This window comes from Mesorhizobium sp. GW821-FHT04C10 (genome assembly GCF_059420305.1).
In genome coordinates, this window is record NZ_JBWKTL010000001.1 from 2,823,620 (window position 1) to 2,881,290 (window position 57,671).

At 60.3% G+C, this 57,671-nt stretch carries 44 protein-coding genes (2 of these 44 running past the window's edge); 15 read left to right on the plus strand and 29 right to left on the minus strand.

What is annotated here, in order from left to right; translation table 11 throughout:
• The 4 genes from AC07UC_RS13690 to AC07UC_RS13705 all read right to left on the minus strand — a co-directional run.
• Positions 1 to 1,177: the 5' portion of an ABC transporter ATP-binding protein gene (locus AC07UC_RS13690; RefSeq protein ID WP_494906271.1), read on the minus strand. Its footprint begins 413 nt before the window's first position; only the first 1,177 of its 1,590 coding nucleotides appear in the window; it begins with the start codon at positions 1,175 to 1,177; the stop codon falls past the left edge of the window.
• A 31-nt stretch (positions 1,178 to 1,208) separates the two neighbouring features.
• The gene (locus tag AC07UC_RS13695) at positions 1,209 to 2,093 is read right to left on the minus strand and encodes an ABC transporter permease (RefSeq protein ID WP_494906273.1); all 885 of its coding nucleotides are present in this window, start codon (positions 2,091 to 2,093) and stop codon (positions 1,209 to 1,211) included.
• A 7-nt stretch (positions 2,094 to 2,100) separates the two neighbouring features.
• Positions 2,101 to 3,036: an ABC transporter permease gene (locus AC07UC_RS13700; protein WP_494906275.1), complete on the minus strand. Its 936-nt coding sequence runs from the start codon at positions 3,034 to 3,036 to the stop codon at positions 2,101 to 2,103.
• 149 nt (positions 3,037 to 3,185) lie between these two features.
• Entirely contained in the window at positions 3,186 to 4,781 is a 1,596-nt protein-coding gene (locus tag AC07UC_RS13705; RefSeq protein ID WP_494906277.1) for an ABC transporter substrate-binding protein, read from the minus strand.
• Positions 4,782 to 4,982: 201 nt separating this feature from the next.
• Between AC07UC_RS13705 and AC07UC_RS13710 the strand changes: the two genes are divergently transcribed.
• Positions 4,983 to 6,476 (plus strand): amidase, encoded by a 1,494-nt coding sequence (locus AC07UC_RS13710; RefSeq protein WP_494906279.1) that lies wholly within the window; start codon positions 4,983 to 4,985, stop codon positions 6,474 to 6,476.
• On the plus strand, positions 6,473 to 7,510 hold the full coding sequence (locus AC07UC_RS13715) for a histone deacetylase family protein (protein WP_494906281.1): 1,038 nt from the start codon (positions 6,473 to 6,475) through the stop codon (positions 7,508 to 7,510). Before AC07UC_RS13710 ends, AC07UC_RS13715 begins: the two co-directional genes overlap by 4 nt.
• Positions 7,511 to 7,541: 31 nt before the next feature.
• On the opposite strand, the gene AC07UC_RS13720 is transcribed toward AC07UC_RS13715, so the two are convergent.
• From AC07UC_RS13720 to AC07UC_RS13745, 6 genes are all read right to left on the minus strand, one after another.
• Positions 7,542 to 8,189, minus strand: a complete 648-nt coding sequence (locus AC07UC_RS13720; protein ID WP_494906283.1) for a TetR family transcriptional regulator C-terminal domain-containing protein — start codon at positions 8,187 to 8,189, stop codon at positions 7,542 to 7,544.
• Between the two features lie 86 nt (positions 8,190 to 8,275).
• Positions 8,276 to 9,139, minus strand: coding sequence for an amidohydrolase family protein (locus AC07UC_RS13725; protein ID WP_494906285.1), 864 nt, complete (start codon positions 9,137 to 9,139; stop codon positions 8,276 to 8,278).
• Positions 9,140 to 9,144: 5 nt separating this feature from the next.
• Positions 9,145 to 10,740, minus strand: a complete 1,596-nt coding sequence (locus AC07UC_RS13730) for a phytoene desaturase family protein (protein ID WP_494906287.1) — start codon at positions 10,738 to 10,740, stop codon at positions 9,145 to 9,147.
• An 11-nt stretch (positions 10,741 to 10,751) separates the two neighbouring features.
• Positions 10,752 to 12,392, minus strand: coding sequence for a class I adenylate-forming enzyme family protein (locus tag AC07UC_RS13735; RefSeq protein WP_494906289.1), 1,641 nt, complete (start codon positions 12,390 to 12,392; stop codon positions 10,752 to 10,754).
• Positions 12,392 to 13,885: an aldehyde dehydrogenase gene (locus tag AC07UC_RS13740; protein WP_494906291.1), complete on the minus strand. Its 1,494-nt coding sequence runs from the start codon at positions 13,883 to 13,885 to the stop codon at positions 12,392 to 12,394. The genes AC07UC_RS13735 and AC07UC_RS13740 overlap by 1 nt, the downstream gene beginning before the upstream one ends.
• 84 nt (positions 13,886 to 13,969) lie before the next feature.
• Positions 13,970 to 15,364 carry an aminotransferase gene (locus tag AC07UC_RS13745; protein ID WP_494906293.1) on the minus strand — a complete coding sequence of 465 codons (1,395 nt, stop codon included), beginning with the start codon at positions 15,362 to 15,364 and terminating at the stop codon, positions 13,970 to 13,972.
• A gap of 619 nt (positions 15,365 to 15,983) precedes the next feature.
• Between AC07UC_RS13745 and AC07UC_RS13750 the strand changes: the two genes are divergently transcribed.
• The 3 genes from AC07UC_RS13750 to AC07UC_RS13760 all read left to right on the plus strand — a co-directional run bounded on the left by AC07UC_RS13750 (position 15,984) and on the right by AC07UC_RS13760 (position 19,299).
• Entirely contained in the window at positions 15,984 to 17,324 is a 1,341-nt protein-coding gene (locus tag AC07UC_RS13750) for an MFS transporter (protein WP_494906295.1), read from the plus strand.
• 350 nt (positions 17,325 to 17,674) lie between these two features.
• A complete protein-coding gene (locus tag AC07UC_RS13755; RefSeq protein WP_494906297.1) occupies positions 17,675 to 18,262 on the plus strand; it encodes an HdeD family acid-resistance protein in 588 nt (195 codons plus the stop codon).
• A 32-nt stretch (positions 18,263 to 18,294) separates the two neighbouring features.
• Positions 18,295 to 19,299, plus strand: a complete 1,005-nt coding sequence (locus AC07UC_RS13760) for a helix-turn-helix domain-containing protein (RefSeq protein WP_494906299.1) — start codon at positions 18,295 to 18,297, stop codon at positions 19,297 to 19,299.
• 46 nt (positions 19,300 to 19,345) lie between these two features.
• Here the strand turns inward: AC07UC_RS13760 and AC07UC_RS13765 are convergent, their stop codons facing one another.
• Positions 19,346 to 19,474, minus strand: a complete 129-nt coding sequence (locus AC07UC_RS13765; protein ID WP_494908931.1) for a hypothetical protein — start codon at positions 19,472 to 19,474, stop codon at positions 19,346 to 19,348.
• A 482-nt stretch (positions 19,475 to 19,956) separates the two neighbouring features.
• Here AC07UC_RS13765 and AC07UC_RS13770 point away from each other — a divergent pair, with 482 nt between their 5' ends.
• The 9 genes from AC07UC_RS13770 to AC07UC_RS13810 all read left to right on the plus strand — a co-directional run bounded on the left by AC07UC_RS13770 (position 19,957) and on the right by AC07UC_RS13810 (position 35,960).
• On the plus strand, positions 19,957 to 20,877 hold the full coding sequence (locus AC07UC_RS13770; protein ID WP_494906301.1) for a SphA family protein: 921 nt from the start codon (positions 19,957 to 19,959) through the stop codon (positions 20,875 to 20,877).
• Between the two features lie 614 nt (positions 20,878 to 21,491).
• A complete protein-coding gene (locus tag AC07UC_RS13775; RefSeq protein ID WP_494908932.1) occupies positions 21,492 to 25,736 on the plus strand; it encodes an autotransporter outer membrane beta-barrel domain-containing protein in 4,245 nt (1,414 codons plus the stop codon).
• Between the two features lie 310 nt (positions 25,737 to 26,046).
• On the plus strand, positions 26,047 to 26,472 hold the full coding sequence (locus AC07UC_RS13780) for a L,D-transpeptidase (RefSeq protein ID WP_494908933.1): 426 nt from the start codon (positions 26,047 to 26,049) through the stop codon (positions 26,470 to 26,472).
• Positions 26,473 to 26,638: 166 nt separating this feature from the next.
• Positions 26,639 to 27,553 carry a helix-turn-helix domain-containing protein gene (locus tag AC07UC_RS13785; protein ID WP_494906303.1) on the plus strand — a complete coding sequence of 305 codons (915 nt, stop codon included), beginning with the start codon at positions 26,639 to 26,641 and terminating at the stop codon, positions 27,551 to 27,553.
• A gap of 126 nt (positions 27,554 to 27,679) precedes the next feature.
• The gene (locus tag AC07UC_RS13790) at positions 27,680 to 28,441 is read left to right on the plus strand and encodes a YbaY family lipoprotein (protein WP_494906305.1); all 762 of its coding nucleotides are present in this window, start codon (positions 27,680 to 27,682) and stop codon (positions 28,439 to 28,441) included.
• Between the two features lie 413 nt (positions 28,442 to 28,854).
• Positions 28,855 to 29,235 (plus strand): BA14K family protein, encoded by a 381-nt coding sequence (locus AC07UC_RS13795; RefSeq protein WP_494908934.1) that lies wholly within the window; start codon positions 28,855 to 28,857, stop codon positions 29,233 to 29,235.
• A gap of 158 nt (positions 29,236 to 29,393) precedes the next feature.
• The gene (locus AC07UC_RS13800; protein ID WP_494906307.1) at positions 29,394 to 30,902 is read left to right on the plus strand and encodes an MltF family protein; all 1,509 of its coding nucleotides are present in this window, start codon (positions 29,394 to 29,396) and stop codon (positions 30,900 to 30,902) included.
• 787 nt (positions 30,903 to 31,689) lie between these two features.
• Complete coding sequence (locus AC07UC_RS13805) at positions 31,690 to 32,802, plus strand: efflux RND transporter periplasmic adaptor subunit (RefSeq protein ID WP_494906308.1); 1,113 nt, start codon at positions 31,690 to 31,692, stop codon at positions 32,800 to 32,802.
• Positions 32,799 to 35,960, plus strand: a complete 3,162-nt coding sequence (locus AC07UC_RS13810; protein WP_494906309.1) for an efflux RND transporter permease subunit — start codon at positions 32,799 to 32,801, stop codon at positions 35,958 to 35,960. The genes AC07UC_RS13805 and AC07UC_RS13810 overlap by 4 nt, the downstream gene beginning before the upstream one ends.
• On the opposite strand, the gene AC07UC_RS13815 is transcribed toward AC07UC_RS13810, so the two are convergent.
• The 3 genes from AC07UC_RS13815 to AC07UC_RS13825 all read right to left on the minus strand — a co-directional run bounded on the left by AC07UC_RS13815 (position 35,961) and on the right by AC07UC_RS13825 (position 38,362).
• Complete coding sequence (locus AC07UC_RS13815; protein WP_494906310.1) at positions 35,961 to 36,107, minus strand: hypothetical protein; 147 nt, start codon at positions 36,105 to 36,107, stop codon at positions 35,961 to 35,963.
• Positions 36,108 to 36,281: 174 nt separating this feature from the next.
• Positions 36,282 to 37,700 carry a sensor histidine kinase gene (locus tag AC07UC_RS13820; protein WP_494906312.1) on the minus strand — a complete coding sequence of 473 codons (1,419 nt, stop codon included), beginning with the start codon at positions 37,698 to 37,700 and terminating at the stop codon, positions 36,282 to 36,284.
• Positions 37,697 to 38,362, minus strand: coding sequence for a response regulator (locus AC07UC_RS13825; protein ID WP_140774370.1), 666 nt, complete (start codon positions 38,360 to 38,362; stop codon positions 37,697 to 37,699). The genes AC07UC_RS13820 and AC07UC_RS13825 overlap by 4 nt, the downstream gene beginning before the upstream one ends.
• 140 nt (positions 38,363 to 38,502) lie before the next feature.
• Here AC07UC_RS13825 and AC07UC_RS13830 point away from each other — a divergent pair, with 140 nt between their 5' ends.
• A complete protein-coding gene (locus AC07UC_RS13830; protein WP_494906313.1) occupies positions 38,503 to 39,015 on the plus strand; it encodes a hypothetical protein in 513 nt (170 codons plus the stop codon).
• A 327-nt stretch (positions 39,016 to 39,342) separates the two neighbouring features.
• On the opposite strand, the gene AC07UC_RS13835 is transcribed toward AC07UC_RS13830, so the two are convergent.
• The 15 genes from AC07UC_RS13835 to AC07UC_RS13905 all read right to left on the minus strand — a co-directional run.
• Positions 39,343 to 41,040 (minus strand): tetratricopeptide repeat protein, encoded by a 1,698-nt coding sequence (locus tag AC07UC_RS13835; protein ID WP_494906314.1) that lies wholly within the window; start codon positions 41,038 to 41,040, stop codon positions 39,343 to 39,345.
• Between the two features lie 183 nt (positions 41,041 to 41,223).
• On the minus strand, positions 41,224 to 41,601 hold the full coding sequence (locus tag AC07UC_RS13840; protein WP_181180019.1) for a response regulator transcription factor: 378 nt from the start codon (positions 41,599 to 41,601) through the stop codon (positions 41,224 to 41,226).
• A gap of 79 nt (positions 41,602 to 41,680) precedes the next feature.
• A complete protein-coding gene (locus tag AC07UC_RS13845) occupies positions 41,681 to 42,286 on the minus strand; it encodes a response regulator transcription factor (RefSeq protein WP_244735392.1) in 606 nt (201 codons plus the stop codon).
• A 23-nt stretch (positions 42,287 to 42,309) separates the two neighbouring features.
• Entirely contained in the window at positions 42,310 to 43,887 is a 1,578-nt protein-coding gene (locus tag AC07UC_RS13850) for an ATP-binding protein (protein WP_494906317.1), read from the minus strand.
• Positions 43,888 to 44,432: 545 nt separating this feature from the next.
• Complete coding sequence (locus tag AC07UC_RS13855) at positions 44,433 to 44,816, minus strand: DUF1622 domain-containing protein (protein ID WP_244735394.1); 384 nt, start codon at positions 44,814 to 44,816, stop codon at positions 44,433 to 44,435.
• The gene (locus AC07UC_RS13860) at positions 44,809 to 45,759 is read right to left on the minus strand and encodes a formylglycine-generating enzyme family protein (RefSeq protein ID WP_494908935.1); all 951 of its coding nucleotides are present in this window, start codon (positions 45,757 to 45,759) and stop codon (positions 44,809 to 44,811) included. The genes AC07UC_RS13855 and AC07UC_RS13860 overlap by 8 nt, the downstream gene beginning before the upstream one ends.
• A 301-nt stretch (positions 45,760 to 46,060) precedes the next feature.
• Positions 46,061 to 46,933 carry a bile acid:sodium symporter family protein gene (locus tag AC07UC_RS13865; protein ID WP_494906319.1) on the minus strand — a complete coding sequence of 291 codons (873 nt, stop codon included), beginning with the start codon at positions 46,931 to 46,933 and terminating at the stop codon, positions 46,061 to 46,063.
• A gap of 9 nt (positions 46,934 to 46,942) precedes the next feature.
• Entirely contained in the window at positions 46,943 to 49,261 is a 2,319-nt protein-coding gene (locus AC07UC_RS13870) for an arylsulfatase (RefSeq protein WP_202326399.1), read from the minus strand.
• 34 nt (positions 49,262 to 49,295) lie between these two features.
• On the minus strand, positions 49,296 to 50,762 hold the full coding sequence (locus AC07UC_RS13875) for a DUF1254 domain-containing protein (protein WP_494906322.1): 1,467 nt from the start codon (positions 50,760 to 50,762) through the stop codon (positions 49,296 to 49,298).
• 84 nt (positions 50,763 to 50,846) lie between these two features.
• Positions 50,847 to 51,881: a DUF1254 domain-containing protein gene (locus tag AC07UC_RS13880; RefSeq protein WP_494906324.1), complete on the minus strand. Its 1,035-nt coding sequence runs from the start codon at positions 51,879 to 51,881 to the stop codon at positions 50,847 to 50,849.
• Positions 51,878 to 53,305 (minus strand): DUF1254 domain-containing protein, encoded by a 1,428-nt coding sequence (locus AC07UC_RS13885; RefSeq protein ID WP_494906326.1) that lies wholly within the window; start codon positions 53,303 to 53,305, stop codon positions 51,878 to 51,880. The genes AC07UC_RS13880 and AC07UC_RS13885 overlap by 4 nt, the downstream gene beginning before the upstream one ends.
• An 83-nt stretch (positions 53,306 to 53,388) precedes the next feature.
• Positions 53,389 to 54,933, minus strand: coding sequence for an arylsulfatase (locus tag AC07UC_RS13890; RefSeq protein ID WP_140774361.1), 1,545 nt, complete (start codon positions 54,931 to 54,933; stop codon positions 53,389 to 53,391).
• Positions 54,934 to 55,001: 68 nt separating this feature from the next.
• Entirely contained in the window at positions 55,002 to 55,481 is a 480-nt protein-coding gene (locus AC07UC_RS13895; RefSeq protein WP_244735399.1) for a YidH family protein, read from the minus strand.
• A 134-nt stretch (positions 55,482 to 55,615) separates the two neighbouring features.
• Positions 55,616 to 56,827 (minus strand): alpha/beta hydrolase, encoded by a 1,212-nt coding sequence (locus AC07UC_RS13900; RefSeq protein ID WP_494906328.1) that lies wholly within the window; start codon positions 56,825 to 56,827, stop codon positions 55,616 to 55,618.
• Positions 56,828 to 56,852: 25 nt separating this feature from the next.
• Positions 56,853 to 57,671 carry the 3' portion of a SphA family protein gene (locus tag AC07UC_RS13905; RefSeq protein WP_494906330.1) on the minus strand. 141 nt of this gene lie beyond the right edge of the window, so only the last 819 of its 960 coding nucleotides appear in the window; the start codon falls outside the window, past its right edge; its stop codon occupies positions 56,853 to 56,855.

Sequence of the window (57,671 nt, forward strand, 5' to 3'; positions counted from 1 at the left end):
CCACTGTCTTCAGCAACTCCAGGATGCGTTGCGTCCGTGCCGAGCCGGTCAGGCCATGGTAGAATTTCAACGGCCGACCAATGATCTTGCGCACCGCATGGCGTGGATTGAGCGCGGTTTCGGCCGACTGGTAGATGATCTGGATTTTTTGCAGCGTCTCCTTGGCGCGCTGGCGCACGAGAGGCGCGCATGGCTCGCCCTTGAAGGAGAGCGAGCCGCTGTCTGGCGCCATTAGTCCGGCGATGACACGGCCCAGCGTGGATTTTCCCGATCCGGATTCGCCGACCACCGCCACGGTCTGCCCATATCCGACCGACACAGATATGTCGCGCAACACCTGAAATGAACCGTAGGATGCGCTGAGACCGTCGATCCGCAAGAGCTCCGGCGCCTCGGATCTTGTTGCCATCGGGATGTCATGAACCGCCCAGAGCGATTTCGTATAGGGATGTTCCGGTCGCGTCAGCATCTTGGAGACCGGTCCCTCCTCGACTGCTTCGCCATGGCGCAGGACCATGATCCGGTCTGCCATCTGCGCGACGATGGCGAGGTCATGTGTGATGTATAGGGCGGCAACGCCGAATTTTTGGATCGCTTCCCGGATCGATACCAGGACCTCCACCTGCGTGGTCACGTCAAGCGCCGTCGTCGGCTCGTCGAAGACGATCAGGTCCGGCTTGCAGATCATAGCCATTACGACCATGGCGCGCTGCAGCTGACCTCCTGAAACCTGGTGTGGATAGCGCCTGCCAAAATGGTCGGGGTCCGGCAATCGAAGCGCGCGAAACAACGCCCGCGCATTGGTCTCGGCTTCCACGCGGCCCTGGCCGCCACGCGAAACGGCTGCCTCGACGATCTGCTCCATCAGGCGAATGGCGGGGTTGAAGGAGGCCGCGGCGCTTTGCGCGACATAGGCGATGCGGACGCCGCGGAGGCGGCGTTGACGAGCCTCCGGCAGGTTTAGGATGTTCTCGCCATCAAACAGGACACTGCCCGATTTGATGCGGCACCCCTGACGCACATGGCCAAGGGTGGCGAGGCCGATCGTCGACTTGCCGGCTCCGGACTCGCCGACCAGCCCCAGCACTTCACCACGCTTCAGGGTGAAGCTGATGCCCTTCACGATCTCCGACCAGTCGCCGCCGGCCTTCGCCTCTATGCGGAGATCAGAGACCATCAGGACGGTGCTGTCGGCGCGACCCGGCCGACTAGCGCTCGTCATCGGAAAGACCACTTGATTCATTCAAAAACCAGTCCGCAACGAAATTGACGGCGACCGTCAGCAGCGCGATTGCCGCCGCCGGAATGAGCGGTGTGAAGTCGCCGCCGCTTATAAGGGCGGCGGTGTCACGGACCATGGAGCCCCATTCGGCCATTGGCGGTTGGAGGCCGACGCCGAGGAAGGACAGGGCTGCTATGGCCAGGAAGACAAAACAGAATCGCATGCCGAATTCGGAAATGAGCACGGGCAGGATGTTAGGCAGGATCTCCTGGATGACGATCCAGGGCAGTTTTTCGCCCCTGGCGTGCGCGGCCTCGACAAACTCCAGTGTCACCACGTTGAGCGCGGCCGCGCGCGACAGGCGGAATACACGGGTCGAATCGATCACCGCGATGATCAGCACCAGATTGGTGACGCTGGAGCCGAAGATCGCCAGCAGCATGAGCGTGAAGATGAGATCGGGGATCGACATCACGGAATCGACGAAGCGGCTGAGCAACTGATCCGTCACGCCGCGCAAGGCGGCCGCGACGATCCCAAGGCTGCCGCCGATGATGAAGGCAAGCAGCGTGGTGACGAAGGCGATACCGATCGAATTGCGCGCGCCGAATATCAGGCGGCTGAACAGGTCGCGTCCCAATTGGTCCGTGCCGAAGACGAACTGGCTGCTCCACGGCTCGAACGGCGTTTCCGACACGACCTGATATTCGCCGTAGGGCGCGATCAGCGGCGCAAACAGCGCCGCGGCAAGGTAGGTGGCGAGCACGACCATGCCGAACCACGCCGTGGGTGGTGCACGGCGCAGACGGCGTTTTGCGCTTGCGAGGAAGCCTTGCGCGCGTTCGGGTCGCTGGACGTTGGACAATGCCATATCGACCTCAGCGCGGGTGGAGGAGTCTGGGATTGCTGACGATCGAGATGATGTCGGCTATCAGGTTGAGCAGGATGTAGGTGACCGAAAAGATCAGCGCGCAGGCCTGAATAACTGGAATGTCGCGGTTGCGCACCGCGTCCACCATGGTCTGGCCGATGCCAGGATAGACGAAGACCACCTCGATCACCACGACGCCGGCGATCAGATAGGCGAGGTTCAACGCAACCACGCTGGCGATTGGTCCGACCACGTTGGGCAGCGCGTGACGCAGAACGACACGGGCAGCCGATTCGCCCTTGAGATGCGCCATTTCGATGAAAGGGCGCGACATGACGCTGATGATCGCCGCGCGCGTGTTGCGCATCATATGCGCGAGGATGACAAGCGTCAGCGTCAGCACAGGAAGCACCATTCGCATGAGTTGATCGCCCAGATGCATCGATGGCCGGATGCTCGACAACGATGGAAACCAATGCAGATTGATGGCGAAGATCAGCATGATGATGTAGGCGAAAAAGAACTCCGGGACCGAGATGGCGGCGAGGCTCGACGCGCTGAGCAGGCGGTCGAGGAAGCGGTTTCGATAAAGCGCGGCGATGATGCCGAGGCCGATCGCCAAGGGGACGGCTATCAGTGCGGTCAGCGCCGCCAGATACAATGTGTTGAGAAGGCGCGGCCCGATGATGTGGCCGACTGGGCGCGACGAGAAGGATTGTCCGAAATCGCCGGTCAGCGCGTGGCCAAGCCACGTCAGATAGCGCTGATACCACGGCAGGTTGAGGCCGAGCTGCTCGCGGAACGCGGCCACCGTATCGGGCGTCGCCGAGCGGCCGAGGATCGCCGTTGCGAAATCACCGGGCAACATGCTGACAGCCAGGAAGATCACAAACGATACGATCAGCAGGCTGAGGAAGCCAAGCGCCACCCTTTGCAGAAGCATTCGCGCGACCGGATGTCTCGTCGAACTCACGGCGATCCTTTCAAAGGAATCTGCCCGGCCTTGCGGACGGGCCCAGTGCCGGACGGCAATCGTCGGCACATGCGGATGGAAGGCGGACAGGCAACAGTCTGTCCGCCCTCTGCATCACGCTAGACCATCCACCAGCGCTCGGTCATGCGGAGATTGTCGCATGGGAAAATGCCGCCGATGGTGCCGTGAGCGAGCTTTTTCGACAGGCCGTAGTTCCAGTTGACGAAAGCAAGCGTGATCATGCCGCCATCGTCATGCACGATCTGCTGCATCTCGCCATATTGCGCCGCGCGCTTGGCCTGGTCGGTCTCGGCGCGGGCGGCAATGAGCAGCTCGTTGAAGCGCGGGTTCTTCCAGTGTGTGCTGTTCCAGGGCGCGTCGGCGGCGAGCACTGTCGAGAACAGCCAGTCGCATGTCGCGCGGCCATACCAGTCCACACCGCTGAACGGCTTCTTCAGCCAGACATTTTCCCAGTAGCCGTCGTCCGCCTCGCGGACGATGTTGATGTTGATGCCCGCTTTCGCGGCTTGCTCCTTGTAGAGCACGGCTGCGTCTATGCAGCCCGGAAATGCCGCTTCGGAAACCGACAGATTGACGTCGACCGAGGTCAGGCCGGCCTTCTTGAGATGCTCCTTGGCCTTTTCGATGTTGTAGTCGTGCTGGGGTGTCGGGTCTTTGTAGAATGGCATGGCGGAGGCGACGGGAGTGTCGTTGCCCTTCTTGCCTTCGCCCAGGAAAACCTTGCGCAGGATATCGTCGCGATCGAGCGCGTATTTCATCGCCAGGCGCACATCGACATTGTCGAACGGCGCGACCGAGGTGTCCATGTCGAAGGTGAAATGGCGCAGACTTGGCACGCGCTGGATTTCGAGATCCGCGTTGCGCTGAACCAGCGGCATGTTCTTCACCTCGAGGTCGTTCATAAAGTCGACCTCGCCGGTGACGAACGCATTGGTGCGCGCGGTCGGGTCGGTGATGCAGATGAACTCGAACTCGTCGAGATAGGGCTTGTTGTCCTTGTGGTAGTTCGGGTTGCGGGTCATCTTGATCGAGACGCCGGGATCGAAATTCTCCAGCTTGAAACTGCCTGTACCGATGCCTTTTTGCCAGTCGATACCGCCTCCTGCTTTGGCCTGCATGATCGACAGATGGTAGTCGGCCACCAGATAGGGGAAGTCGGCGCTGCCAGAATTCAGCGTGAACACGACATTGCTGTCGCCGTCCTTGTCGATGCTGGCGACCTGCGACAGAATCGACTTGGCGCCCGATGTGGACTTTTCGCCCATATGGTGGCGGAAGGATTCCTGGACATCCTCGACGGTCAGGCTCTTGCCATCATGGAAGGTGACGCCGTTGCGCAGCTTGAACACCCATTTCTTGGCGCCGTCGCTCGGCTCGAAGCTTTCGGCGAGATCACCGACAATGCTGCCGTCGGCCGCGATCTCGGTCAGGTTGTTGCATAGCGATCCGTTGAAGGCAGCCTGCGCGAAGCTTGCCGGCCAGGTGCCCGGATCGAGTGTGTCGTTCTGCGAGGCATCGGACATGCCAAAGCGCGCCGATCCACCCTTCTTGGGTTCCTCGGCGGCCGCGAAGTTCGGGAACGAGGTGGCGCCGAGCCCTGCCGTCGCGACGAGCGCGGCGGAGCGCCCAAGGAATTCTCGACGTGAAATCTGGCCTTTCTTGAAGCGTTCGGCCCAATAGCTGAATTCAGACATGTTTCTCCTCGAAACGCCTGTTCCCCTTTTTGCCAACCGAAAAACAGGCGATTCTCGGTTGGCGCTTTGTGGCGGATACCGCTCTTCGAATGGGCGGCTTTCTCCATGGTCACCCTAACGCTAGCCAGCCATGAAAAGCTTGTCAATGATTTCTGATTGACCAATCAATCATGATTTGTTGATATGCCTTCGCAAGCCTGCATGACCGGTGAAAAGGAACTCGGCCGAATGACGCTCGACCTCTGCTATCTGTCCGCCAGCGAGGCGCTTCGCCGATTTCGAGACCGCACCGTGTCGCCGGTCGAGGTGATCGAGGCGCAACTGCAACGCATCGATGAGACAAGCGACACCGTCAACGCTACGAGTTTTGTCTATGCGCAGGAGGCACTGGATGCTGCTCGGGAAGCAGAGCGCCGCTATGGCATGACGGATGGCCGCTTGCGGCCGCTGGAAGGCATTGCGACGGCGATCAAGGATGAAAGCAACATCGCCGGCAAGATCACGACATACGGTTCGTTGATCTACAGGAACAACGTCGCCCAGACCACGAGCACGGTCGTGCAACGCCTGCTCGACGCCGGTGCTGTCGTCCACAGCCGCACCACGACACCTGAATTTTCATGCGAGGGCGTCACCCATTCGCGACTCTGGGGCGTCACCCGCAATCCCTGGAACCTGGATTATACGCCGGGCGGCTCCTCCGGCGGGTCGGGCGCTGCCCTCGCGGCAGGACTTACGACGCTCGCCAACGGCTCGGACATTGGCGGCTCGATCCGCATTCCGGCCTCGGCTTGCGGTGTCGTGGGCTTCAAGCCGCCCTACGGACGCAACCCGGCCTCGGCGCCGTTCAATCTGGACCCATACAACCATCCTGGCCCAATGGCCCGTTCGGTCGAGGACTGCCTGCTGATGCAGAATGTCATGTGCGGGCCGGATCCGCTGGACATTGCCTCGCTGCGGCCCAAGCTTGCAATGGCTCCCGACCGCGGTGGCATCAAGGGCTGGAAGATCGCCTATTCGCTCGATCTCGGCTATTTCGAGATCGACGAAGAGGTTCGGCGCAACACGCTGGCGGCGCTGGATGTCTTCCGTTCGCTTGGCGCTACGGTCGAGGAGGTCGATCTCGGCTGGACGAAGGAGAGTGAACGCGCCGCGATAAGTCACCTTCGGACCATCTTCGGATCGTGGCTCGCGGAGTATCTCGACGATGCCAGAGGCGATCTGCTGACCGGATATGCTCGCCATTTTGCCGAGGGCGCGCGCGACAACACCTGCCAGGACTTCCTCAAGTCGATGTACACCGGCGGTGCCATGTATGCGTCGCTGGGGCCGATGCTCGAGAGGCATGACATCTTCATCTGCCCAACGCTGGCGGTTCCCGCCGTCGCCGCCGATCACGATCCGTCGAAGGACAAGGTGACGATCAACGGCAAGGACGTCGACCCGTCGGTAGGCTGGCCGATGACCTATCCGTTCAACATGCTGAGCCGCTGTCCGGTGCTGAGCGTTCCGTCCGGGCGAGCCTCGAACGGCGTGCCGACCGGCATCCAGATCGTTGGCCGGACCTTTTCCGACGAAACCGTTTTCACCGCCGGCCTTGCCTATGAAGATGCGCTTGATGGATGGTACGGGACGACACGGGACCGGCCTGTGGTCGCCTCCACAGCCGCCGTCGCAAATCAGGTCCAGGCATGAAAACCGTATATTCTCCACTGCACGCGCTTCAGGACGCCGAGGCGGAATTCATTCGCGGCAAGCGCGTGCCGAGCTTCGAGATGCCGCGCCGCGCCGAACTCGTGTTGGCGCAGGTCAAGCACGTCTTCGGCGACGAAACGATAGAGCCGCGCGACTTCGGAACGGAGCCGCTGGTCAAGGTTCACGACGAGGCGCTGGTGGCGTTCCTGTCGACCTTCTGGGATCGGTGGTCGGCCGAGAACGGGCCGGTCGATGCTTTCCCGAACGCCTGGCCGCCGCCCCGTTCGCATCGTTTGAGAACGCAGCGGATCGGCGCTGAACTCGGCCGCTTCTGCATAGACATGAGCAGCCCGATCATGGAGGGCACGTGGCGGGCCGTCTCGGCATCGGCCAATGTTGCGTTGACAGCGCAGGCTTTGGTGGCGGGAGGGGAACGCGCCGCCTTCGCGCTTTGCCGCCCACCTGGACACCATGCGGGCCGCGATTATTTCGGCGGCTACTGCTTCATCAACAATGCCGCCGTCGCGGCGCAGGCTTTCCGGGACCAGGGTGCTGCTAGGGTAGCTGTGCTGGACGTCGACTACCATCACGGCAACGGAACGCAGGACATCTTCTACGGCCGCAACGATATACTAACGGTCTCGATTCACGCCGATCCGATTCTCGAATATCCGTACTATACGGGCTATGCCGACGAGGCGGGGGAAGGCGACGGACACGGCTTCAATCTCAACCTGCCTTTGCCCTGGGGGACCCGTTTCGACGCTTATGGCGAGGCGCTCGACGTGTCGTTGTCACGCATTGCCTCGTTCGGCGCGGAAGCGCTCGTCATCTCGCTCGGTGTCGACACTTTCGATGGCGACCCGATCTCGAAATTCAAACTGCGCAACGCTGATTTCTCGGCCATCGGCCGCGCTATCGCCCGCCTCGGCCTGCCGACTGTCTTCATAATGGAGGGCGGTTATGCGGTGGCGGATATCGGCATCAATGTCGTCAACACGCTGAGCGGGTTCGAAGACGTTTTCGCCAAGTGATGGGAGGCCGGAATCGTCGGCGAAAACCAAATCAGAAGTCGTCCGGAAAGATGGACTTGAGATAGAACAGACAGGCCTTCTTCGCCATCTCGCGGCTGGCGGGACCGATCGTCCCGAAAACCTGTCCAGAAATCCACAGCCCGTCGATCATGGCATTCAGACTCCGTGCCACGATAGCTGGATCGAGAACGAGCCGCCTTTGTTCCGCAAGTGCCGCGATATCGGCTTTCACGACAGCATCATAGCGCCCCTTCAATTCGGCGCAGCGCCGCTGATATTCCGGATTTCGCACCGATTCCGCCCAAAAAGCGGTGAAGACGGCGATATGTCCCGGGTTCGACATTTCGGCATCAAAGTCGAGTGCAATCATGCCCAGCAGACGAGCGACCGGCGAGCCATATTCCGACCGGTTCAGGTTGCGGTCATACTCTTCGACCATATGGTCGAGGGCGGCCAGCGTAATGCCTTCCTTCGATTTGAAGTGGAAGGACACGACGCCATAGCTACATCCCGCCTCGCGCGCGATGTCGTTCATCGTGAAGCCGGCCAACCCCTTGCGTGCAATGACGATGAGCGCCGCCTCGAGCAGCGTGCGCCGGCGTTCGAGCACCTGGTCCTCGCGCGTCGGCGTGCGCCGCGCGTCGGTCCGTTTTTTAGCTTTTGTTGCGGCTTGGTTCATAGTGTCTTGCGGCTTCAACCGAAAATTGTTCAATCTGGATAGCAGCTTCAACAAAGTCGGCACAAGACTTCGTCACCCGCCAAATACTAGATCTCTTCATCGAGCCCAAGGAACCGCGCGGCGTTGCCGTGCAGCCATTTGCGGCGTACGGCCTCGTCGATCGCCAGCGCCTCGACCTCGCCAAGCGCGCGTTCGGGTGCAAGCATCGGAAAGGCGGTGCCGAAGATCATCTTGTCCTGGAGCAGCGTGCGGCCATATTGCAGCAGCGGCTCGTAGCCGGAATGGGCCTTCGCCAGCAGGGACGGGCGCACCGCGAGAAGTCCTATCCACAAATTCGGATGGCGCCAGGCGACGCCGATCAGCTCGTTGACCCAAGGCCAGCCTGGCGGCGATGCACAGACCTTCATCCCGGGAAAATCGACCATGACCTCGTCGAGATATTCCGGCTTGCCGAACCGCATCGGTGTGGCCGTCGAGAAATTGATGCCGCAATGAATGTTGACCGGGATCCCTAGCTCGATGGCCTTTTCGTAAAGCGGATAAAGCAGCCGGTCGTTGGGGCAGAGTTTCAACTCGAAACATTGCAAATTGAGTCCGCGCAGGCCCAGCTCGCGCACGGCGCGCTCCAGCTCCTCGACCGCCGGCTTGCCCTTGTGCGGGTCGACGCCGGCGAAACCGATGTAGCGCGGGCCGTTCTCCTTGCAGAATGCGGCGACGGTCTCGTTGGAGATCTTGAAGCCGAATGTCGTCTCAACGTCTCTCGCCTTGACCACGACATGGCGCGCGGCGAGCCTTTCATAGGTGTCGAGATAACCCTGCAAATCCTTCGCCGCATCAGACTCGGCCGAGAGCTTCTCGCTGGCCTCGTAGACACGGCGATAATTCTGCAGGTGCGGCGCGGCCACGCTGAAGCCCGGAGATGGCGGCCGGCTCGAGAAATCGATCCACATTGGTTCTACTTCCACTGCCTGCGTTCGGACAGGATGACGCGCGCCGCATTGTGACCGGGAACTCCGGTGACGCCGCCGCCCGGATGTGTCGAGGCGCCGCACTGGTATAGCTTGCGGATCGGCGTGTGGTAGTCGGCATAATGCGCGGCCGGGCGCTTGAAGAATATCTGGTCGGCACTGATCTCGCCGTGATGAACGTGCCCGTTCGGCAGATCGAAGATCTGTTCGAGATCGAGCGGCGTCAGAATCTGACGATGCAGGATTCGCTCTTCCAGGTCTGGGGAGTGCGCGCGCAGCACCCGCATGGCGGTTTCGTACAGTTCTTCGCGGCGACTGTTCCAATCGCCGTCGCGCAGTGCGTAGGGGGCGTGGCCGCCGAAAATGTTCATGACATGGCGACCGGCAGGCGCCAGCGACGGATCGACCACGCTCGGGGTTTTGACGATGAGGAACGGGCGCTCGGCAATCCTGCCGTAGCGCGCATCGTCATGCGCCCGGTCCATATAGTCGACGCTGCCGCCGATGGTGAGCTGGACAGGATAGTCAAAACCAAGCTCCTTCGTCGACAGGCGAGGGAAGGTCGGCAGTCCGTCGAGCGCCAAGTTGATGCGGAAGACCGTCGATTGCGACCTGAAATTCTCGATCTGCCTGATGAAGCCTTTGGGGAGCAGATCCGGCGACAGGAGCTTCAGGAACGTGGTCTTGGCGTTGGCGTTGGCGATCACGATGCTTGCATGGATCGTTTCGCCGGACGCCAGCTGGACGCCTTGGGCCGCGCCACCGCTAACGAGGATTTTCTCAACGTCAGCGTCGGTGCGGACCACCATGCCATGCGCCTCGCCAGACCGGCGAATCGCGTTGGAGATTTCACCCATGCCGCCTTTGATGAAGCCGGACGGACCGGCGGGCGTCGTCTGGTCGCGCACCACCGAGCGCACCAGCATGTAGCCGGATCCGGGCGAGCGCAGGCTGGAATTGCCGCCGCCGCCGCCGGCGAAGAAGCCAAGCACCAGCTTGACCTCGTCCGATTCGAACCAACGGCTCAGCAAATCGTAGGCGCTGAGCGTCAGAAGGTCGTAGATGTCATAGAATTTGGAACCGATCTTTCGGAAGCGCCAGGCGAAGCCGATCAGTCTTGCCAAGTCCCTGGGGGTCTTGCCGCCCGGATCGACAGGGGTCTCGAACAGGAGCTGCTTTAGGAACGGTGCCACGCCCAGCAAGAATTCCCGATAGGCCGGATAGGCGGCGGCGTCCTTGCTGGAGAATTTCGCGATCTCGGCGCGGAATTTCTCGGGCGATCCCCACATCGTGAAGGTGCGGCCGTCTTCGAACGGAAAGACCGCGGGCGGCGGCTCCAGCACTTCGAAGCCATGCTTCTGCAACTCCAGGTCCAGGATGACCTTGGGCTGCATGAGACCCATGATGTAGGAAGCGGTCGAAACCTTGTAGCCGGGCCAGACTTCCTCGGTCACCGCGGCACCGCCCACAAGCTTGCGCCGTTCCAGCACGCAGACCTTGACGCCGGCCCGCGCCAGATAGGCGCCGCATACAAGGCCATTGTGGCCTGCGCCGACAATGACCGCATCGAATGTCTTCGCCATCATCGCATCCTTCACAGCCAGCGGTTCTCGACACGGTCGAAGCTTCCGGCGCGCAGATCGTCGGCTTCCCTGGCCAAAAGCTGCTTGGCGATCTTCAGCGAGACGGTGCGCGGGAACTCGTCCCGGAAGGCGTAGAAGCGCGGCACCTTGAAAGGCGCCAGCTGCCGCTTCGCGGCCTCGATGATGGTGGCCAGCGTCTCGGCACTAGCGACCGCTTCTTCCCGCAGCTTGATGTATGCCTTGACCTCTTCGCCGCGAAGCGGGTCCGGAACGCCGATGACAGCGGCCTCGGCGACCACCGGCATGGCATTCAGCACCGACTCGACTTCGCGGGCGGCGATGTTTTCGGCGCTGCGCCGTATCATGTCCTTCTTGCGGCCGACGATGCTGTGGAAACCATTTTCATCGACCCGGAAGAGATCGCCGGTGCGGAACCACCCATCGGAAAACACAGAGGCGGTCGCTTGCGGATTGTTGTAGTAGCCCAGCATGATGCCCGGCCCGCGGATGAGCAGTTCGCCGACCTCGCCCGCCGGCAGCGTGCGGCCCTGCTCGTCGACCACCTTGCACTCGCGGAAGGGGCAGGGAATGCCGCAAGAGCCGGAGCCGACCATGTCGGACCGCTCGATCGGCATGAACATCGCGGGGCCGACCTCGGTCATGCCGAAGGCCTCGCGCGCGTTGAGATCGTAGCGTTGCTCCAGGTCCGCGTGCAGGTCGCGTGGGACGCCGTAGACATTGGCGCGGACGATCTCGTTGCGGGCGTCGTCGGCATGTGCTGGCTGGCTGTGGAGCACCCATGGCAGCAGACAGAAGTTGATGCGATGCGCGCGCACCCATTCCATGAAGCGGCTGGTGCTCTGGCGGGCGGCGACGAAGAGCGTGCCGCGCTGATAAAGCGTCATCAGCAGCAGCCATTGCGGATCCATGTAGAAGAACGGCGTCGAGGCCAGGATGCGCTCGTAGCGGCGGCCGTCGCGAAAGGCGTTCACCTTGCCGCTGCTGATCCAGTAGCGCTGCGTAAGCATGCAGCCCTTGGGGAAACCGGTGGTGCCGGATGTGTACTGGATGTTGAGGAGGTCGCCATGGCCGACCGGCGCCGGCGCATCGAACGTTTCGCGCGGCTGCGAGGCCAGTTCGGACCACGCAACGGCGCTGGCGGCCTCGCCGTCCACCACGACGGTGTGTCCCGGCGGAACCCGGATCAACCCGTCCCTGCGGCAACTCTCCACGATCTCGATGCAATCGCCATGCGCAATGATGAAGGACACATCGGCATCGTTGACGACATGGGCGAGTTCGCGCTCGCGATAGTTGACATTGACCGGCACCATGACCGCGCCGATCCGCCCCAGCGCCAACCATGCCAACGGCATTTCGGGAACATTCGGCAACATTACGGCGACATGGGTGCCCTTGACGATGCCAAGCCCCACGAAGCGCGATGCAAGGCCGTTCACCACGCGACGCATTTGCGCGTAGGTGATGCTCTGGCCGGTCTCGAAGAAGTTCCACAAAAGCCGATCTCCGGCCGCAGCGGCGGCTTCGTCGATCAATGCACCGATGTTGGCCGGCAAAGGTTCAACCTCGATGCGCCGCCGCCGTTCGGCGGCATCGGGAACCTGTTCCGAAAGAACCTTTAGCCGGCCCATCAGTGGGCGAACCACATCGCCTTGAGGTCCGTGTATTTCTCCATCGCATGGATCGACTTGTCGCGGCCGAAGCCGGATTGCTTGAAACCGCCGAAGGGCACCGACATTAGCCCCCGGTCGAAACAGTTGACCCATACAACTCCAGCTTTGATGGCCTTGGCCGCGCGATGCGCCTTCTTCACATCGCTCGTCCACACCCCAGCCGCGAGCCCGTAGATCGTCTCGTTGGCGATGGTCATGGCCTCGTCGAAGTCGCGCACCGTGATGGTCGCGAGCACTGGACCGAAAATCTCTTCGCGCGCGATCTTCATCTGGTTGGACACGCCGTCGAAGATCGTCGGTTCGACGAAAAAGCCGCCGCTGTCCTGGCGGACGCGATTGCCGCCGGCGATGATCCTGGCGCCGCCGGCGACGCCGTCCTCGATGTAGCCCATGACGCGGGCCAGCTGCTCTTCGGTGACGATCGATCCCAGTTTCGTCGACGGGTCGAGGGGATCAGCCGGCGAAAGCGCCGCCGCCTGCTGAAGCACCTTTTCGAGGAACCTGTCCTTGATCTTGTCCTCGACAATCAGGCGGGAGCCCGCATTGCAGACCTGTCCGGAGTTGGCAAAGATGCCCGCCGCGACGGAACGCGCCGCGGCATCGAGATCGTCGCAGTCCGCCAGCACCACCTGCGGCGATTTTCCGCCGAGCTCCAGCCCGATGCGCTTGATGTTCGACTGACCCGAATATTGCATGAAGTAGCGGCCGACTTCCGTGGAGCCGGTGAAGCCGACGCAATCGACGTCCATGTGAAGCCCGAGCGCCTTGCCGGCGACGTGGCCGAGGCCGGGCACGACGTTCAGCACTCCGGCCGGCAGGCCGGCATCCATGGCAAGCTGCGCGATGCGCAGGGCCGTGAATGGCGACTGTTCAGCCGGCTTCAGGATAACCGAATTGCCGGTAGCAAGCGCGGGACCGAGCTTCCAGGCGGCCATCGAAAGCGGATAGTTCCACGGCACCACTGCCGCCACAACGCCCACCGGCTCGCGCACAACGATCGTCGTCACGTCGTCGGCCGTCACGGCAACTTCGCCGTAGACCTTGTCGATGGCCTCCGCATACCAGGCAATGCAGTTGGCGGCGCTTGGGATGTCGCCATTGGTGCTGTTGGAGATCGGCTTGCCAACGTTCAGCGTCTCCAGAAGACCGAGTTCCTCGCGGTTTTGCAGGAGCAGTTCGGAAAACCGCAGCAGCACCTTCTTGCGCTCGGCGGGGGCCGCACGAGACCACGCGCCGGAATCAAAGGCCTTGCGGGCCGAGATGACGGCGGCGTCGACATCGGCCGCGCCGCAGGCGGCAACCTCGGCGATGATCTTGCCATTGCCGGGATAGACGCAATCGAAGGTTTCGCCCGAGATGGCATCCACATAGACGCCGCCAATGAAGGCCTTCGTCGGCAGCTGCGCCTGCTCGGCGCGCTGATGCCAGTTCGGCTTGTGTTCAACGTTCATGATTGTCTCCGTCGCCTCGGCTAGATTGAAGAGGATACTTCCGTATTTCGATTGACTGGTCAATCAGATTTTACGTCCGCTGGCTCATACGAGCTCTCCGGCTTCGATCTCCGCGGCGGTGCGCACTATGCCTTCCCGCAGGATGCCGATCATGTCGTCGATCTGCTCCCTGGTGATGATCAGCGGGGGAGACATTACGCACATATTGCCGAGCGGACGCACGATCAGGCCGAGTTCCGCACAATGGGCGTCGATGCGCGCGCCGATCCGTTTGTCGAAATCGGTGACATGCGGCGACGATGGATCGACCAGGCATTCGACGCAGCCGACCAGGCCGGATGCTCGGACATCCGCGACCAGCGGAAGGTCGGCCAAGCTGTGGAGGCGCTCGGCGAAATAGGCCGAGCTTGCGCGCACATGCTCCAGTATGCCGTCCTTGTCGATCACGTCGATGTTGGCGAGCGCGGCGGCGCAGCTCACCGGGTGGCCGGAATAGGTGTAGCCGTTCGAATAGTGGCTTCCCTTGGCGTTCTCGCCGCTGACCTTGTCCAGCAGGCGCTCGGAGATGGCAAAGCCGCCGAGCGGCACATAGCCGGAGGTCACGCCCTTGGCGAAGGTGATGATGTCGGGGATGACACCGAACACCTTTTCCGAAGCGAACCATTCGCCGCAGCGACCAAAGCCGGTCACCACCTCGTCGGAAATGTAGATGATGTCGTGTTCCTCGCACACCGCCTTGAAGCGGGCGTGATAACCCTTCGGCGGGATGATGACGCCGCCTGACGCCAGCAATGGCTCGGCCAGGAAGACCGCCACCTTGTCCGCGCCGATGCGGGCGATCTCCTGCCGGAACTCGTCCACAAGCCAGTCCAGGAACGCGGCTTCGTCCTTGCCGCCGGCAAAGCGGATGTTGGGGCTGGAGATGAACGAGATCCTGTCCGAGACGATGTCGAAATTCGGCCAGTTGCCGGCGCGGCCCGAGCAGGCCGCCGTCAGTGCCGTGCTGCCGTGATAGCCTTCGCGCCGCACGATGATGTGCTTCTTCTGCGGGCGTCCCAGCACGTTATTGTAGAACTCGACGAACCGCAGCGCCGAATCGACCGCCGTCGAGCCGCCCGTGGTGAAGAAGACGCGGTTGAGATCGCCCGGCGTCAGCGCGGCGATCCGCGCCGCCAGCTCGGCTGCCGGAGAATTCGTCGTGTACCAGGGCGAGTTGTAAGCCAGCCGGAGCGCTTGCTGCGCAATGGCATCTGCAATCTCATGTCGGTTGTAGCCGATCTGCGTGCACCACATGCCGCCAGGGCCGTCGATCAGCCGACGCCCCTTCGTATCCACCACGTAGATTCCCTCACCATAGGCGATAACCGGGCGCGAAGACTGCCCGAGTTTTTCCATGGCTTCAGCTGGCGACAGCAGATGCAGTCGGGCGGCCTCTTCCGTTTCCCCGGCATTCCATTGCGAACCAACCAGCTTGTTCATAAAACCTCCGAGGCTTCCCAGCCCTGTCCCTGCATTTCGGCCGACAACTCCTTCCTGATAAGCTGACGGCCATCGGGAAGTCAACAATCTGATTGATTGGACAATCAGATTTAGCGCTACCACTTGCTCGTGCTTGTCCGCTTCGGCCATACCGGTGGAATTTGTGCGTGCTCGATCCACGCTTGGTCATAATCGCATATTCTCAGTACTTTAGCGTCCCGATCAGCCACGGATCCCAAACGCTCATCTTTCTCGCTACTCCGCCAATCATGACAAGCATCTGATTTTGTGAACACGACATCAGGATACGTTTGCGGCTTGCAAATGAAGCAGTTCACTTGGTGTGATATGGCAGTAAATCTGATGACCGGCCGCGGCCTGCTGATAAAAACCGGGAGCACGTCATCAAGCATTTCGTGATGGCTGTTAAGCTACCAAAACGTTGATTCGATGTCGTCTCGAACATCATCATGTGCCTGAAGATCTAGTGGAAGAACGGGCAAGCCCAAGCGGGGACCACCGTTTTGAATGAAGCTTCCGCCTGTGTTCGTGACAGGGGGCGCGCCACGGTCGTGGTTATGAGCCGTGACGTTGCAAGGAACAGAAAGAGAAGTGGCGGATGAATGAAAGAGTGCTGCCGGAAGCCGAACGACTTGTTGAGCAGATCGACCAACTGTCGCTCCGGCCAAGACACTTCTTCATCGTATTTGCATGTGCCCTCGGGTTATTCCTCGACCTTGCCGAATATGGGATCGGGGCCGCACTATCCGCGCTGTTCTCGGCCCCGCCCTATTCTTTGGATCCGGTATCGCTTTCGTTGGTGTTGACGGCAGTCTATGTCGGAACTGTCTTCGGCGCGGTAGTCGCCGGGTACATGGCGGACAAGTTCGGCCGCCGCCTGGTCATGCTCGGAGCGATGCTCATGGTGCTTGTCACCTCCTTGGCGATCGCGGCCAGCCCGAACATAGAGACTCTCATCGTTGCGCGTGGGCTATCTGGCCTGGGGCTTGGGGCCTATCCACCGCTCATGGTAGCCTATCTGACGGACGTGCTGCCTTCCCGAAAGCGCGGTCCGGTCATCATGTTCGTCGTGGCGGTCGGCGCACTCGGCCAGGTGGCGGCCGTGTTTCTCATTCGTTGGCTCACGCCGCTGGAACCGCTGGGTATGGAGGGGTGGAGATGGGCCTATGTTCTCGGCGCGGTGGCGGCCGCTTCTTGCGCGGCCTTGTTTCTCTATGTTCCCGAGTCCCCGAAATGGTTGGCGGCGAAGGGAAAGCTGGAACGGGCGCGGCAGGCTCTGGCCGCGTTTGGGCCTGTCCTCCAAAGCCCCGAGCACACCGTTCCGAGATCATTGGACGAAGACAACAGTCCGGTCTCCCTTGATCGTGCGACGTTCGTCCGGCGAATGTGCTTCCTGCTGGTCATCTTCTTTCTGTCACCCTGGTCAACGATTGGCTTCTCCATCCTTTCGGGTGCGATTCTCGTTGCCAAGGGCATTACCGTGGCGGACTCGCTGCTCTATGTCGGGGTATCGAGTTTCGGCCCGACCGTAGGTGCTGTCCTGGCCGCCATCTTCATAGACAGGTTGACGCGCAGGACCACGCTCGTTGTGTCCGCTGTCGTGATGATATGTCTCGGGTTCATATTCGGCCTGACGGAAGTGCCAGCCCTGCTCATGGCCACAGGTGTACTCTTCAATGTTGTTATCGCCATATTCGTGCCCGCGCTTGTGATCTATGCGGCCGAGATCATCCCGACGCCGCAACGTGCGCGCTCAACCGCCTGGTCGTGGGCATCACGGGGGGCGGGTGCCAGTCTGGCTCCCATTGTATTGCTGCCTCTGCTCCATTCAAATGGCCCCGTGATCGTGTTCACCGCGATAGGCGCGGCATTGGTTATGTTCGCGCTCCTTGTCGCCATCTTCGGGCCTGAAGGCGCGGCTGGGCGGCGCGTTCCGTAGCGGGAACAATATCCCGGGATACGGCTTCTCCGTCATGAGGTGACCGCGGCAGTCGTCGATACGATGACCAGTGGGCTCGTGAAGCGTGATCATCTCGCACGACAATCGCACCGGCGCGCCGCTGATGCCACTCGATCCCAGCGACATAGCTCTTTCGGGCGACGTGACCGCGTCCTTCAAGAAGGCCGACAAGGCGCCTTACCGACGGATTGCAACTCCGAGGTTGCGATCCGACGATTTGACTATTGGTGCTTGCTCAAATCCATGTAACGTTACGTCATTCGCAACGGGCGACTCAAAGTTGATCAACCGCGTCGCTCGTGGTGCATGCGCGGCCTTGGGGGCGAGCAATGACACTGTCGGTCAAGGACGCCGCGGAGATTTTTCGGGAAGCGGTGCGTGACACCGTCAAGCGCTATTCCCTCTGGTATTTGCTGCAGGGGGGACTGCTGGTCGTCGCCGGTATTCTGGCGATCGTCTACCCCGTGGTCTCCTCCTTCGCCGTGGTCTCTCTGCTCGGATGGCTGCTCATCATCAGCGGGCTGCTGCAGGCCATCAGCCTGATAGGGGCGGCTCAGGTTCCTCATTTCTGGCTGCAGCTCATCTCGGTCATCCTGGCCGTGCTGATAGGAATGCTCTTCCTCAGGGATACGGCACAAAGCCTTTTGACCATTTCGCTGCTCCTGATCGTCTTTTTCATGATTGAAGGCATTTCGAAAGTCGTGTTCGCCCTGACGATCCGTCCATTTCCGAATTGGGGATGGGTTTTGGCGAGCGGCGTGGTCGGTATCGTTCTTTCGCTGATCCTGTGGGCGAACCTGCCGGTGACTGCACTTTGGCTGGTCGGACTGTTGCTTGGATTGGAGCTGATCAGCGTAGGGGCCTCGCTCGCCTATCTTGCCTGGAATGTCCGCCAGGCCGCCCAACGGCTCGGCTAGCGGTGTCCGGGAGGGAACGCACGGACACTCAGATGCAGGAAGACCCATACGCCCCGTCCAAGTCGTTCCTGCTTTTTTTCAAGGATCCCGCCGCCTTCGCGGACGCGATACCAGGCGGAAATCATGGGGTTCTGCCGGTCGAATCGGGTGGTTTCCATGCAAGAGCTCACGCAACCAATCTTCCGGACAACGTAGCCGTTCGCGGTGTCGCGTCGTCGGCCGCGCTGGCGTTTCGATCCGAGTTCGTTGGTTCCTCGCAATCGATCACATACATGTTCCCTGTGGGGGGCGAGCCTGGCGCCTTGTTCGACGGCAAGGAGATGCATGAGGCCTCCCTCGTCTCGCGCACCGCGGGCGACACCCCTCATTTGAGGACATATGGGCCTCATGAAATGGGCGTTGTGGTGATGCGGCATGATTCAGTGCGCCGCGCCGCCGCGGCGTTCACGGGACGCGACCATGCAAGCCTTCTTTTGACGCCTGGCAGTCTCCAGAACGCTGATCGCGAAAGGTTGCAATGGCTGAAGGTGAAATACTTCGAAGCGAGCAGGCTGCTGGAGGAGCAAAATCTGGCAGGCCTGGCCGGCGCAGGTCTGCCCGGATTACGCTTGATACGCGACGAAGTGGCGGCCGCTCTCGTTTGTGCAATGACCAACGGCCTCGTTAAGAGCGACCATCTTGCCCGGCAGTTGCAGACCGCGTCGATGGCCAGGATCGAGCGGTTCATCGACGATCAGAGGGAAGGGTTCGGCGGGCTGCAGGAACTGTGCGAAGAAACTGGCCTCGCGCTTCGCACTGTCGAAACCATCATACGAGCCCGAACAGACATGCCGGCCCACACCTATCTGGCGCGCCGGAGGTTGGCGTTCGTCCGCGAGGCGCTCCTCAACCCCGACGACTCAACGACCGTGACGCGCGTCGCCATGAACTATGGCTTCCTGCATCTGGGACGTTTTTCCGGTTTCTATCGACAAGTGTATGGCGAATCGCCGTCTGTCACGCTCCGCAAGGTCTTTGGCCAGCAGAGATATGCGTAAAAACAAAGATCCAGGGCGCGGAAGGCGAATCTGAGATCGCGACGCTTTAGAGTTTGTAGATCGACACGCCGTCCTTGATGGTTTCCGTCACTTTGATGTCCACAAGGAGATCATGGGGGACGGTCAGCGGGTTTTGATCCTGTATCGCGAAATCCGCCAGCTTGCCGATTTCGATCGAACCTCAATCCAGGAACTCAAAAGAGCCCTCATTGCTGCGGCCGGCACGGTCCGAAGTGACCTTACGGTACGAGCCGCATTCGGAACTATCCGAATCCCGCATCATTTGAAGTAATGGACGCGCTCATCCGTGTCCGGACGAGATTGTTCCCGTCCGTCGCCAACCCCCGGACGTGCCTTTGCTTTATTGATTGATCTTCTTTCGCCTACTCTCCTGTCGGCCTGCCCGCTGAGCAGCTCGCCAAAGCGATCAGCAGTCGAAGGTCGATGAGCCGGTCCATCGGGGCGGCCGGAGGAACAATCGCCGGGGCCGATTTCGCTGAAATCGCCAGCCTCGAAAAAGTAAAACGCTGCGTGATCCGGATAGTCCTGCATTCCCCGAGGTGAGACTTATGGCTGACGGATCCGTCCGCCCGCCTGATCGCATGTCAGCCGAGCTCGGCGCCGTCCAGATAGTTCGGCGCAGCGTGGAGAGGGCTCGTGTCCAAGAAAGTTGTGATTGCCTTGGCTGCGCTGCTGGCGGCGGCAAGCGGGTCGGCTGTCGCCGGCGAGAGCGGTGCGGGGCTTTACGTTCCGGGATCCAACGCCTTTGGCGCCGGCGTTACGCCGCCGGCGGGTGTCTATCTTACTCAGGCGTTCATGTATTATGACGGAAATGCCGCCGCCTCGCTTGAGGGCGGGGCCCTCGATCTCAACGCAAGAAAGACGGCCGCGCCGTTTATTGCAAATCTGCTCTGGGTTCCGGATCAGGAGGTTTTGAACGGACGGCTTGGTCTGTCGGTGTCCTTGCCCTATGCCAGCTATACCCGGCTCAGGGCCGGCTCCAATGCCCTCGGACAGAATGTCGAAACGAGCGGCTGGGGCATGGGCGACATGAGCATCAAGGCGCAGCTCGGCTGGAGCGGTGATGACGGAATCGCACAGACGGCGTCCGCAACCGTTTGGCTGCCAACGGGTCGTTACGACACAGGCTTCGCGCCGAATGCGGGCAAGAATCATTATGCAGTCAATCTCTCCTGGGGATTCACCAAGATATGGAAAGATCCCGGGATAGAATTTTCTGGAGTTATAGGTGTTACCGGGGAGTCCCGAAATCCGGCGACGAACTACAGCAACGGAATCGGCATCAATGCCGAGGCAGCCTTGGGGAAAGTCTTCGCCAACGGCCTGACGCTCGGAGCCGCCGGTTTCGCTTACAAGCAGATTTCGAACGATACGGGCGGAGGTGCCACGTTGGGAGAGTTTCGTGGGCAGGATTTTGGCCTTGGCCCCGCCTTGTCCTACAGCACCATTATCGGTGGGCGGCCATTCAGTTTTGCAGCACGGCACTATTGGGAATTCGGTGTTGAAAATCGCTTCAAAGGGCAGATCAGCACGGCCAGCATTACCACCCGGTTCTAGATATTCCGAGGGCACTTTCCCAGACGTTCCGATCGTATCAGTTCTCCGGTGAGAGTCGCATTGGCGATTCAGGATGCCGGCTTCGATGCCGCATCCGCGCGCAGAAATTCAGATCGAAACAAGTGTCACTCAGCTTGTGTCAATGGCATGCGCGTTTCAGAAATCTTGCGAAATTTGGATAGTTCTGATTGTCAAATTGATAATGTCCGGGCAATCATTATAGTTTAGATTCGCCTCATATTAGGAAACATATTAAAATTATCGCCGATTGAGTAATTGGATTGGCGTATTTATCCTGATTGACGAAGATATGATCGCGCTAGACGCTATTTCGTAATTCTCTAAAGTTTCAACTATCATAAACCTAAAGCGGATTTTATCATTCAAAAGCGTGAAGCTTGCCGATTTTGTACTAAAAATATCGATATTGGCAGCGACAAAATCCGGTGATCAATTGAACTTGCTTCCATCTTGCCTGGGTTGTGGCAGATTTGGAGGCATGAGTGTTGCATAGAAACATTTTCCGAAACTCTACGCGCTCGATTGCCGTCGCATTGCGTCACCGTTCCAGAAAGCCTCTTCTGCTTTCCGGCGTTGCGGTTTCCGCGATCGTGATGGTACTCGCCGCGCCCCTGGGGCAGGCATGGGCTTCGGATTGCGGCAAGGGCGGTGCGGTCGTGGGAGGCGAATGCGAGCTTCAGCCCTATGATCCGACGGTTGACGAAAATGGCGGTTCCGGCACGAATGCGGCCAACAACAATCTGAATCCCGTCACCGTCACAGGCGGGGACACTGTCACCCTTACCGGCAATGGCTCCTCGATTGCCCCTGGTCAGGACGGCGGCGACGGCACGGCGCCGCTCAATACCTTTCCCATCGACAGCGGCGGTGAGTATCTCAACGACATCGTGCTTGATCGCGGTCCGAAGAACGATCCGGCAAATTTCCACGACGAGATCACAGGCACCGACCGCACGATCAACGTATACAAATCGAGTGCCTTCCAGGGGCCGGCCCTGGGAGACCGGCAGATCCAGACATACGTCGCCGTGCAGGACAACCAGTATATCGATACCCGGATCGGCGATGTGGAATCGTCGGGCGGTACACTGAATGTCGATATTGACGGCGGTATCGACATGGCCGCCAAGCAGACGACCCTGTTCCAGGCGGATGGAACCGGCGGCGCGCAAAGCACGATCAACTGGACCTCGAGTAACAGCATCAACCTGCATGGCGCCACCATGCCAAGCGAGGTTCCCGTATCGACATCGTCGAATGTGCTGGCGGGATGGCCCACGACGGTTTCGCTTCCAGACGGGACCGACTTCCTCATCGAGGATCTCGCCACGTTCCAGGCGTTCAACGACAAGCTCGTCGACCTGGTCGAGTTGAACGGCCTTGGTCTGGGATCCAGTGCCAGTCAGGCGCAGATCCAGGCCAAGTACGACGAGTTGATCGCTGCCGGCGCCAATTTTCAGTCCGGCACCGTCCAATACAGCTACGACCTGCCGCCGCAGCCTGATGATATCTTCGAACCGGTTGGCACGCGCACCGTCATGAAGGCGATCGGAGCGAACGCTGGCGCCAACATAGCGTCCGGGGTCGTGTTGGACGTAAACGGCGCGAACGGAGGTGTTCAGCGCGCCGAGGAGGGCGCGCACATCGTCAACAACGGAACCGTCAACAACACCAATGGTACGGTGGCGGTCCTGACCGGCGGCAGCACCGGATCGAATGAAGGCGTGATCAATTCGCGCACCAACAGCAACGGCGTCTCGGTCGCCGACTCGAGCTACGACAATAACAACATAATCAACCAGGAAGCCGGCGGTACGGCGATCAATGCCACGAATTCGGCGACGACGAATGACGGCATCATCAACGTCGGCACGAAGGCGAGTTCCGCCAACGTCTCCGCCATCGGCGTCAATGTGAATGGCGGCTCCTTCACCAATACCGAAAACGGCACGATCTATATCGGCCGGGGCGAACAGGACGATCCGAACGCGCCTGCCGCGGATGTCGCGCTCAACCTCGGCGGCAATCTGGTTGGCATCAACGTTACTGGCGCTGCCGATGTGACCAATGCGGGTGACATCGTCATAGGCACCCAGACCCAAGGCGCGGTCGGCCTCAAGGTCGACAGCGCGACCGGCTCAACGGTCGACAATAGCGGCGCGATCACCGTCAAGGGCGCGGTCGCCGGCGTTCCTCGCGAGAATGTGGGCTATCTCGTGCGCAATGTCGGCGCGGACGCGGCAGGAGCCGATGGAAGCATCAAGAATTCCGGCGCGATAACGGTCGAAGGTACCAACGCCACGGCATTGAAGATACTCGCCAACGGAGCCAATGCAGGTGTCGAATCGACCGGGCCGATCACCGTGGCTGGCGGCGCCGATCCGACTTCGGGCACACGCAATTATGGCGTTTGGGCGGAAGGAACGGGTGCGGGGACAGCCTATGCCGACATTTCCGGCGATCTGATCCTCAGGGGTGACGGCGCGATCGGCGTCCATGCCCGTGGCGTCGATGGCAACGCAGTGGTCAATGTCACGGACAACGCGACACCGCAATTCTCCGAGGGCACCGATCAGATCGGCTTCTTCATCTATGGCGCGGGCGCATCGATCAACACGTCGGTGAACGAATTCGAGGTCAGCACTGAGCGCTCTACTCTCTTCCGCATCGCCGAAGGAGCGAAGTTCGACGGCAGCGACTATGTGGTCACCGCAAGCGGCAAGGACTCGAAGGGTATCGTCGGGACTGGAACCGGCACGACCGTCGACACGAGCGGGACGACCTTCAATCTGACCGGCCAAGGCGCCACGGCTTTGGTGATCGAAGGCGGCGCGACAGGCACTTCCGATGCCACGACCATCTTCAATCTCGATGCCGCCGACACCGTGGCCGGAGTGGTGGACGGTCAGAAGCACGGCCTGAGCGGGAGTCCGGTCGGCGCACCGGACGCCAATACCAAGCTCACGAACAGCGCAAACGTTGTTTCCGATGCGTCGGGAGCGACGGGCTTTATCGCCCGTAACACCGGCACTCTCGATACCACGGGAGACATAACGCTATCAGGTTCCGGCAGCACCGGTCTGCTCGCAGAGGACAGCGGCAAGGTGATTGCCAAGGAGGCGAAAATCGATGTGAATGGCTGGGCAGCCAAGGCGGATGGCGGCGACGCCAACAGCTTCACGCTGACGGACGTCACGGCGATCGGCTCTGACGGGCTCCTTGATGTGGCTGGGAATACCATTGTCGACTTCTCGGCGACTGGTTCGGATCTGACCGGCCGCATGCTCACTGCCGCCGGCAGTACATCGAATGTCGACCTCACCGGTACCAAATGGACGATGAATGCCGATTCGAACGTCACGAAGCTGACGCTCGCCGGCACGGACGTTTTCTTTACGCGAGACGGAGGTATTCACAAGACACTGACTGTCGCCGGCGATTATTCGGGCACCGACAGCGCGCTGTTCATGAATACTTACCTCGGAACAGACGGCTCATCTTCCGACCTGCTCCATGTCGGAGGAAACACGCTCGGAACCACGCTCATCCATATCGAAAACACGGACGGCATCGGTGAGCAGACGCTTCTCGACGGCATCATGGTGGTTCAGGTCGACGGGCAATCCGACGGCAAATTCATCCTGGACAGTCCCTATGTCATCCGGAATCAGGAGGTCATTTTCCAGGGTGCCTGGGGCTATACGCTACAGCAGAATGGCAAGCAGGATTCACAGGACGGCGACTGGTATCTCAGGACCGAGTTCGCGGACGGTGTCCTCATCACGGCGCCGGGCGTGCCCATATACGAATCCTATCCGGGAGCTCTGCTCGGCTTCAACCAACTGCCGACCCTGCAGCAGCGCGTTGGCAACCGCTACTGGAACCAGCCGGCGGAGGCGCCTGAAACGGTATTCTGCAAAGACGCGTCGCAGAATTTCCGCTGTGCGGTCAACGACGAGCAAGCCGGCTACTATCTCGGCTCTGATGGCCGGCACATCGACCAGAGCGCCATCTGGGCTCGTGTCGAGGCCGCCCACAACGATTTCGTGCCAAGCGAAACCACCAGCGGCATGAGCTACGACCAGAACCTGTGGAAATTCCAGGCTGGCGTCGACGGCATGCTCGCGGAGAACGAAGACGGAAAATTGATCGGTGGCGTCAATGCACAGTACGGCACCGTCTCCACGAATGTCGCATCGATCACCGGCGGCGGCGATATCTCCACGACCGGCAAGGGCATAGGCGCCTCCTTGACCTGGTATAGGGTGAGTGGAGTTTACGTCGACGCTCAGGCGAACGCTACCTGGTACGACAGCGACCTGAGTTCCAATCTTCTGGGTAGCATGGTCAAGGACAATGGTGCATTCGGCTATGCATTCTCGATCGAAGCTGGAAAGCGTATTGAGCTCGGCAATTCCTGGGCCATTACGCCCCAGGCGCAACTGACCTACTCGCATGTGGATTTCGACAGCTTCACGGATCAGCTTGGCGCGGACGTTTCGCTCGACGACGGTGCGAGTCTCCAAGGTCGTCTCGGTCTCGCGGCTGAGCGTCAGAACAGCTGGAAGGACCAATCCGGTCAGATAAAGCGAGCCTCGTTCTACGGGATCGGCAATCTGTACTACGAGTTTCTCAACGGTACCCAGATCGATACCAACGGCGAGAAATTCGCAACGCGGAATGAGCGGTTGTGGGGCGGTATCGGCATAGGCGGCAGCTATAGCTGGCATGATGACAAATATGCCCTCTTCGGCGAGGTGTCGGCCAATACGTCGCTGGAGAATTTTGGCGACAGTGACAGCTTCAAAGGCAATGTCGGCGTTCGCGTGAACTGGTGACCGCCGCCATGATGATCGATGGGCGCACGGGTCATCTCTCCGGTCTGCTCGCGTTCCCAGCGATCAACGACCTGCCCACCATCGTCGGGCAGGTCGTCCCCACATGAGGTCAGACATGCAGACCAGAGCCCTGGATCGGCGTTCCTTCCTGGTTCTCGCCCTGCCTCTGCTGTCAGGGTGCATTTCCGAACCCACCGATTTGGCCATTGCGAAGTCGGGCGCCGAAGGTCCTTATGCACAGGAGCCGTTCCCGATCCGACCGGTCGACCGATCGAAATTCGCTTCTCAGTTCAGGCCCGTTCGATTGACCATGCCCGCGCCGGCCGAGATCGGTTCCATCATCGTCGATACGAAGAACCGACAGCTGTCTTTCGTGGAAGACGAACGCACCGTGCGACGCTACGGCATTGCCGTTGGCGGGACCGGACATGCCTGGAAAGGCAAGGCCTCTATCGGTCGCAAGGCGGCTTGGCCTGCATGGTATCCTACCGATGACATGCATTCACGGTCTCCCGGCTTGCCGCAGCGCATCGAGCCAGGCCCGGCCAATCCGCTCGGCGCACGCGCTCTCTATCTTTTCCAGGATGGGCGGGACACGCTCTACCGCATTCACGGCACGTCGGAGCCGTGGAGCATAGGAACTGAAGCATCGTCCGGATGCATCCGCATGATCAACGAAGATATCATCGATCTCTATGGTCAGGTCGCGATTGGCGCGCGCGTTCTCGTTGAATAAAACTCCCCATCGGGTGAATAAGTTCAGCGGTGGGAAGACATCTTTTTGAACAAACTTGCGCGAATTGGATAGTCGGCCTGAAGCAGGGTGCATAGACAGCACGGTAGCCGTTTTTGATTGCGGACCGCATTTTGGGTTCGGTCGCCAAAAGGGGATGAATTGCTGTATGTGGGGCGAGCAGACTACCGAGTTTTCGGCCAGTGAAACGCATGGCTTTGTTGAGCTCGATAGCTTCAAGGTACATCGGACGAGCACCAAACTGGGTTGGTCGCAAGCTTTCATGTCCGTGCAAACCGAGACGCCTTATGCTGGAAGCTTCTCAGCCAAACCAGACATCCTCATTTCCCTGGTCGGCGCCGGTCGGATCGACGCGAACATCACGGTGAAGAAAAAGGCCCATGACGTTCGGGCGAGGCCCGGCGGGATATGGATCATACCCAACGACCTTGCCTTGGACATAACATCCCGGTCCAATGCCCAGACGACGCATCTCTACATTCGTCGCTCCGTCGTGAACGAAGTGGCGGCCGCCATGTATGTCGGCGATCCCGGGTATGTCGAGATCATTCCCAGGATGGCCGTCCTCGATCCTTTCCTGGAACAGCTCTCCTACGCGATCCGCGGCGAGATGGCGGGCGATCCAAGATCGTCGGCAATCTTTGTCGAGAGCGTCAGCTACACGGTCGCGGCGCAATTGCTGAGGCGGCATTCGTCGAACGCCATGCGGCAGACGCAATCGACTTCTCCTGGCCGGCTCGGCAGTCGGCGTATCGAGCGGATTCGCGAAATCGTCCATGCTCGCCTGGGAGAGAAGTTGACCCTCAAGGAACTGAGCGCCGACACCGGAATGACGCCCGACCACTTCGTGCGCTTGTTCAAGCTCGAAACCGGTATCACGCCCTACCAGTTTCTCATCCGCTGCCGGATAGACGAGGCGCGAAGGCTCCTTGCGGAAACGGATGTCAGCATCGCCTTCATCGCCCAACATTGCGGCTTTTCAGATCAGGTGCATATGACCCGCGCCTTTCGCGGCGTGACCGGGACCACTCCGGCGGCCTTCCGGCGAGAAAGCGCGCGATAGGATGGTCCGCATCCGCGATGCGCAATACCACCAAGCTTGTTTCAAGGGAGAACGGTAATTTCCGCTTCGCACATCCGTAATCATACTTCGCCCCGTGCATTAGCGCGTCTGCCCTGCAGCAGGAGAATGGTCCTCGCGGCGGTGCTTGCTGCCGGTGGCATATTGGTCGCGGGAGGAGCCTTAGTTGATGCGTCGGCTCAGGCAGGTTCGGAGAACGGGATTTTGAGAGGCAATGTCGTCTATCGGGAGCGCCTGGCTCTTCCGTCGGGAACACTCGTCGAAATAAAGCTGGTCGACGTATCACGGGCTGATGCTCCGGCATCGATCATTGCGGAGCAACGGGTCGAAGGGGCGACTGGAAGCCCAATCCCATTCGAGCTTCGATTCGAGAGTTCAGCGATCAGGCCTGGCCGGTCCTACGCGCTCCAGGCGCGGATCTTGGTCGATGGACGCCTTCTCTTCACGAATACGAAACGCCACGCCGTCCTTGGCGACGACTTAGACGGTGCCGACATCTTGGTGGAGAGAATCCGCAATGCGGTGGAAGAACGAGAACCACCATCCGGGCGTTGGCTGGCGGAAGATATTGAGGGCGGCGGCGTAATTGATCGTCTGCGGTCCACCCTGGAGATCGACCCTGACGGCAGCTTCAGCGGCAATGGCGGCTGCAACAGGCTGACAGGGCGGGCAAGGATCGAGGGGGCTTCCATCAGCTTCGGAGCAATCGCCGCCACCAATATGGCATGCACGCCGGCCGTGATGGACCAAGAGCACAAATTCTTTGTCGCGCTCGGCAAGGCAAGAAGTTTCCAGGTGCTCCCGCGGGAACGCAAGCTCCTTTTGCTCGACGGTGCCGGCAATAGCGTCATGCGCCTCGTACAGGTGTGAACCTGCGGCTGCGGTCAAGGGACGGGCGCATCGTCCCGTGCGGTCGACAAAATTTTCGGACCGAGCGGCTTCAATCTGGAAGCAATAGTCAAGATTCACGATCACTTAAATTTACGAAAGGATACTTCTGATGCCGTCGATTGTATCCTAAGCATATCGATATTTGCATATACGATTTTCGGGCATGCTTTAGTCTGTCGTCATCGTGGATGTTTATCTGTACGGCACAAATTCCGGACAGCTATTGCGAAGCGATAACTGATGGCAATGGGTGGCCCTGTCACTCTGCCACGTGAAAGCCTTGTGCTGTGCCGACTAAGGATGAAAAGATGAAGCATCTGTTTTCAAAGTTCGTTTCGTTACAAATTGCATTCGCGGTGACCTTGACGTCCTTCCCCAGTTACGCCGTTCCCATGGCCGTGAACATCAGGCCGCAGATAACGTCCGATCTTGTCCCGGCCAGAGCCACTCGCGAGATCAGGCACAAGCGCCCCCATTTCAGACCCGGCAAACACCGGCCAGGACCGGTATTGCGGCCTGGCCGGCCAGGCTATTGGAACGGCCATCATGGTTCAAATCACTATCGTCCCGGATATCGCAGGCACAACGGGTGGTGGTATCCGCTTGCTGCGTTCGGCCTTGGAGCAGCTATCGGCGGAGCGATCAGAAATTCTGGAACGTCAAGCAGCGCACACGTGCAGTGGTGCGTGAATCAATACAAATCCTTCAGAGTGTCCGACAACACGTACCAACCGCTTGACGGTCCGCGGCGTCAGTGCGTCTCGCCTTACTGAGATTTCGCAACCCGACACGACAAGCGCGGCAGTGAAGCTGCGTTTGTCGTATCGCGATGGCCAGCTATTTCAACGGGCCGTCAGCCTTGCTCTGTCGTCAGACACAACACGTCGGTCTTCATTGGTGGATGTCCGCCGATGAATCGGAGATTCCATCAATGACTATCCATCCCTTCATGCGCGCCAAAGGCGTTTCCCATCTTGCCGCGCTGACCGCAGGTTTGTTGCTGACGGCCCTGGGATTGATGCTCGGGGCTATCTCCATGTCGCACGCACAAGGGACATTGCGGCATCCGCCTGTCGCGGCTTGGCTCGGCGATTTGGACAATATGGAGCAGCACCGTGTCATTCGGATTCTCGTTCCTTACTCGAAGACGATCTACTTCATCGACGGTGGCGAGCAGCTAGGCACGGCGGTTGAATTGGGAACCGCACTCGGTAAATGGGTGAACAAGGGCCGTAAAAAGGAGATCGAGCGCATCCACATCGCCTATGTGCCCGTGGCACGGGCCGATCTTATGGCGGCGCTCAACGACGGGCGCGGCGATGTCATCGCGGCCGATCTCACCATAACGCCAGCCCGCCAGGAGATCATCGATTTCTCCGCTCCGCTGGCCAGCGGTGTCAAGGAGGTGTTGGTGACCGGACCGGCGGCCGACCAAATCGCATCGCTGGACGATCTCGGTGGCAAGGACGTCTACGTCCGCAGGACCAGCAGCTACTATGAGCATCTCTTTGCGCTGAATGCCGAGCGCAAGGCCGCCGGCAAGCCGGAGATCGTCGTCAAGGAGATGGACGAGAATCTCGAGGACGAGGACATCATGGAAATGGTCAATGCCGGCCTGCTGCCATGGGCCGTCATAGATCATTTCAACGCATTGATCTGGGCCAAGGTCTTCGACCAACTGAAAATACATGATGACATGGCGATCTCGACCGGCGGTGACCTCGCCTTCGGCATCCGCAAGGACAGCCCGAAGTTGAAGGCGATGCTCGCCGGCTTCGTCAGGGAACACAGGGTTGGCACGGCCTTCGGCAACATCCTCAAGAAGCGTTACTACCAAAGCGACAAGATGGTGCGGCGCGCCTATGCACCGGCGGACATCGCCAAGTTCCAGGCATTGCTGGCGCTCTTCCGGACCTATGCGGGGCAGTATGATTTCGACCCCCTGCTGCTCGCTGCCCAAGGCTACCAGGAATCGCAGCTTGACCAGAGCCAGCGCAGCCCGCGCGGCGCGGTCGGCATCATGCAGCTTCTGCCGTCGACCGCCGCTGACAAGGCAGTCGGCATCACGGGGATCGCCGAGAGCCCTGAGCGCAACATCGAGGCCGGTGCGAAGTACCTGCGACACCTCAACGAGACCTACTTGGCCGACGGCAAGCCAAAGTCGCTGGACCGCATGCTGCTGACCCTTGCCGCCTACAATGCCGGACCCGGGAATCTCCGGAAGTTCCGGAGGACGGCAAGCGAGATGGGACTTAACCCGGATATCTGGTTCGGCAATGTCGAAAACGGAGCCGCAAAGGTCGTCGGAAGGGAGACGGTTCAGTACGTAGCCAACATCTACAAATATTACGTCGCCTATTCGATGTATGCCGAACGGCTTGTGGCACGCGCCGATGGCGGCAATGCTTCATCCGACGCAGGTGCCAAGGAATCGAAGTGACCGTCTTCAAGCAGGAAGATTTCCCCGGAGCCTGCATGCCGGTCCTTGGGCGCTCCTGCAATTAGTCGCGTTCATCGTCCTTAGGTTCGCCAGACCATACGGGCGAAACGGACACCTTCTTCGTTCGTCCAGTTGACGGCCACCAGCGGTTTGCGCGAGACGACTGCCGCGTCGTTGCATGCCCGGATCACCTCCAGTCGCGCCATCACGCCGAGGACGCCGTCGCAGCGTCCTCCCGCGGACTGCGTATTGAGGTGACTAGCGGAGAGAACCCACGGAGCCGCAGCATCGGTATCCGCGCGGATTGCAAAGGTGTTACCGAACTCATCGACTATGACGCGGCAGCCTCATCCCACTTCGGTCCGCGCGGTTTTCTATATCGAGCAAGATCAGCGCCTCATCTTCGACTACAGGCAGTACGGACATTTTCGCGCCCAAATGCGACCGGTGAGGCTTTCCACCAAGCCGCCCGGCGCGTGTTGGTTCCACTGCGCAACAACATCTGATGTTGCTTTATGATCCCCATCTTGGCCCGGCATTGCTGGCGGTCCTCGCTAATTCGCGAGTGCTTCCCTTAACTGAATCTGAACGGTTCGGTTCACGCTGGGTTTTGGTAGGGCCGGTAGCCTGAACACTTGCTCCGCTGCGGAACATTTCGCCCACTCTACTGTTTAGGCCAAGGTCGTTCGGGGGCTCCAAAAATATGTCGCTAAGGCGGTTTGTACCGGTCTGGTTGGTCAGTGTGGCCGTAGCTGCAGTCCCGTCTTGTCACCAATCGCTTTTAGATATGGTGATTTCATCGGCCGAGGCTGCCGACGCGCCATCATCGCCGCCCGTTCCCATCCCCGTCACAACAGTCATCGCCAAAGCAGGCACGGTGCCCCGCGTGGTCGCCGGTATTGGCATTGTCACAGCACTTCAATCGGTCACCATCCGCCCGCGCATCGACGGTGCTGTGAAAGAGATCGATTTTACCGAGGGGGACGTCGTCAATGCAGGTGATGTGCTGATCCGCCTTGATCCACGTGCTCTCCGAGCAACCTTGGATGGCGCTCGGGCCAAGAAGGGCCAAGACCAGGCCCTGCTCGACAATGCCCGGGCCGACCTCGATCGCTATTCCACCTTGGCTGACAAGAAGGTGGTTTCGTCCCAGGATCTCGACAGCAAACGCGCGATGGTGAAGCAGCTCGAGGCAACGCTTGACGCCGATGATGCGTCAATCAGCAGTGCCGAGACGGAACTGAGTTATGCCACTATCCGTGCGCCTATTAGCGGCCGGACCGGGTTCAAGAGCGCGAGCGTCGGCAGCGTGGTCAGCCAGAGCAGCACCGATGGCCTGCTGACCATCACGCAGTTCGACCCCATAAGCGTGGTCTTTGTTGCCCCTGGTGACCGTTTTGGCGAAATCCAGAGCGCCCTGAAGAACAACGTTGCCGACGTCGAGGCGATCGCCACCGACGGCAGCCGCGTGCTGGCGAGGGGCAAACTGACACTGATGGACAACATCGTGAATACGTCGAACGGATCCATCAGGCTGCGCGCAAGCTTTGACAACAAGTCGGGCACACTCTGGCCCGGCCTGCCGGTTGCCACACGTCTTGTTGTGGCCGTCGAAAAGGGGGTTGTCGTTCCCGACAAAGCGTTGGCCCGGGGCACCGATGGCCTCTCGGCCTATGTGATTGGGCGTGGAAACAAGGCAGCCAAGCACCCGGTCATCGTCAGTGTGACCACCGACGGCATGGCGATTGTGACGAAGGGGCTTTCGGAAGGCGACACGATCGTCTTTGACGGACTTGGGCAGATTGCCGATGGGGCAACTGTCCAGATTCTGGGACCAGGCAAGGTCACCCCGTCCGCGGATCAAGCTGTTGCAGCATCCGGATCAGCGGCACAACCATGAAGGCGGCGGCTGAGGAAACTCAATCCAGATCGAAGGATGTTCCCCAGGTCAAGGCGGCCACGCAGTCGCGGCTTGGCGGGATTTCGGCCTACTTCATCTCGCATCCCGTCGCGACATCCCTGCTGATGGTGGGTGTGCTGTTCCTTGGCGGCGTCGCATATCCGTTGCTACCCGTTTCTGCTTTGCCCGAAATCTCCTTTCCGACCATCCAGGTCGCGGCAAGTCTGCCTGGAGCCGCTCCCGATACGATGGCCTCGTCGGTTGCCCAACCGCTTGAAACCCAGTTATCCAAGGTGAGCGGCGTCACGGAAATGACCTCGTCGAGCTCGCTGGGATCGACCGAGATCACCGTCCAGTTCGAACTCGATCGGGACATCAATCAGGCGGCAAGTGACGTCCAGGCCGCGATCACTGCCGCCAGCGGGCAACTGCCGAAAGATCTTCCGGCGCCGCCGACTTTTCGCAAGGTCAATCCCGCCGACGCGCCGGTTATGCAGCTTTCCGCGACCTCGGACACGCTTCCCCTGATCGATGTCGACGAGTTGATCGAAACGCGTGTAGCCCAGCGCATCAGCCAGATGCAGGGCGTCGCCCAGGTCAACATTGGAGGCCGGCAAAAGCCGGCGGTCCGGATCTCCATCGATCCCGGCCGGATCGCCGCTGCCGGGGTGACGCTGGAGGATGTTCGCTCGGCCATATCCGGCCTGAGCGTCAGCAGTCCCAAGGGCAACATCGATGACGCTACCCGCACCTTTCCCATCTACAACAACGACCAGATCACCGACGCCGCCGGGTGGAGCGACGCGGTCGTCGCCTACAGGGATGGCGGTCCCATCCGGATCCGCGATATAGGCCAGGCGGTCAAAGGTCCTGAAGATGTCAAGATGGCCCATTGGACCAATGGCGAGCGCGGCATCGCCGTGGACGTTTTTCGCCAGCCCGGCGCCAACGTCATCGAGGTCGTGAACCGCGTCAAGGAAATCCTGCCGGACCTCCAGGCCTCCCTGCCGCCGTCAGTCAAGCTAGCTCTGGTCACCGACAGGACAACGACCATCCGCGCATCGGTGCACGATGTTCAGTTCACGCTCCTGATCACCGTCGCTCTTGTGGTGATGGTCATCTTCATCTTCCTGCGCAACCTGCGTGCGACGCTTATTCCGACCATCACGCTGCCCGTTGCCCTGTTGGGTGCGGCTGCGCCGATGTATCTGCTGGGGTACAGTATCGACAATCTTTCGTTGATGGCCCTGGTGGTCGCGGTCGGCTTCGTCGTCGACGACGCCATCGTCATGCTGGAAAACATCAGTCGGCACATCGAGGACGGGGAAGAGCCGCTCGCTGCCGCGTTGCGTGGCTCGCGCGAGATCGGCTTTACCATCATTTCGATAAGCCTGTCGCTGGTTGCCGTGCTCATTCCCATCCTGCTGATGGGGGGCATCGTCGGACGGCTCTTCAGGGAATTCGCCATCACCTTGACCTTGGCCATCGTCCTCTCGACGATCGTGTCGCTGACGCTGACGCCGATGATGGCGGCTCGGCTGATCAAGCCGGCATCAGGGCAGAAGCACGGTCGCGTCTATCTCTGGAGCGAGCGGGCATTCGGTGCCCTGCAAGATGGCTACGCGATCGCTTTGGATGTCGTGCTCCGGCACCGGGTGGTCACGCTCATAATATTCGGGGCAACCGTCGCGGCGACGGCGTGGCTCTTCATCATCATTCCCAAAGGGTTCTTTCCCAACCAGGATACCGGTTTCATAGGCGCTCAGTCGCAGGCCGCGCCTGAGGTTTCGTATCAGAAAATGGTTGAACTGCAGGAGCGCCTCAGCGCCGTCGTTTTGAAAGATCCGGCCGTGTACAGCGTGTTCATGGACATCGGCGGCGGCAATGGCGGCAATGCGCTCAGCCAGGGGCACGTCAACATCACCCTGAAACCGATCGGCCAGCGAGACGCGACCGCACAAGAAGTCATCGCGCGGCTAAAGCCCGAATTGGCGAAAGTCGAAGGTATTCAGTTGTTCATGCAGGCGGCGCAGGACATCAACATCGGCGCCCGGCCGGCACGAACCCAGTACCAGTTTACCCTTGAAGACAGCGATGTCACCGAACTGGGGACCTGGGCGCCGAAAGTCGCCGAGGCACTAAAATCCATTCCCGAGATCACTGACGTTGCCAGTGATCTGCAGAAAGTCGCCCCCACATTGTCGTTGAAAATCGACCGCGCCGCCGCGTCCCTGTTCGGTGTGGCGCCTCAGACCATCGACGACACCCTATATGATGCGTTCGGTCAACGGCAGGTTGCGCAGTTCACCACGCAGACCGATACGTTCCATGTGGTTCTGGAGGTGCTCCCAAACCTTCAGCACGATTTGCAGACACTCGACCGCCTTTCGGTCAAAGCGGCCGACGGCACTCTTGTCCCGCTCGGCAACATCGCGCATTGGACCACCGACACGGTCGCGCCAGTATCGATCAATCATCAGGGGCAATTTCCGGCGACCACCATCTCCTTCAATCTGGTATCCGGGGCGTCGCTCGGAACGGCAACTGCCGCGGTGAATGAGGCCTTCCGGAACCTCAAGCCACCATCGACGCTGACTGGCGCGTTTGCCGGTAGCGCGCAGGCCTTTGAAGAGTCGCTTTCGACCGTCCCGCTGCTGATCGCCGCATCGCTGGTCGTCGTCTATCTGATCCTTGGCGTGCTCTACGAGAGCTTTGTCCATCCGCTGACTATCCTGTCCACGCTTCCCTCCGCGGCCCTCGGGGCGCTGTTGGCGCTGATGGCCGCCGGCCTTGATTTTAGCCTTGTGGCGATGATTGGCGTTATCCTGTTGATCGGCATCGTGAAGAAGAACGGCATCATGCTGGTGGATTTCGCGATCACGGCCGAGCAGCAGGGCGCCACCAGTGTGGAAGCCATACGCCAGGCCGCCATATTGCGCTTCAGGCCAATCCTGATGACGACTATGGCCGCGATCCTTGGCGGGATTCCCCTCATGCTGGGTCACGGCTCGGGTGCCGAGATCCGCCAACCGCTGGGTTATGCGATTGTCGGCGGGTTGATCGTCAGCCAGATCCTGACACTGTTCACGACGCCGGTAATCTATCTGACGCTCGATCGACTGCGTACGACCCCGCGGCCCGTGGCGGCGGCCGCATGATCAAAGATACTCGCTGACATTTTCGACCAACGTGCTGATTTGGGCTGTCACCTGCATGGCGACGGCGGGCGTCATCCCGCGCTCCCTGGCGTGGCCGGAGCGGGTATGGGCCGTCGCGGTCGCCACGATCCTCGTGGCTGCGATCACGCCCACGGACGCCCTTGCGGGCGTTTCGAGTGGTCTTGACGTCTATCTGTTCCTGATCGGCATGATGCTGCTCGACTGGCTGGCGGCCCGGGCTGCACGCCATGCCAAAGCCTATCCTTGTCTTGGCGATGGGCACTCCGTTGGTCGCCGGCAGACATCAGACGACAGTTGGATTCAAAGGGCTTTCGGCAGCCGGACTTCGACCCGGAGACCTCCTTCCGAACGTCGCGAGAGATTGAGATGTCCACCGTAAAGTTCGGTAAGCTCGGCCGCGATCGGCAAGCCGAATCCATGACCGGGAGCCGCCTCATCGATGCGCCGACCAGGGCGCATCGCTTCCGGCATCGCGGCCGCGTCGATGCCGGGACCATCATCCTCAATGGTGATGGTGGCATTGCCATCGTCGCTGGATGCCGAAATTGCGACGCGCGAATGAGCCCATTTGCAGGCATTGTCGAGGAGGTTGCCGAAAATCTCGTCGAAGTCCTGTGTCTCGACAGCCACGGCAAAGTCAGACATCGCCGACATCTCGAAGCCGATGGCGCGCTCGCGATGAATGTTGGCGATCATGCTGGTGAGGTCGGACAGCCTGTCGCGAACAGGCGTACTGGCCCGGGCGGGCCCGGCAAGTGCAGCGGCGCGAGCACGAGCCAGATGGTGGCGGATCAGCCGCTCCATCAAGCCGAGTTGATCGCGCATTCCTAGAGCACCAGATGTCACGATCGCATCAGACGAAGCCCTTGCGGGTCGTGGTTCCAAGGCCAGACTTAGTGCCGCCAACGGTGTCTTGAGACCATGCGCCAGGTTGGCAACGTGGCGTCGGGCGCGTGCCAGGCCTTCGGCATTGTCGACAAGCAGACTGTTTACTTCCTCCACCAACGGGCCGATCTCGCTGGGTTGATCAGTTGGCAGCGCGTTTCGCCTGCCTGCGCGGATATCGGCGAGCCCCTCTCGCAAGCTGGCAAGGGGACGAAGGCCAAGCCGGACTTGCGCGAAGAGAGCGCCGCATAACAGCAAGCCTAACGTTAACAGAGCCAGCGCCAAGGGCAGCAGCGCTTCCCGAAGGGGTCCGTAAATCGCGCGCAAAGGGGCTCCTGCGGCGATGGTCACCCTTTCCGTCCCAAAAGGCACTTCAAGAGTACGCCAATGGAGCATTTCGCCGCCGGCTCCCGCTCCTTCGGCGGTTCTTGGTCGCCCGAGCGAACGCAGCAGCCCAAACCAGTCCCGGAAGCCAACAAAATTATCGAAGTGGCCTGGGACGACGGCAGGTAGCTTGACGGGACCAACACCGGCCAGCGAGGCCGAGACGGCGTCACCGGATGGTCCGGATGCCTGCCATACCCATCCCGACTGCGGACGATCGTAGGGTGGCCCATTCAAGACAGGTGTCACGGTCATCCTGCCTTCGCCATCGCGCTGCAAGGCTGACGCAACGGCGAAAATCTGTGCGTCCAGACGCTGGTCGATCTGGCCAACGACGAAACGCTGCAGGATGAATGCGATGACGATGCCAGCAATCAGCAGTGCTGCGATAACAGCGACTATCGCCGCAAGCCGCAATCTGCCGGCCAGTGAACGCGGCAACCATGTCATTTTTCGTCTGCCGTCAGCCGATAACCGAGACCTCGCACCGTGGCTATGTGATGGTGGCCGATCTTGCGGCGCAGCCTTGCAATGATCACTTCCAACGAATTGGATTCGACCTCGGCATCGCCATCATAAACACGGTCGAGCAGATTGGTACGAGTTACCACGACCTCCTTCCGCAAAATCAGGCTGGAAAGGACCCGCCACTCAAGTCCCGTCAGTTTCAACGGCAGCCCGTCGAGCTCGAAAGTGCCGAGTTGCGCGTCGAAGGCGAGTGGACCGCAAACAATTTTCGCCTGGGCATGGCCGGCTGACCTGCGAACCAGGGCGCGCAGCCGCATGATCAGTTCCTCGGTCCGGAACGGCTTGGTCAGATAGTCGTCGGCGCCGGCCTTGAACCCGTCGACCTTTTCTGACCAACCGTCACGCGCCGTCAGGATCAGCACCGGCAGGTTACGCCCAGCCGCGCGCCAGGCCTTGAGTACCGTCTTGCCCTCGACCTTTGGCAGGCCAAGATCGAGAACCGCGACATCGTATGCGCCGGTGTCACCGAGATGCTGGCCGTCCTCGCCGTTGCGGGCGATGTCGACAACAAAATTCTCGTCGCGCAGCGCTTCGCCCAGCTGGCTGGCGATCGATTCATCGTCTTCGACGAGCAGCACCTTCATTTCATTGACTTCCCTGCCACGCGCGTTGGCGTCGGTGCTAGGCCCTGCGGCTGAACCGAAGCTGAACGGCCTGGTTCAGGCTCGGTTCCAGGCGGAGGTGTAAAACCGACGGCATTCCACAGCAACTGAAGGTGCCCAATATGACTGATACATCCCAAACTACCCATGAGGCGACCGCTGCCCTCCCGCCGTCCCATCATGGGCGCAGGCCCTATCTTACCGGCTTGTTCGCCGCCGGACTGATCGCAGTCGGACTGGTTGCCGGAGCAGGCGCGGCCATACTGGCGGCGCCGCGCGACAACGTGATCTTGATGCAGCCGACAACCATCGCCACCCTCGCGCCGTACAGTACCGTGGCTGTCAAAGGCAAAGTGGCCGAAATCTTCGGCAACAAGTTCGTCATCGATGACGGCAGCGGCCGTGCGCTGGTTGAAACCGGCCGCGCAGGGGAGGGCGGCAAGCTGGTCGCTGCCGGCGAAACTCTGACCGTCCAAGGCCATTTCGACGATGGCTTCCTTCATGGCGACCTGCTCGTCCATGCTGACGGCAGGGCTGAAAGCCTGCGGCCACCGCGTCCGGGCCCGCGCGGCCTGCTCGACCGGCTACACGGACACGAAGTTGCGGCAACCTTTCCGGGCGCGCCCGACCGATAAGCTTCTTCGACGGCGCGGAGCAGTTTCTCCGCGCCGCCAACCGCTCTGATCGACAATTGAACGGCAGCTTCTATCACCTTCATCCCGAAAGCGGACTGACCGCTTCCGGCCAAAACCAGCCGCGTTCGTCACGAGTTTATCGACCCTTTTGTGGAAGGAGGAGAAACCGCGTTCGAAGGAAATGGGTTGGCGAACCATCCGCTAAAGTATTGATTTCCCATAGGGGACGTCGACCCAGCGGGCGCACCATTACCATTGACCGCGCTTTTCCTCGCCCAGGTCGATCGCTCTCGCGATATCGACGGCGATCCGCTTAAATGTTCGGTCTTAGCGAGGATGCAGGCCTGCCGCCTCAAGCCCTGACTTCAGGGATTCAGCGAGAGACGGTGCCACTGAACGAGACGTCATCGCGTCGGAAACAGATTCCTCGAAGCGCGGCTGTACCCGGCGCAGTGCCGCAATATGCTGAGCCGCTTCCTCTGTTCGTCCAACCTTGCCGAGTGTTGCAATCCACACCACTTCGGTCAGATAGCAACCCGAAGCGCGAACTTGCTGAAGATGGCGCTGCGCCTCATCGTAGGCACCACGTCGATAGGCGTCAAAAGCAAGAATTGTGTCGTCCTGAGTGCCGTCGGCTCCACTCAACAGCGAAATGCCCTCGTCCCATCTACCGGTCAGGAACAGGATTCCGCCGAGCTTCAGGGCAATCGCGGCATCGAAGGGGTTGCGATCCATGGCTCGCCGGCCAGATGCGATCGCGGCATCCGGCTGGCCGTTCCTGTAACGAGCCATCATCTGGGCGAAGGCGCCAAGGACCGAATCTGGCTCCAGGGCCGCGGCCTTGTCAGCCAGGTCGAGGGCCCGAGCGGTCGGATCGTTATCCTTGTCCCAGCCCGAAGACGCGAGCAGAACCATCGCCAGCATGGCGTAGGCGTCAGCATCGTTCGGGCGCAGTTCGATCGTCTTGACCAGGCATGATCTGACGGCATCAAGCGACGGCCTGTCGGCAGCTTTCAGCGCCATATGCGCGCGCAGGACGCAGCCATTGCCAAGCGATGGCTTGGCCAGTTCGGCGTTGACCAGAGCCGTATGTATGATTCCGGTGTCGCCCGCGATCCGGTTCGCAAGGTTACCAATCAAGCGATTCGACGGGTCGGTCCAGGAGGGGCTGTCCTTGGACACATACTCGATATCGGTGGCAAGTGCCTCGTTGCTGATCTTGTCGACGACCTGCCACCACAGGTAGGGAAGGGTATTCGATGAATCGTATTTGAGAACGATCCCATATCGGGCGTTCTCCTCCGCGGAGCTGTTTTCTGTCGAGATACGCAGCGTTTGAAAGCGTGACAAAGCCGCTGTAACCGCGTCACGCAACTGCCCTGCCTCGGAACCGTTTGCCCGGTCGGTTGCCATGGTGCTGATGGCGACCGTCGGCTGATCCGATACGGCTTCGGGTCGATTGGGGACATGCAAGAAAGAGATCAGTTGCGTGCCGCCCAGCAGAAGTCCGCCGACAACGCCAAGGACGATTGCCGACCATCTCGCCCGGCCGTTTGGGTAAGGTTGGCGAAAGGCGGGATCTGGTTGTTGAACCGAGACAGGAGGATCCGGAACTGCCTCTGGTTCGGTGTTCGCACCGCCTGCCGACCTTCTGTCCTTGACGAAATCCGGAACATAGCGTCCCCTCGGCAGATCGATGTGGATGTCATGCCGATGGCCGTTCAATTCATAATAGCGAGACAGCGACGCGCGCAGGCGCGTCGCCTCGATACGAACGATTGGATCTATTCCTGGATCAAAACTGGCCGGCCTTCCGAACACATCCACGGCTACTGTATAGGCCTTGATCGAGTCTTGGCGTCCTTCGAATAGCTCCTCCGAAATGAATTGCAGGAACCGCTTGTTGCGGTCGGCGCAATGAAATTGTGGATCGGAAAGCAATCGCGCCAATTCGGCACGCGCTTCTTCGCATGTAACCGTCGGCTCGACGGTCGAGGTGTCCAGATCGCTGCCGTCAGCTTCCACAACAAGTCCCTCGACTTTCTTGCGTGTTCAGCGAATTGACTGGCGTAGGTGTTGAAGTCCATCCAATGGGATACTTCGCCACGGCAGATTTTCTGCCGAATACAAATCGGGGCCAAGCTGGACCTTGGTCCATCCTTCGTGACGAGAGGAGCCGCAGTTCAATTGAACCGCGTTTGAACTCGATCAGCCAACCGGCTTTGCACGGATTCCAGCAACGGCACGCTGGACGGCGTCGAGCAGCAGGCCCAGGTCGACCGGCTTGACCAGGCATGCGATCGCGCCTGCGTCGAGGGTACGTTTGACGACGGTGGAATCATCGTTACCGGTGATGACTATCACGGGGGTAGACAGACCGGCATCGCGAAGCGCCTGCTGCACTTCAAGGCCGCTCATTCCCGGCATTTGCAGGTCGAGCGTCAGGCAATCGGGAATCTGTTCACGCAACGAATCCAGAAACTCGGCACCGGAGGCGAATGTCGACGTCTCGATTTCATCCGCGGTCAGCACACGTGCAAGCGCTTTTCGGACCGACACATCATCATCGACAATCGCAATCTTCACGCACCACCCCTGGCCTGACCCTGCGATTATCTCAGATGCGAGAGCTATTTATAGTCGGCCTTTGGTCTATCAGGCCGCACTACCGGCCAGGCGGTAAATCCAGGCCCAGCCGCTCCGATATCCGGACAAGCTCGGCAAGGGAGCGCACCCCCATCTTGGACATCATGCGCCCCCGGTGGAGTTTGACGGTCTTCTCGGCGACGCCGAGATCGGCGGCGATCTGCTTGTTGAGCCTGCCCGCCACGACGTGCGAAAGCACTTCCCGTTCCCGTGAAGTCAGCGATGCATAATGCTTCAGGACTTCCGTGAACCCGATCCGGTCCCGGCGAAGATCGGTATCCTTTCCGATCGCCGCTTCGACGGCATTGATAAGAGCCGTTTCGTCGATGGGCTTGGTGAGGAAGTCCACGGCTCCTTCCTTCATCGCGCGCACGCTCGTTGGAACATCACCCTGGCCAGAGACGAAGATGACAGGGCGGGCGATGTCGTCGGAACCTTTCAACGCGGCCTGCAGTTCGAGACCATTCAACCCCGGCATTGACACGTCCACGACCGCACAACCAGGGATATCGGGATCGTGCGCTTCGAGGAACGCGCCAGGGGAGGAAAAAGTATGGACTTCGTAACCCTTGACCGTCAGGAGCCGCGCCAACGCAATCAAGACCGACGGATCATCGTCGACCACGAAAACGTTCGACCTCGGCATGCTCATTGGTCTTGCGGCCGATACGCGGGAATCGACACCACCATCTTCGCACCGCCCCTGGAATTGTTGACCGCCGATATCCGTCCGCCGTGGCTTTCCACAATCGTGCGGCAGATCGACAGGCCCAGCCCGGTGCCTTTGGACTTTGATGTAACGAATGGATCGAAAATCGTATCGTTCATCTCCGGATCGATCCCGGGACCGGAATCCTCAATCTCCATCACGATCCGGTCGCTGTCGCCATTGGCCCTGACAGATAGCAACCGCTGGCGCGTCGTGATCGCATCCATCGCTTCGACGGCGTTCATGACCAAATTCACAATAACCTGTTGCAACTGGATCCTGTTGCCCTTGATGCTGGAGAGTTTCGAGCCAAGTTCGGTCTCGATGACGACCCCGTGTTCGTGAACATCGCCGCTGACCAGTGTCAGAGCATTTTCGATGAGCACGACGACATCAAGCTCTTCGGCTTCACTATCATCTCGCCTGAACATGGCACGGATGCCATTGATGATCTCACTTGCGCGATGGCCGTCCCTGACGACATCCTTCAATATCACCTCCAGCGTAGAGGTATCCGGATTTTCTTTGGCCAGTTCATGCAATCCGGCGGTGCCATTCAGGGTAATGGCGGTCAGCGGCTGATTTACCTCATGCGAAACCACCGCGAGCGTGGCATCCACTTGCATGAGCCGGCTTTCCCGTTCGCTGCGTTGCATGATCGTGGATATGGCGAGCCGTGCGTATAGAGTCGTGGTCTGCGTGAGCAAGCCGAGCAGAACGAACGACGAGGCCAGAAGTCCGTAGAACCGGCTCTCATACCAGACAAGGCTGAATCGATAAGCCGTCGTGCTGACCAGAAGGCTGGCGATCAACCACGCCGACAACACGACCAGCAACCAGAGATCAAGGACCGAGCGGCGTCGCCTCCACACAAGCACGATTGCGGCAATCTCGAGCGGGATGATGAAGGGGGCGTCGACCGCCCAGATCCTGCGCTCCGCGTTGACCATGATATCCGGCAGCAAGGCGCCACCGACCGTCACCAGCAAGGTCAGGCCGCACACGGCGACAAAGACAATGGCGACGCTTGCGAGAATGAGGATACCCGTTGAGTTGCCAGCCAGATGGCTTCGGGGTTCACCTTCCTTGAGGAGGGCATATGCAACCGCGGCGCAAGGCAGCCCGGCACGCCAGAAGATCTGCAAATAATTGCTCGTTTGTATCCCCGCGCCCAGCAGCCCGGTTGGGCTGAAGGCACCCGGAAACGTCAGCGCGTGTACGACAATGACAAGCGCTGTGAACAGATATCCGCTTGCCAGGGCCAGCAGCGAGCGGGAGCCGAGAACGGACACATGAGCGTAGAGCAATGCGGCGGTGATCAGATCGATGATAAATAGAATAGTATCAAGAATGGGGACAAATAGATCGAGCCGAGAAAGCTGTAAATTCCGAAGGGGCAATGAGCCAATGAAAACCAAGGACATCAGAACGACGAAAACCACCGCCAGACGCTCTTGTCGCGGATCTGGCGGAAACGTCGAAATCAGTAAAGGTCGCTCCTCCAGAAGTATCCCCATTTTGTGTTCGCCCCGAGATCGGTGGATGGAGGCTGCTTTGCCGATAAGGAAAGCTTCCGAGGCCTAGAGACCGTCGATTCGGACCAATGCGTCTGCGCCGTTCTTGTTCCCTCTCTAAATTAATCCCATGGCGTGCCTTGTCTATATCTCTGGCGAGATAACATCAGCTCATATCTCTCTTACAGTCGCCGGCGATGGCCGGAAAGGAATGACAAGGACCGCCCACGCTTAGCGGAGCGATTGGTTAAAAGTATCTAAATGAGGTGGGTGACGGACGATGAACATGACAACGCAAGTGTTTGCAGCACTGGTTTGGTGCAGGCCGGAATGAAAAACCGGATCACTTTACCTGGAAATACGGTCTGCCCGCCGGCTTCATGTCACCACCTGCCAACCCTTCGCCGCACTTCTTGCCGCGCCGGATGGCGCTGGCACAGCATCACGCGAGAAGCGAGACAATGGATTGACACCTCGGATCGGCTGGCCTTGCCGGTGAACCCAGGCCGGCATTTTCAGCCCGGCTGAACCGAAGCTACGTGTTCGCATTATGCCGCTTTCGGGTGCTCTGGATCGTTCTGCAGTTCGCGTATCTCGCGTTGATCACGCTCCAGGAAAAAATTGAGGAAGGTCCGGATGACGGCGATCGCGCCGATGCGGCCAATGTCGTCCCAACTTGGCGTCGTCGAGGTCTCGATGATGTCGGCGGCAAGCTGAAAGGTCAGGCCGGCGATCAGCCAGCGCGAATAATGCATCCAGACGGAGCGGGCGGCGCGATCATTTTCCGGATGAGACAACGCCACGCGAATGCTGTTGATGAAGGCCTGGATCGTGCCGGTCGCTATGATAATCAGCGCCAGAAGATCGATGAGCGGAACGAACAACTCCGTCAGGGTCCGAAGCCACTCCTCAATCATCGGCGTTCTATCCATTCCTCTTTCCGCGTACGACGCAGCGGAAGCCGAGATGTGAAATCGAGGTATCGACCGGCTGCGCCATGCGTGCCGCGGGACGATAGCGCCGGCAGTAGTTCGGCGCGCAGAGATGCGAACCGCCCTTGGTCACCTTGCGCGGGATTTTCACATCGGGCTGGCGTGGGTCGTAGCTTGCCTCGCGCGCCGCACCGCGCGGGTTTTCCGCCGTGCAGCACGGGCTGTCGATGCTGCCGTGCTCCTGGTACCAGTCCGTCGTCCACTGCCAGACATTGCCGGCCATGTCGAAGAGGCCGTAGCCATTGGCTGGAAAGGAGCCGACCGGTGCGGTGTATTCGTATCCATCATCCATTGTGTTGTGGTACGGGAACTCGCCCTGCCAGGTGTTGGCCATATGCTGGCCATCACGCGTGAGGTCGTCGCCCCAGACATAGTCGGCGCCATCGAGGCCGCCGCGCGCGGCAAACTCCCATTCGGCCTCCGTTGGCAATTCCTTGCCTGCCCAGCGGGCATAGGCATGAACGTCCTCATAGGCGACATGCACCACCGGGTGGTCCGCCAACTTCTTGATCGAACTGGCCGGGCCGCGTGGATGGCGCCAGTTGGCGCCGCGCACATAGACCCACCAGTTGTAATGGTTGCGCATGTCGACCGGGCCGGCCGGCTTTTTGAACATGGTAGAGGACGGCGAGAGCATATCCGGCAAGGCGCCCGGATAGTTGTCCGGGTTGGCCGGCTTTTCAGCCAGTGTCACATAGCCGGTCTCAGCGACGAATTTTTCGAAATCGCCATTGGTCACCGTAAACCGGTCCATCCAGAAACCGTCGACTTTCACGCGATGGACCGGTGCTTCCTCGGGGTAGAATTTGTCGGAGCCCATCAGAAACGAGCCACCCGAAATCCAGATCATGCCGTCGGTCGACGAACTCTTCGAGACCGGCATCCCTTCCGGTTCTTCGATGGCCGTCCCCTCAGGTCTGGTGACCTCGTTCATCCCTCAACCTCCTTGCGCCCTGGTCACGGACAAACCGCGGCTGTCGATCGTGCCGGCGGGGCTGGATCTGGCGCTCTGCTCGACTCGGTTCGTTGGTCCCAAAAACAATGAGGACAGATAGATCGCGGCCAGCCCGCCAATGGCCAAAGCATGGACCCATGTGTCTATCCTGGCCAATCGGGGATCACGACGAGGAAGCATCGAACTCACCCACCCATCCAGCTGTGCCTGGGAAATTTCACCGGGCTCATCATCGCATTGCCTTTGACTGGGTGGCGGCATGGAGCCTGGTGCGCCATTTGACATAGGGAATGCACACGACGGCGCTGACGATCAGGTGCCATAGCACGACGGCGATCACGGCTTTCTCTTCCGGGAAGATCGAATGCGCGATGGCCATGGCGACGCCGGGATGGCGGGCGCTGCTCGCAAGCGCCAGCACCGTGCGATTGTCGGCTACGGGGCCGCCAAGCGCATGGCCGACCGCGATGCCGACAACGGCAAACACGACCAAGGCGATCAACGTGCCATTGCCGACCATTGCCGTCAGCGCCGGCCAGATCTTGATCAGGACAGGAATGAAGGCCAGCACGAGCAATACCGTGGCAAACAGCGAAAGCGGCCTTGCCAGGCGCGATGCAAAGTCGGGTGCGAATTGATGCACCAGAAGCCCGATGACGAGAGGAACGAGGATCCCGGTCACCACGATGGACAAAACCGTGCCGGCGGACACGGCGATGCCGAGCCCGAAGATCGCGCCGATCAGGGCTATCCCGAGCGGCACGATCAGCACGGAAAGCGCTGCCATGATAACAAGCAGGCTTGCGGTGTAGGAGACTTCGCCGCCGGCCTTGGTCTGCTTGTTGGGCAGGATCGGCGGCACCGGCGACAGTGCCAGCGCGACAAGGGCTATCTTGACGGCGGGATGAAGGCCGAACAAGGCGTCCATCGCCAGCGCCAGGAGCACCATGATCACGTTCATGGAGAGGACGGATCGTGCAAGCAGGGAGGGCTGGCGCAAAAGGGAAATCACGTCCGTCCAGCTCGCCTGCAGTCCGAGCGCCAGCACCATCAGCGCCATCGAGAGATTGATGGCCATGGGGATCAGTTGCGCGATCGTCATCCTGCTTACTCAGTCCCGTGCCATGGCGGCGGCGAACTTCCGTTCAAGATCGAGATAGACGTCGTCGGCGATGTCGAAGACGACCTTGATCACACGCCCGTTTGTGAACGGGAACTGCGGCTTGTACTCGCTGCTGACAGCGTCGCCACCGTCATAGCCGATGCACAAGCCCTCGCCACAGAGGGCATAGCGACCCGTCTGGGTTCGGAACGCCGCCTGCGCCGCCACTTCCTCGTCGACGTATAGCGTCATCTGTCCGAGCGCTTCCAAATGTTCACTGATGCGCTCCTTGACGAACTCGACACCGACCACGTGCTTTCCGAGCTTGGGCGCGTCGCAGACCAGTCGCTGCTCCGGAGGGATGCCGAGGAAATTGTAGATGAAGAACAGCTTGCCGCCCTTGACGAAAAGCGAGTAGCCGCCGAAGCGCGAGCCCTGCGCCACGATAACGCCCTGGCTGTCGCCAGTGAACTCAACCTCGGCAAGCATCTTGAACGAAGTACCAAGCGTGGGAGCTGCTGCTGCTTCAGGAACCTCGGTTGTACCGGGTTGGTAGACGTAGCGGTCGCGCTTGGGCGCGTGGTATTCGGCTGCGTGCTGGTCATGCACGTTCAGGTCGTTGAGCGGAAGGACGTTGTTCTTCTTGGCCTCCGACAGCCAGAGATCGACTAATTCCTTCAGCTTTTCCGGCTGCTCGGCAGCCAGATCCCGTGCTTCGGAGCGGTCGACGTCGGTGTGGAAAAGTTGCCAGACGTCCTTGTCGAAATGACCCTGATCGGACGGCATCGGCGCATGGAGAGCGGCCGCTTTCCAGCCCTTGCTCCAGATGCCGCGCGTACCGGCCATCTCGTAATACTGCGTCTCCTTGCTGGTCGGGGCCTTGGCTTCATTGAAGGTGTAGGCCATCGAAACGCCGGCGAGTGGCGACTGCCTCACGCCGTCGATTGTCTCGGGCATTTTCACGCCGCAGGCTTCCAGGATCGTCGGCACGATGTCTGTGCAATGATGGTATTGGTGGCGCACCTCGCCCTTGGCCTTGATCCCCTTCGGCCAGTGGATGACAAGCGGATCGCAGGTGCCGCCTGCAAAGGAGGCATAACGCTTGAACATCTTGTAAGGCGTCGAGAAGGCTGTCGCCCAGCCGGTCGGATAGTGGTTGTAGGTGTCGGGCGATCCCAGCCTGTCGATCATGGCGAGATTGCGGTTCACATCATCCGGAAAACCGTTGAAGAACAGGTTCTCGTTGACCGAGCCGCTGGGGCTGCCTTCACCCGATGCGCCGTTGTCGGCACAGTAGAAGATCAGCGTGTTGTCAAGCTGTCCCGACTCCTCGAGATAGTCGACCAGCCGGCCGATCTGGACGTCGGTGTATTCCGAGAAGGCGGCGTAGACTTCGGCCATGCGGCTGAACAGGCGCTTCTCATCATCCGACAGAGTGTTCCAGGGCCGGACCATGTCACCCTCCGCCGCTACTGCCGGCGGCATCGGATTGATTGGCGTGAGTTCCGTATCGGCCGGCAGAATGCCGCGTTCTATCATCCGCTTCAGGACCCATCCGCGATAAGCCTCGTAGCCGTCGTCGAACTTGCCTTTGTACTTGTCGATGAAATCTTGTGGCGCGTGATGCGGCGCGTGGTTGGCGCCTGGGCAGTACCACATGTACCAGGGCTTCGCCGGATCCGCCTGCTTGGAGTCGCGGATGAAGGCGATCGCCTTGTCGGCGATGTCCCTGGAGAAGTGGTAGCCGTCCTCGGGTTGACTGGGCTGGTCGACGAAATGGTTATCCTCGATCAGTTCGGGGTACCACTGGTTCGTCTCGCCGCCGATGAAGCCGTAGAAGCGATCGTAGCCGAGGCCTAGCGGCCACTTCTTCTTCGACGCGCTCATGCCGAAGGCATCGACCGGCACGTTATGGTTCTTGCCGATCCAGAAGGTGCTCCAGCCTGCGTCGCGCAGGATGCTGGCGATGGTGCCGTTCTCCAGCGGGATGTGGCCTTGATAGCCGGGAAAACCTGTCGCGGCCTCCGAGATCGAGCCGAAGCCGTTGGCGTGGTGATTGCGGCCGGTGAGAAAACACGAACGTGTCGGAGAGCAGACCGCCGTCGTATGCCATTGCGTATAGATCAGTCCATTCTTCGCCAGCCGATCGAGCGTCGGCATCTCGATGCGACCGCCATAGGGTGACCAGGCCGCCTGGCCGGTGTCGTCATAGAGGATCACGAGGACGTTGGGGGCGTCCTTCGGCGCCCTGTTGTCGAGAAAGGCTTCCCAGTCGGGCTTGGAGTTGCGGATATCCAGCGCGATCTTGCCCTTGAATGAACGTGTCATTGCTGTCCTCCTCTTTTGGTGTTCGCTGCCGTCGCTACTTCCGCTCAACCGGAGGCGGCGTCCACGAGCCGTCGATGATCGGGGTCTTTGGCCAGTAGGCGCGCAGGTAGAGCGAGAAATCGCCCTTGGGCGCCGGCAGCCAGTTGGCGCGCTGCGCGGGGTCCGTGGGCGCGTCGGATTGCACGTAAATCGTCAGCGACCCGTCGGCGGCAAGCTTCAGATCCTTGTTCTTGGTGCCGACCGAGAAGCGGTTGATCGGGTTGGCGATGAAAAAATGATGCTGGTTGTAGATCGAAAGCGACCAGAAACCATTCACCGGCGGTAAGCCGTCCTTGGCAAATGTCACGATGTAGCGATTGGCGCTGTTGAGGCGCGCGCCGGAGGAATCGAGATCCTGGTAGAAATACTTGGTTTCGTCCGGCGAATTGACGAGGATGTTCGACTTCGCAACCGCCGTCCGCGTGAAATAGTCCGTTCCGAACGCGGATTCGTTTGAGATCGTGCTCCAGTGGTGCGGCAGTTGCTGGCCGTAGTTGCGAAACTGGAACAGCGGGGTCACCAGTTTCTCTTCGGCATCCTTGGCGGCGTCGATCATCGCCTGTTTCATTTTCGGGTTGTCCTTGGCGGCGGCGAGCACCGCGAGCAGTTGGGCATAGCGTGCTTCCTCGCCGGGTAGTGGCGGCGCGTCGGCGAGCACCGTCGGAAGCTCCTCGAAGAACTTGTCGGGGAACACCCAACGCGTTTCCTCTTCGCCTGGAGGCGCGCCGGGGACTTTCGGCAGCTTGTTCCAGTCGATGCTTTTCATCCGCCCGTCATAGTCCGCGAGCGGATACATCACGATCCCCGGCAATACCGACTGGATCGCTCGTTTGTCGTCCGGCGTATCCTCCTGGGCAATGCGCGGCGCCGCGAGGGCGGTGTTGCTCGACGCGCGAAACATCTTGGTGATGCCCTTCGGCACTTCACCCTGCCAGTTGGGACCGGCCAGCAGGTAGAAGCCGGGCGTGGTGCCGTGCATCTTACCGAGTTGCGCGAAGCTGTCCGTGCGCAGGTCGACGATCTGATAGACCCAGAAACGGTCGCCGAAATCCGGCACCTGGATCACCACCGGTGAGACATCCAGCGCCACCAGGCCCAAGCCGTAGACCACGTCCTGGTTTGGGCATGCGACGTTGCGCTCTTCCGGATTGACGTAGTCCGTCAGCATGGTGAGCGTGTTCAGCGGTGCTTCGAGCAACGGGCCTAAATATCTATTTTCCTTCATCTTCGAAAACGCGAGCCGGCGGTTGTACATGTTGACCAGCGGCCAGGCCCAGAAAAAGGCGTCACGCGCCACGTGGGCGGCATAGGCCTCGGTGATCTTCACGCGCGCATCCGGACCTGGCCGCAGTGCACGCGCCCAGCTCGGCGACGGCGGCAGAGGTTGCGGATTCAGCCCGGCGGCATCCGTCTCGGATGATCTGGCCGTGGCTTTGGCGAGTACAGCAGTCTGACGTGTCATCTCTCCCTCCCAATTCAAGCTGGTGTTCCGACAGTTGCTCGACATGCGGAATTCGTAAGACAGCGCCGGCGGCCTCGGAATTTGTTATTTGGCCGGCTGCGGCTCCGGGAATGTCCATTTGCCATCCAAAATCTCGGCACGCGGCCGGTAGAGGCGCACCATGTAGTTCCAGTTTTTCACGATCGGCAGGCAGTTCGGTATCTTGCCGTCACAGCCGCCGAGCCGGACCGTGACAGCTCCGTCCCCATCCTTTTTGGCGGTGATGTTGTTGAGCGTGTAGGCGTCGTAGGAATTCTTCTCGTAGTAGCCTTGAGCGTTGTAGAGACTGATCGACCAGAACCCGTCGACAGGAACGTCCTTGACCTTCAACGCATAATTGGTGGTTCCGTCGTTCTTGGTCGGAACAACGTTGAGATAGATCGCGTCGCGCGGCGCGTTTGCTCCCCATGCCGAAGCTGCCCCGATCAGATATTGGACGGGGTCGACTTGCTCTTTCGTGCCGAAGGCGCGTCGCGTGTCGGTGACAGTGCTTGCGAGAACAAGCAGTGCGTCCCGGACTTTCTTCTGGCTCACCTTGTCCCAGTTCGGAATCTCGAACTTGCCGGGTCCGCCCGGCTGCGAAACCTGGATTGCGTCCTGCAGCGCATGGACGCGTCCCAGATCGTCGGGATCGTTCGGGTCGACCAGGGTGCGAATGCCGGCGAGCGCGTAACGCGTGCCGATTTTCGCCTTGTCGAGCGTATGCGGCCCAGCGCCATATTCGGTGGTCGTGTACTGATCCTCGCTGATGATCTGCAGCGACATGAAGCGTTGTCCGGCATCAGGCAGGGTGATGGTCGCCGGCCCTGCGTCGAGATCGAACACACGCGTCGAATAGAGCGTATCCCGGTTGCCCCGAATGACCGTCTGGTGATCGATGGGTAGAAGTTCCCGAACATGATGCCATCCGCCGAATCCGCCGCCGGTTACGGAATTGTTGAAGTAGAGGTCGGTTTCGGCGCGGGTGAAATTGTCGACCGTCACCGGCACGGTGCTCTGGGCGAGCGAGAGCCCCGTCGTGCAGATGACGGCCAGCGCTGCGATCAAGGTCGCGTTCTTGGTGTTCCTCTCTGTGCTCATCGCGCGGTAACCTTCTCTATGTCCGGCAGTACCCAACTCTTGTCGAACAATGGCATTTCCGGCCCATAAAGGCGGAACATCACTTCGAATTTGCCTTTTGACGCTGTCGGCACCCAATTGGCTTCCTTGCCGGCGGGAGCCTTGGGACCGAAGTAGACATCGACGGAGCCGTCGGGGTTCTTCTTGAGATCAGGCGTTTGCGAGGAACGGCTGAACCCCTTCATGTCGCGGATGAAGGCATGGGTCGCGCGATCATAGGCCGTCGCCGACCAGTATTGCTTGACCGGCGCGTTCGCCGGCACGGTGAGGCGATATGTTTTCCCGCCGTCGAGGTCCTGCCCGTTCTTGTCCTTGATGGTCATCAGGTAGAACTGGCCGGCGCCCAGGTGCTTGATGCCGACGAAGCCCAACGAATAGGTGAGCCCCCTGGCATCCGTCGGATAGAGGTCGCGCTTGTCGTAGTTCGTGGATTGCCCTTCGATGCCCTCGGGCAAAGCCGGCACGACCCAGCGGTGGCCTTCATAGTAGGGCGCGAAAGCGGTTTCGTATTTGAGCTCCAACCACGACTGTGCTTCGCGCGCGGCCGCTTCGAGGCTCGCCTTCGTCTTTGCGTCGGGCCTGAAGGCCTTGCCTTTCTCGATGCCAATCGACTTCAGCTGGTCGATCATCGCTCTGTCCCGTTCCAGCCAGGGCTCGCTCTGCACGATACGGTCGAGCGACTCGAAGAAGCGCAGGTCGTACTGGATTGTCGAATCGAACACCGTGTCGATCACGTCGACAAATGTTGACTGCGGCGGACTGGCTGCCTGCGAGAGCGGGTAGAGCTTGATCCGCTTGCCGTAGGCCACCGCCTTGGCGACGTCGGCGTCGCTGCCGCTGGCCGGGGTCGAGCGCAACAGCGCATAACCGTTGTAAGTGTCCGACTGCAGCGGGAAGTAACCGTCCGGGATCTTCTCGGCATATCCTGGCGGCAGGATCAGATACTTGCCGCCTTTGCCCTTGTCGGCGCCGGAGGGGCCGGCGTCCTCCAGCGCGACCTGCCAGATGTTGTCGATGTTGGCGGTGAGCGACCCTCCATCGGCAGGCGGGACTTCGAGCACCATCGGCCCCGCATCCTTGGTGTCGAAGAATGCCATCAGATAGACTGCGTCGGGGTTCGGCGTCAGCGTCTGGTTTTTCCAACTCGGCAGTCGCGACCAGTAGACGATCTGGTTGTTGCCGCCCTTGGCCTTGATCGCCTCCTGCAGCATCAGGTCATAGTTGACGGCGGGCATGCCCCAGATGACCGCCTCGACAGCGCGGCGCTGGATGGCGCGCGCGGCGAGTTCGGCAGTGGTCCAAGTCGCCTTCGCGGCGCAAGGCCCTGCCGAAGATATTGAGATCCCGACAACGAACGCACCTGCAAGCAAATGTCGGAAGGTCATCGCATCCTCCGGATTTCCGTTGGTGGCTCCGTGGTTGAACAAAGGCAGGCGGCAGGCTTCCGCCTGCCGCCGCGGCACATGTTTCAGTGTCCGCTGTTGAAGCTCGCGGCCATCTTTTCCAGAGCCTGATCGAGCGTGAAGCTCGCGGCCTTCTGGCGCGGCGGATAATCCTTGAAGGTGGCCAGGAAAGGCTGCACCACGGCTTGGGCGGCCATGATGATGTAGCCCTTGGAGAAATACCAATCGAAGTACGTGTTCGACGTGATGTCGGCTCGCTCGTACGGATCAGTCCGCAGATTGAATATTTTGGGACACCGTAGGACGACGAATGGGTCCATCCAGAGCTTAAGCGTGCCCTCCGTCCGCTGCTCCATGAACACGACCTTCCAGACTTTCATGCGCAGGGCGACGAGGTTGCCGTCGTCATCGAAATAAACGAGGCCCTCGCGCGGGCTTTTCACGCCTTCCGTGGTCAGGAAGTCGAGAAGATTGTAGCCGTCGATGTGGACCTTGAAGGTCTTGTCGCCCGCCTTGTGGCCCTTGAGCAGCTTTTTAGGAATGTCTGCGTCACCGGCTATGGCGCAGAAGGTCGGCAGCCAGTCGTGATGCTGCACGATGTCGTTGGTCACCTCGCCGGCGGGCACCTTGCCGGGCCAGCGCACCAGCATCGGCACGCGGAAAGCGCCTTCCCAGTTGGTGTCCTTTTCCGAGCGGAACATCGTCATGCCGGCGTCCGGCCAGGTGTTCATATGCGGGCCGTTGTCGGTCGAATACATGACGAAAGTGTCGTCGGCGATGCCGAGCTCGTCCAGATAATCCAGCATCTGACCGACATTCTTGTCGTGGTCGATCATCGTGTCGTGATAAGGCGACTGGCCTTCACCCGCCTGACCGACGCTTTCCGGCTTGGTGTGTGTTCTGGCATGCATGTGCGTGGTGTTCAGCCAGACGAAGAAGGGCTTGTCGGCGGCGTGCTGCCGCTTGATGAAGTCTTTTGCCTTCTCCACGACCTCGTCATCGACCGTCTCCATGCGCTTGCGTGTCAGCGGCCCCGTATCCTCGATCTTCTGCTTGCCGACCCGGCCCCAGCGCGGCTGCTCCGTAGGATCGTCCTTGTCCGTCGCCCAACAATGGAGCAGGCCCCTGGGGCCGAACTTTTCCTTGAATCGCGGATCCTTGGGATAGTCTGGCTCTTCCGGGTCTTCCTCGGCGTTGAGGTGATAGAGATTGCCGTAGAACTCGTCGAAGCCGTGCACCGTCGGCAGGTATTTATTCATGTCGCCGAGATGGTTCTTGCCGAACTGACCGGTCGCGTAGCCGAGCGGCTTCAAAAGTTCGGCGATTGTAGCGTCTTCGGCTTGTAGCCCGACATCGGCGCCTGGCAGGCCGACTTTTGAAAGACCCGTGCGGTAGACGCTCTGGCCGGTGATGAAGGACGACCGGCCGGCGGTGCAGGACTGTTCGCCATAGGCGTCGGTGAACATCAGGCCTTCCTTGGCGAGGCGGTCGATGTTGGGTGTCTTGTAGCCCATCAGTCCATGCGTGTAGCAACTCAGATTGGCCGTGCCGATATCGTCGCCCCATATGACGAGGATATTCGGCTTGCCGGCCTTTGGTGATTTCGCCATCTTTCCTGCCTCCTGTGGTTAATCTGCCCGGCTACATGGATCGAGCCGGTTTTCTTCGCTCGAAGCCATCAGCCAGCTGACGCGTCGGTGAACGGGCCGACGTTGAAAACCATGCTGAAGATCGCCACGAGGCCGACCACCAGCAGGATCACCGCGGTGACCAGCGTGAAGGAAACGGGATAGCCGCTGTCGCCATGGATCAGCCCGGCTTCGCGCATGTCGTTGCGCTCGCGGCGCAGACCGACCATGAACTGCACATGGTAGATGATGCCGATGATCAGCATCACGATGCCGAGCAGCACCAGCGTCACCCCGAAATTGCGGGGGGCGGCCGCGTGCGCCAGCGTGCCGGCATCCCTGAGCTTTTGAAATACCTGGTAGATGGTGAAGCCGAAGCTGATCAGCGACAGCGCGGTGCGGATCACCGACATCAGCGTACGATCGGCGCTCATGCGCGTCCGCTGGAACGACATGCCGGTGCGCCGCGCGGAAAGCTCGACGGAGATCTTGTCGGAACCGGATCCGGCGGTAACGGGTTCAACGCTCATTGCAGGTGTCCTGCGAACGGAGAGAAGTCGACCGGCACTGTTGGAGCGCGGCGGAAACTTTCGAAGTACGTTACGGTAACGATACGTGTCGGGAGGGCCGAACCGCCGCGTCTGATTGTGGGGCAGGCCTCGGCTCAATCCGCCGCCGGATCGGCCTTCAGGATCGTTCCGAGCTGATCGGGGGCAGGGGTATTCCCTTTTCCCTCCACGATCGCGATGGGAGCGCTGACCGTCGTTGCCGCGACCTTGCCAACCGTACCGACCGTGCCGGCAATCACCATGCCCAGTCCGTCACCAAGGCCAATCCTGGAGTCGGTGAGGATTTGACCGGAGGCCAATTGAGATCCCAGCAGCGCCACGATTTCAGGGCTCTCGGCGAACTTGCTGTGATTCAGGCGGTCGTCCGTCTTCACATTGGTCAGGTCGATGACCGTTATTCCCGCCGCCTGCAGCTTCGACTTGTAGGGCTCTTTTGACGGATCGATCTGGCCCACCCGGTCGACATCGCCGGAAATCAAACGCGAGATTGCCAGAGCGCGGTCGTCCCGCGAGATCATGATCGTGAATTTCGGCTTCTCTGGTCCGAGTTCGGTCCACTGGCGCCCGAAGACATCCACGTCGAGGTCGGGAGATGCAAGAATTACGTTCCTGATCTTCGCAGAGACCCGGCCATCCTGCAGAGCCATTTGCCTCAGCCCTTCCATGGCGAGCCAGGTCCCCATCGAGTGGGCCATGACGGTGATGTCCGTCACCGTGCGATCATTGGCCAAAGCCTTCAATGCCCGCTCGAAGGCCGTGCGGGAAAAGTTGGTGCTTTCCTTGTCGTAATTGTAGTCCAGGACGCTCGCGCGCGATGGCCAGGTGAAGAGGATGGGCGTCACCTTCGCCCCCGAGTCATGGACGAATTGCGCGAACCGAAAAACGGAATCCTCGTAGCGGTTGTTGAAGCCATGCACGAAGACGAGCACATGGCCGTTCGAATTGTGGGAGTGTAGCCAGTCACCCGCCTGCGGGATCGAAAGGTTCTTCGCCGCGACGACGGCGAATTCCTTCCGGGGGTCCGGTGGCAATCTCCTCGGCCATTCGACGGTGCCGGATACACGGTTCGGCGGAATTGAAATGGTCAGGTCGGTCAACGAAAGTGTCGGGCTGCGCTCGCCCGTGAACAATGTTGCAGGATCGCCCGAAGGTTTGCGGCTGGTCGCCACCAGCATCGTTACGTCAGACGCCGATGCTGAACGCGTATTCGCCGCTACCGGTGCCAAAACGCCTTTCGGTCCTCCTGCGCACGCCGTCAGCGTGAGCAGGCACGAAGCCGCGACAGATCCGCTAATCCACTTGCGCATCGAGCAGCACCTGGTTTGTCACCGCTCAAAACTTCCCGGAAATGTCGAAGAATACAGCGTCGCCCTTCATGCGGTTTTCGGCCTCGACCTCATGGGCCCATCTCAAGCTGAGATCGACCTCGGTCTTCTCTCCGAACTTGGCCTTGTATTTGACCAGCGGTCCAACCGCGATGGAGTGGCCCCTGAAGCCGTCATGGGCGTCGGCGAACGCGCTACGGTCATCTTCGATCTGGTCCAGGAAGCCTGCGATTGCCCCCACGGACAGGTTCTCCGTCAAGGCCTTCGTCACCGAGAGATCCAGATGGGCCGTCGCACCGCTGTAGTAATCGGTGTCCTGATTCTTGGTGTTGATATCCACGCCGAATTTGGCCGACAGGTCCAGCCCATGTTCCGGGATAAGGTAGGTGAATCCGATCGCCGGGGTGAACGTCCAGTAATTGAGGCCGATGAAGGCAAGGTCACCCTCCTTCCACTCGCCGGTGGGCGCCGTGATCGTCAGGGATGCCGACAGCCAGCTATTCATGGCGTCGTTGTGCCAGCCAAACACCAGCGGGGCGAAAGCGATGTCGCCGAGCCCGGTAACATGCTGATCCGCCCCCAGGGGGCCAAGCTCCGCCGAGGCAGCCGTTCGACCCAGTGGAACGGCAAGCTGGACGGCATAAGTCCAGTTTCCCGGCAAGTGCAACTCGGGCACATAAACCCCGGCCAGAATCATGGAATAGATATCACCGGTGAGACCGACCGCGACCGAGCCGTTGCCGAATGGAACCTGGCCACTCGCTTCGCCATGGTAATAGATGTTGGACATTGCCCAATAGGCGGCTCCCGGCGTGGGCGGCACAAT

What these genes read in the sequence shown, in the direction of transcription:
- AC07UC_RS13695 (WP_494906273.1), bottom strand. Translation starts at nt 2,093, where the DNA reads ATGGCATTGTCCAACGTCCAGCGACCCGAACGCGCGCAAGGCTTCCTC.
- AC07UC_RS13700 (WP_494906275.1), bottom strand. Translation starts at nt 3,036, where the DNA reads ATGCTTCTGCAAAGGGTGGCGCTTGGCTTCCTCAGCCTGCTGATCGTA.
- AC07UC_RS13705 (WP_494906277.1), bottom strand. Translation starts at nt 4,781, where the DNA reads ATGTCTGAATTCAGCTATTGGGCCGAACGCTTCAAGAAAGGCCAGATT.
- AC07UC_RS13710 (WP_494906279.1), top strand. Translation starts at nt 4,983, where the DNA reads ATGACCGGTGAAAAGGAACTCGGCCGAATGACGCTCGACCTCTGCTAT.
- AC07UC_RS13715 (WP_494906281.1), top strand. Translation starts at nt 6,473, where the DNA reads ATGAAAACCGTATATTCTCCACTGCACGCGCTTCAGGACGCCGAGGCG.
- AC07UC_RS13720 (WP_494906283.1), bottom strand. Translation starts at nt 8,189, where the DNA reads ATGAACCAAGCCGCAACAAAAGCTAAAAAACGGACCGACGCGCGGCGC.
- AC07UC_RS13725 (WP_494906285.1), bottom strand. Translation starts at nt 9,139, where the DNA reads ATGTGGATCGATTTCTCGAGCCGGCCGCCATCTCCGGGCTTCAGCGTG.
- AC07UC_RS13730 (WP_494906287.1), bottom strand. Translation starts at nt 10,740, where the DNA reads ATGGCGAAGACATTCGATGCGGTCATTGTCGGCGCAGGCCACAATGGC.
- AC07UC_RS13735 (WP_494906289.1), bottom strand. Translation starts at nt 12,392, where the DNA reads ATGGGCCGGCTAAAGGTTCTTTCGGAACAGGTTCCCGATGCCGCCGAA.
- AC07UC_RS13740 (WP_494906291.1), bottom strand. Translation starts at nt 13,885, where the DNA reads ATGAACGTTGAACACAAGCCGAACTGGCATCAGCGCGCCGAGCAGGCG.
- AC07UC_RS13745 (WP_494906293.1), bottom strand. Translation starts at nt 15,364, where the DNA reads ATGAACAAGCTGGTTGGTTCGCAATGGAATGCCGGGGAAACGGAAGAG.
- AC07UC_RS13750 (WP_494906295.1), top strand. Translation starts at nt 15,984, where the DNA reads ATGAATGAAAGAGTGCTGCCGGAAGCCGAACGACTTGTTGAGCAGATC.
- AC07UC_RS13755 (WP_494906297.1), top strand. Translation starts at nt 17,675, where the DNA reads ATGACACTGTCGGTCAAGGACGCCGCGGAGATTTTTCGGGAAGCGGTG.
- AC07UC_RS13760 (WP_494906299.1), top strand. Translation starts at nt 18,295, where the DNA reads ATGCAGGAAGACCCATACGCCCCGTCCAAGTCGTTCCTGCTTTTTTTC.
- AC07UC_RS13775 (WP_494908932.1), top strand. Translation starts at nt 21,492, where the DNA reads ATGGTACTCGCCGCGCCCCTGGGGCAGGCATGGGCTTCGGATTGCGGC.
- AC07UC_RS13780 (WP_494908933.1), top strand. Translation starts at nt 26,047, where the DNA reads ATGCCCGCGCCGGCCGAGATCGGTTCCATCATCGTCGATACGAAGAAC.
- AC07UC_RS13785 (WP_494906303.1), top strand. Translation starts at nt 26,639, where the DNA reads ATGTGGGGCGAGCAGACTACCGAGTTTTCGGCCAGTGAAACGCATGGC.
- AC07UC_RS13790 (WP_494906305.1), top strand. Translation starts at nt 27,680, where the DNA reads ATGGTCCTCGCGGCGGTGCTTGCTGCCGGTGGCATATTGGTCGCGGGA.
- AC07UC_RS13795 (WP_494908934.1), top strand. Translation starts at nt 28,855, where the DNA reads ATGGCCGTGAACATCAGGCCGCAGATAACGTCCGATCTTGTCCCGGCC.
- AC07UC_RS13800 (WP_494906307.1), top strand. Translation starts at nt 29,394, where the DNA reads ATGACTATCCATCCCTTCATGCGCGCCAAAGGCGTTTCCCATCTTGCC.
- AC07UC_RS13805 (WP_494906308.1), top strand. Translation starts at nt 31,690, where the DNA reads ATGGTGATTTCATCGGCCGAGGCTGCCGACGCGCCATCATCGCCGCCC.
- AC07UC_RS13810 (WP_494906309.1), top strand. Translation starts at nt 32,799, where the DNA reads ATGAAGGCGGCGGCTGAGGAAACTCAATCCAGATCGAAGGATGTTCCC.
- AC07UC_RS13820 (WP_494906312.1), bottom strand. Translation starts at nt 37,700, where the DNA reads ATGACATGGTTGCCGCGTTCACTGGCCGGCAGATTGCGGCTTGCGGCG.
- AC07UC_RS13825 (WP_140774370.1), bottom strand. Translation starts at nt 38,362, where the DNA reads ATGAAGGTGCTGCTCGTCGAAGACGATGAATCGATCGCCAGCCAGCTG.
- AC07UC_RS13830 (WP_494906313.1), top strand. Translation starts at nt 38,503, where the DNA reads ATGACTGATACATCCCAAACTACCCATGAGGCGACCGCTGCCCTCCCG.
- AC07UC_RS13850 (WP_494906317.1), bottom strand. Translation starts at nt 43,887, where the DNA reads ATGGGGATACTTCTGGAGGAGCGACCTTTACTGATTTCGACGTTTCCG.
- AC07UC_RS13855 (WP_244735394.1), bottom strand. Translation starts at nt 44,816, where the DNA reads ATGGATAGAACGCCGATGATTGAGGAGTGGCTTCGGACCCTGACGGAG.
- AC07UC_RS13860 (WP_494908935.1), bottom strand. Translation starts at nt 45,759, where the DNA reads ATGCCGGTCTCGAAGAGTTCGTCGACCGACGGCATGATCTGGATTTCG.
- AC07UC_RS13865 (WP_494906319.1), bottom strand. Translation starts at nt 46,933, where the DNA reads ATGACGATCGCGCAACTGATCCCCATGGCCATCAATCTCTCGATGGCG.
- AC07UC_RS13870 (WP_202326399.1), bottom strand. Translation starts at nt 49,261, where the DNA reads ATGACACGTTCATTCAAGGGCAAGATCGCGCTGGATATCCGCAACTCC.
- AC07UC_RS13875 (WP_494906322.1), bottom strand. Translation starts at nt 50,762, where the DNA reads ATGACACGTCAGACTGCTGTACTCGCCAAAGCCACGGCCAGATCATCC.
- AC07UC_RS13880 (WP_494906324.1), bottom strand. Translation starts at nt 51,881, where the DNA reads ATGAGCACAGAGAGGAACACCAAGAACGCGACCTTGATCGCAGCGCTG.
- AC07UC_RS13885 (WP_494906326.1), bottom strand. Translation starts at nt 53,305, where the DNA reads ATGACCTTCCGACATTTGCTTGCAGGTGCGTTCGTTGTCGGGATCTCA.
- AC07UC_RS13890 (WP_140774361.1), bottom strand. Translation starts at nt 54,933, where the DNA reads ATGGCGAAATCACCAAAGGCCGGCAAGCCGAATATCCTCGTCATATGG.
- AC07UC_RS13895 (WP_244735399.1), bottom strand. Translation starts at nt 55,481, where the DNA reads ATGAGCGTTGAACCCGTTACCGCCGGATCCGGTTCCGACAAGATCTCC.
- AC07UC_RS13900 (WP_494906328.1), bottom strand. Translation starts at nt 56,827, where the DNA reads ATGCGCAAGTGGATTAGCGGATCTGTCGCGGCTTCGTGCCTGCTCACG.